The 57671-nt window shown below is 41.1% G+C and carries 47 protein-coding genes and 1 pseudogene (2 of these 48 cut by a window edge); 16 read left to right on the forward strand and 32 right to left on the reverse strand.

The window, feature by feature from the left end; translation table 11 throughout:
- On the reverse strand, positions 1 to 320 hold the beginning of the coding sequence (locus CU633_RS02330) for a transporter substrate-binding domain-containing protein (RefSeq protein WP_101658119.1). The gene continues 463 nt to the left of window position 1, outside the view; only the first 320 of its 783 coding nucleotides appear in the window; it begins with the start codon at positions 318 to 320; its stop codon lies beyond the left edge, outside the window.
- A gap of 285 nt (positions 321 to 605) precedes the next feature.
- Between CU633_RS02330 and CU633_RS02335 the strand changes: the two genes are divergently transcribed.
- The 3 genes from CU633_RS02335 (at position 606) to CU633_RS02345 (ending at position 3311) form a co-directional block, all read left to right on the forward strand.
- Positions 606 to 857: a hypothetical protein gene (locus CU633_RS02335; protein ID WP_101658120.1), complete on the forward strand. Its 252-nt coding sequence runs from the start codon at positions 606 to 608 to the stop codon at positions 855 to 857.
- 440 nt (positions 858 to 1297) lie between these two features.
- Positions 1298 to 2038, forward strand: coding sequence for a hypothetical protein (locus tag CU633_RS02340; RefSeq protein WP_101658121.1), 741 nt, complete (start codon positions 1298 to 1300; stop codon positions 2036 to 2038).
- 46 nt (positions 2039 to 2084) lie between these two features.
- Positions 2085 to 3311 (forward strand): polysaccharide deacetylase family protein, encoded by a 1227-nt coding sequence (locus CU633_RS02345; protein ID WP_180954828.1) that lies wholly within the window; start codon positions 2085 to 2087, stop codon positions 3309 to 3311.
- A gap of 633 nt (positions 3312 to 3944) precedes the next feature.
- Here CU633_RS02345 and CU633_RS02350 read toward each other — a convergent pair.
- From CU633_RS02350 to CU633_RS02380, 6 genes are all read right to left on the reverse strand, one after another.
- Positions 3945 to 4277 carry a hypothetical protein gene (locus CU633_RS02350; RefSeq protein ID WP_101658123.1) on the reverse strand — a complete coding sequence of 111 codons (333 nt, stop codon included), beginning with the start codon at positions 4275 to 4277 and terminating at the stop codon, positions 3945 to 3947.
- A 395-nt stretch (positions 4278 to 4672) separates the two neighbouring features.
- Positions 4673 to 5503 (reverse strand): hypothetical protein, encoded by an 831-nt coding sequence (locus CU633_RS02360; RefSeq protein ID WP_101658124.1) that lies wholly within the window; start codon positions 5501 to 5503, stop codon positions 4673 to 4675.
- Between the two features lie 15 nt (positions 5504 to 5518).
- On the reverse strand, positions 5519 to 7111 hold the full coding sequence (locus tag CU633_RS02365) for an LXG domain-containing protein (protein ID WP_101658125.1): 1593 nt from the start codon (positions 7109 to 7111) through the stop codon (positions 5519 to 5521).
- Positions 7108 to 7395 carry a DUF5344 family protein gene (locus CU633_RS02370; protein WP_101658126.1) on the reverse strand — a complete coding sequence of 96 codons (288 nt, stop codon included), beginning with the start codon at positions 7393 to 7395 and terminating at the stop codon, positions 7108 to 7110. Before CU633_RS02370 ends, CU633_RS02365 begins: the two co-directional genes overlap by 4 nt.
- On the reverse strand, positions 7388 to 7807 hold the full coding sequence (locus tag CU633_RS02375) for a YwqH-like family protein (protein ID WP_101658127.1): 420 nt from the start codon (positions 7805 to 7807) through the stop codon (positions 7388 to 7390). Before CU633_RS02375 ends, CU633_RS02370 begins: the two co-directional genes overlap by 8 nt.
- A gap of 395 nt (positions 7808 to 8202) precedes the next feature.
- On the reverse strand, positions 8203 to 10251 hold the full coding sequence (locus CU633_RS02380; RefSeq protein WP_101658128.1) for a catalase: 2049 nt from the start codon (positions 10249 to 10251) through the stop codon (positions 8203 to 8205).
- Positions 10252 to 10789: 538 nt separating this feature from the next.
- Here CU633_RS02380 and CU633_RS02385 point away from each other — a divergent pair.
- The 6 genes from CU633_RS02385 (at position 10790) to CU633_RS02410 (ending at position 16946) form a co-directional block, all read left to right on the forward strand.
- Entirely contained in the window at positions 10790 to 12235 is a 1446-nt protein-coding gene (locus tag CU633_RS02385) for an alkaline phosphatase PhoX (protein ID WP_101658129.1), read from the forward strand.
- A gap of 35 nt (positions 12236 to 12270) precedes the next feature.
- A complete protein-coding gene (locus CU633_RS02390) occupies positions 12271 to 12486 on the forward strand; it encodes a twin-arginine translocase TatA/TatE family subunit (RefSeq protein ID WP_101658130.1) in 216 nt (71 codons plus the stop codon).
- A 682-nt stretch (positions 12487 to 13168) separates the two neighbouring features.
- A complete protein-coding gene (locus CU633_RS02395) occupies positions 13169 to 14278 on the forward strand; it encodes an ABC transporter ATP-binding protein (protein WP_101658131.1) in 1110 nt (369 codons plus the stop codon).
- A complete protein-coding gene (locus CU633_RS02400) occupies positions 14268 to 15071 on the forward strand; it encodes an ABC transporter permease (protein ID WP_101658132.1) in 804 nt (267 codons plus the stop codon). The genes CU633_RS02395 and CU633_RS02400 overlap by 11 nt, the downstream gene beginning before the upstream one ends.
- Position 15072: 1 nt before the next feature.
- Complete coding sequence (locus CU633_RS02405) at positions 15073 to 15876, forward strand: ABC transporter permease (protein ID WP_101658133.1); 804 nt, start codon at positions 15073 to 15075, stop codon at positions 15874 to 15876.
- A complete protein-coding gene (locus CU633_RS02410) occupies positions 15873 to 16946 on the forward strand; it encodes an ABC transporter substrate-binding protein (protein WP_101658134.1) in 1074 nt (357 codons plus the stop codon). The genes CU633_RS02405 and CU633_RS02410 overlap by 4 nt, the downstream gene beginning before the upstream one ends.
- Before the next feature lie 95 nt (positions 16947 to 17041).
- Here CU633_RS02410 and CU633_RS02415 read toward each other — a convergent pair whose 3' ends face one another.
- The 4 genes from CU633_RS02415 to htpG form a co-directional block, all read right to left on the reverse strand.
- Positions 17042 to 17542 (reverse strand): cupin domain-containing protein, encoded by a 501-nt coding sequence (locus tag CU633_RS02415; RefSeq protein ID WP_101658135.1) that lies wholly within the window; start codon positions 17540 to 17542, stop codon positions 17042 to 17044.
- 92 nt (positions 17543 to 17634) lie between these two features.
- Entirely contained in the window at positions 17635 to 18477 is an 843-nt protein-coding gene (ypfJ, locus tag CU633_RS02420; RefSeq protein ID WP_101658136.1) for a KPN_02809 family neutral zinc metallopeptidase, read from the reverse strand.
- 208 nt (positions 18478 to 18685) lie between these two features.
- Positions 18686 to 19801: an NAD(P)/FAD-dependent oxidoreductase gene (locus tag CU633_RS02425; RefSeq protein ID WP_101658137.1), complete on the reverse strand. Its 1116-nt coding sequence runs from the start codon at positions 19799 to 19801 to the stop codon at positions 18686 to 18688.
- A 117-nt stretch (positions 19802 to 19918) separates the two neighbouring features.
- Positions 19919 to 21799 carry a molecular chaperone HtpG gene (gene htpG / locus CU633_RS02430; protein ID WP_101658138.1) on the reverse strand — a complete coding sequence of 627 codons (1881 nt, stop codon included), beginning with the start codon at positions 21797 to 21799 and terminating at the stop codon, positions 19919 to 19921.
- Between the two features lie 221 nt (positions 21800 to 22020).
- Between htpG and CU633_RS02435 the strand changes: the two genes are divergently transcribed.
- Positions 22021 to 22464, forward strand: coding sequence for an Hsp20/alpha crystallin family protein (locus CU633_RS02435; RefSeq protein WP_101658139.1), 444 nt, complete (start codon positions 22021 to 22023; stop codon positions 22462 to 22464).
- A gap of 91 nt (positions 22465 to 22555) precedes the next feature.
- Here CU633_RS02435 and CU633_RS02440 read toward each other — a convergent pair whose 3' ends face one another.
- Entirely contained in the window at positions 22556 to 22747 is a 192-nt protein-coding gene (locus tag CU633_RS02440; protein WP_101658140.1) for a PTS glucitol/sorbitol transporter subunit IIA, read from the reverse strand.
- A gap of 684 nt (positions 22748 to 23431) precedes the next feature.
- Here CU633_RS02440 and CU633_RS02445 point away from each other — a divergent pair.
- Positions 23432 to 24394 (forward strand): molybdopterin-dependent oxidoreductase, encoded by a 963-nt coding sequence (locus tag CU633_RS02445; RefSeq protein ID WP_308314688.1) that lies wholly within the window; start codon positions 23432 to 23434, stop codon positions 24392 to 24394.
- Between the two features lie 251 nt (positions 24395 to 24645).
- Here the strand turns inward: CU633_RS02445 and CU633_RS02450 are convergent, their stop codons facing one another.
- From CU633_RS02450 to CU633_RS02480, 7 genes are all read right to left on the reverse strand, one after another.
- Positions 24646 to 26889 carry an alpha-galactosidase gene (locus CU633_RS02450; RefSeq protein ID WP_101658141.1) on the reverse strand — a complete coding sequence of 748 codons (2244 nt, stop codon included), beginning with the start codon at positions 26887 to 26889 and terminating at the stop codon, positions 24646 to 24648.
- Positions 26890 to 27013: 124 nt separating this feature from the next.
- Positions 27014 to 30055, reverse strand: a complete 3042-nt coding sequence (locus CU633_RS02455) for a glycoside hydrolase family 2 TIM barrel-domain containing protein (protein ID WP_101658142.1) — start codon at positions 30053 to 30055, stop codon at positions 27014 to 27016.
- 37 nt (positions 30056 to 30092) lie between these two features.
- The gene (locus CU633_RS02460; RefSeq protein WP_101658143.1) at positions 30093 to 30917 is read right to left on the reverse strand and encodes a carbohydrate ABC transporter permease; all 825 of its coding nucleotides are present in this window, start codon (positions 30915 to 30917) and stop codon (positions 30093 to 30095) included.
- Positions 30910 to 31800, reverse strand: coding sequence for a carbohydrate ABC transporter permease (locus CU633_RS02465; RefSeq protein ID WP_101658171.1), 891 nt, complete (start codon positions 31798 to 31800; stop codon positions 30910 to 30912). The genes CU633_RS02460 and CU633_RS02465 overlap by 8 nt, the downstream gene beginning before the upstream one ends.
- Before the next feature lie 197 nt (positions 31801 to 31997).
- Entirely contained in the window at positions 31998 to 33287 is a 1290-nt protein-coding gene (locus CU633_RS02470) for an ABC transporter substrate-binding protein (protein ID WP_101658144.1), read from the reverse strand.
- A 183-nt stretch (positions 33288 to 33470) separates the two neighbouring features.
- Positions 33471 to 35243 carry a cache domain-containing sensor histidine kinase gene (locus CU633_RS02475; protein WP_101658145.1) on the reverse strand — a complete coding sequence of 591 codons (1773 nt, stop codon included), beginning with the start codon at positions 35241 to 35243 and terminating at the stop codon, positions 33471 to 33473.
- Between the two features lie 13 nt (positions 35244 to 35256).
- Positions 35257 to 36810 carry a response regulator transcription factor gene (locus CU633_RS02480; protein ID WP_101658146.1) on the reverse strand — a complete coding sequence of 518 codons (1554 nt, stop codon included), beginning with the start codon at positions 36808 to 36810 and terminating at the stop codon, positions 35257 to 35259.
- A gap of 949 nt (positions 36811 to 37759) precedes the next feature.
- Here CU633_RS02480 and CU633_RS02490 point away from each other — a divergent pair.
- The gene (locus CU633_RS02490) at positions 37760 to 37945 is read left to right on the forward strand and encodes a hypothetical protein (protein WP_101658147.1); all 186 of its coding nucleotides are present in this window, start codon (positions 37760 to 37762) and stop codon (positions 37943 to 37945) included.
- 359 nt (positions 37946 to 38304) lie between these two features.
- On the opposite strand, the gene CU633_RS02495 is transcribed toward CU633_RS02490, so the two are convergent.
- The 12 genes and pseudogenes from CU633_RS02495 to CU633_RS02545 all read right to left on the reverse strand — a co-directional run bounded on the left by CU633_RS02495 (position 38305) and on the right by CU633_RS02545 (position 52282).
- Positions 38305 to 39771 carry a TIGR02679 family protein gene (locus CU633_RS02495; protein WP_101658148.1) on the reverse strand — a complete coding sequence of 489 codons (1467 nt, stop codon included), beginning with the start codon at positions 39769 to 39771 and terminating at the stop codon, positions 38305 to 38307.
- Entirely contained in the window at positions 39768 to 43883 is a 4116-nt protein-coding gene (locus CU633_RS02500) for a TIGR02680 family protein (RefSeq protein WP_180954829.1), read from the reverse strand. The genes CU633_RS02495 and CU633_RS02500 overlap by 4 nt, the downstream gene beginning before the upstream one ends.
- Positions 43867 to 45039 (reverse strand): TIGR02678 family protein, encoded by a 1173-nt coding sequence (locus CU633_RS02505; RefSeq protein WP_101658150.1) that lies wholly within the window; start codon positions 45037 to 45039, stop codon positions 43867 to 43869. Before CU633_RS02505 ends, CU633_RS02500 begins: the two co-directional genes overlap by 17 nt.
- 36 nt (positions 45040 to 45075) lie before the next feature.
- On the reverse strand, positions 45076 to 46563 hold the full coding sequence (locus tag CU633_RS02510) for a TIGR02677 family protein (RefSeq protein ID WP_101658151.1): 1488 nt from the start codon (positions 46561 to 46563) through the stop codon (positions 45076 to 45078).
- Between the two features lie 246 nt (positions 46564 to 46809).
- A pseudogene (locus CU633_RS02515) lies at positions 46810 to 46923 on the reverse strand (YdeI/OmpD-associated family protein); the annotation flags it as partial.
- A 336-nt stretch (positions 46924 to 47259) separates the two neighbouring features.
- Positions 47260 to 47685: a hypothetical protein gene (locus CU633_RS02520; RefSeq protein ID WP_101658152.1), complete on the reverse strand. Its 426-nt coding sequence runs from the start codon at positions 47683 to 47685 to the stop codon at positions 47260 to 47262.
- 646 nt (positions 47686 to 48331) lie between these two features.
- Positions 48332 to 48745 (reverse strand): hypothetical protein, encoded by a 414-nt coding sequence (locus CU633_RS02525; protein WP_101658153.1) that lies wholly within the window; start codon positions 48743 to 48745, stop codon positions 48332 to 48334.
- A gap of 942 nt (positions 48746 to 49687) precedes the next feature.
- Complete coding sequence (locus tag CU633_RS02530) at positions 49688 to 50074, reverse strand: aspartyl protease family protein (protein WP_101658154.1); 387 nt, start codon at positions 50072 to 50074, stop codon at positions 49688 to 49690.
- The gene (locus CU633_RS02535) at positions 50071 to 50334 is read right to left on the reverse strand and encodes a hypothetical protein (RefSeq protein ID WP_101658172.1); all 264 of its coding nucleotides are present in this window, start codon (positions 50332 to 50334) and stop codon (positions 50071 to 50073) included. Before CU633_RS02535 ends, CU633_RS02530 begins: the two co-directional genes overlap by 4 nt.
- 229 nt (positions 50335 to 50563) lie before the next feature.
- Positions 50564 to 50860, reverse strand: a complete 297-nt coding sequence (locus tag CU633_RS23730; RefSeq protein WP_441296848.1) for a helix-turn-helix domain-containing protein — start codon at positions 50858 to 50860, stop codon at positions 50564 to 50566.
- Positions 50781 to 51965 carry a sigma 54-interacting transcriptional regulator gene (locus tag CU633_RS02540; protein ID WP_257958424.1) on the reverse strand — a complete coding sequence of 395 codons (1185 nt, stop codon included), beginning with the start codon at positions 51963 to 51965 and terminating at the stop codon, positions 50781 to 50783. Before CU633_RS02540 ends, CU633_RS23730 begins: the two co-directional genes overlap by 80 nt.
- Complete coding sequence (locus tag CU633_RS02545; RefSeq protein WP_180954830.1) at positions 51962 to 52282, reverse strand: ATP-binding protein; 321 nt, start codon at positions 52280 to 52282, stop codon at positions 51962 to 51964. The genes CU633_RS02540 and CU633_RS02545 overlap by 4 nt, the downstream gene beginning before the upstream one ends.
- Here CU633_RS02545 and CU633_RS02550 point away from each other — a divergent pair.
- From CU633_RS02550 to CU633_RS02565, 4 genes are all read left to right on the forward strand, one after another.
- Positions 52256 to 52867: a 3-oxoacid CoA-transferase subunit B gene (locus tag CU633_RS02550; protein ID WP_308314690.1), complete on the forward strand. Its 612-nt coding sequence runs from the start codon at positions 52256 to 52258 to the stop codon at positions 52865 to 52867. The two genes, CU633_RS02545 and CU633_RS02550, sit on opposite strands and share 27 nt — an antisense overlap.
- 28 nt (positions 52868 to 52895) lie before the next feature.
- Positions 52896 to 54080, forward strand: a complete 1185-nt coding sequence (locus CU633_RS02555) for an acetyl-CoA C-acetyltransferase (RefSeq protein ID WP_101658157.1) — start codon at positions 52896 to 52898, stop codon at positions 54078 to 54080.
- Positions 54081 to 54157: 77 nt separating this feature from the next.
- Entirely contained in the window at positions 54158 to 55480 is a 1323-nt protein-coding gene (locus tag CU633_RS02560) for a TIGR00366 family protein (RefSeq protein ID WP_101658158.1), read from the forward strand.
- 277 nt (positions 55481 to 55757) lie between these two features.
- Positions 55758 to 56675, forward strand: coding sequence for an aldo/keto reductase (locus tag CU633_RS02565; RefSeq protein ID WP_101658159.1), 918 nt, complete (start codon positions 55758 to 55760; stop codon positions 56673 to 56675).
- A gap of 375 nt (positions 56676 to 57050) precedes the next feature.
- Here the strand turns inward: CU633_RS02565 and CU633_RS02570 are convergent, their stop codons facing one another.
- A protein-coding gene (locus tag CU633_RS02570; RefSeq protein ID WP_257958426.1) for a YdeI/OmpD-associated family protein crosses the window boundary here: on the reverse strand, positions 57051 to 57671 show its 3' portion. 51 nt of this gene lie beyond the right edge of the window; only the last 621 of its 672 coding nucleotides appear in the window; its start codon lies beyond the right edge, outside the window; its stop codon occupies positions 57051 to 57053.

The raw sequence follows: 57671 nt of genomic DNA on the forward strand, positions 1-57671 counted from the left end.
GTGATGCTCATGCCGGCAATCGCAACATCGAGTTGATTTGCCTGCATCGCAGGGATGATTCCGCCAAAATCCATAGGCTTTAATTCTATTTTAAAACCTTGGCTTTCAGCAATCGCATTGATCAGGTCAATATCGATTCCTTTGTATTCTCCGCCTTCTTCAAACTCAAATGGAGGGTATGTTGTATCGATTCCAACCTTATAAACCTTTTCTTCCCCACTGCCTGATTCACCGCCTGAAGCCTTCTCTTCTGTCGAACCACAGGCTGCCAACAAAAGGGTAAGTACCAAAAATAAACTAAACAGTTTGAACTTTTTCATTTTAATCCCCCTCTAAAAAATGTTTTCTCTATAAAATTTAAGGCCAGCTAGTTATAAATATACCATTCCTATCATAATTTATAAACTTTAAAACACTTTATATATTTACCTTTGCTCCAAGTTTTTGGTTATTACTATACTATTCAAAAAGAAACCATTTCCTAAAATCTGTGTACCTTTGGATACATTTCCACGTTTGCCTTGTGCATCTAACTATTCCAGTTAAAGCTTTGGACATACCTTATTAAGGAGTTGGAATTTTATCCTTATTAGGAGGTGCAGGTAATGTCGATATCACGTTATTACAATATGTGTAACCGGGGAATTGGAAGAGCTGTGCAAATTAGAACACATGACGGCCGTGTTCATCGGGGAATTATCGAGCGGGTCACTCCATCGAGAGTATTTCTTCGACCGTTTGGAAGGGGCCGGAGCTATGGAGGATTTGGTTATGGCGGCTTCGGCTTCGGCTTTGCCGCGGGGATTGCTTTAGCAGCGATTGCCGCAATAATTTTTATTCCGTTTTTCTGGTGGTAAGCGAGGTCTGAAATCCCGATAAGCAAGGCGAAGAAACCTTCCCTGAGTTTCTTCGCCTTGGTTTTTTTATCAACTTATATACCAATCTTCAAGTTCCCTGCTCCACCAGGGCTGTTTATTACTGTGAAAAGCAACAAAGATGCGGGTTCTTTATACACCTTAATCCTGCGCTCATTGGCGGATGCAGAACGATATTTTCTTATTTTAATAGATTCTATCTTAATTTTGGATCCATTGTCCTAAATAAGCACTATATACCAGTCTCTTATTGACATTTTTCAACATAATCATACAATAGAATCAGGATTATAATAGGTTTTTTGTCGTAATTTGGTATACAAAAAAGAAATAGACTTACTTTAGCAGAGGTTATTTTTACCCCCTTTCACCATTCTTAATAGACAGGAATTTTGCTTTATATTAATGGAGGAGTTGAAGTTATGAGCAAGGATACAAAAAATAAATCAATGGGTTGGTTTAAAGGAGTCCTTTCCGGTCAAAACGAAATAGAATCAGGCCATAAAGAGGTGGAAGCTCCACCCGAAACAGTGGAGATGCTGATTGATAATGCCGAAAAAATTGAGTCAATCGATAGCCCTGTCAATAAGCAGTTTTTCCAAAAAGACAATCAGGATAAAGTTTCCCTGGATTTGATTGTTTCAGTCGAAAATATGCTGAAGGACCGGCAATTAATTCTTTATAAAAAGAAAGGCCTGGAGGAGCAATTATATAATGCTAATGAAATGATTCGCCGCCTAAAGCATGATGACGTAAAAAAAGAGCAGCTTTTGCAGGAAAAAAACAAGGAAATTAGTGTTCTTGAAGGTAAACTCACCAATAAACAAATGAGCTATGATCAGCTTCTCGAAGATTACAAAGACTATCAAACTACTTCAAATAATGAGTTTGAAAAAATGACAAACCAATTGGAAAAAGAAATGATTAAATACGCGAAGCTCAGTGAAGAATCGACCAACACTCAATATCAAAACATGTTAAAAATCAAAGAGCTTGAAGAGCGGGTCAGGAATCTGGAAGTAGAAAACCAGAATTACATGGAGCAATACGAAAGAATCGTTGAGGAAAAAACAGAGTTAATGCAGACGATTAATGATTTCACAGAACGGATGTCGATCTCTTTTTCGGCAAAGACTGCGGCTTCTTCTACTCCATCCGAGTAATCCGGCAGCAATATAAATACTCATGATTGGAGCAAAGGGGGCAGCCATGTCAGTCTATCAGGAAAGACTGCTTGAATTATCATCCATCGAGCGGGCGTTTGATAAATCATTTTTTCATATAAAATTGACATTTGAGCAGGAAGTCGAACTACTGTGGGAAGTAGATGATGATACTGCCGGGAGTTTGAAAGCAATTGCTGCTTTCGAACCTAACTATAAATATAGATTATCGTTACAGAGTTTTTGGGATGCATCGAGACAACAAAATATAAGTTTTTTAACAAAAACATATCGTGATCACAGTGATCGGTTGCCATTTTCTTGTTCGAAAGAGTATGTGAACGCCTTAGAATCTATTAAACAAATACAGCAAATAAGCAAAATTCAAGCTTTACCATTCTTATCTATGAATATGCCGTTTAATGGTTTAAATCAACAACAGCCAGAGGTAACATCCCGCCGTGATAACCATAAGCTCGGTTGGATGGCTGTAGCCGTGATCAGTGTCATGTCGACGATTCTGTTAGGATATTCAGGCCATTCTTTTACAAGTGAGACAACGAGTTCCGAAAAAACAATGGTAAAAGTGGAAAATGTCGATAAAGAGGCCGTTGTGAAGCAGGAAGAAACAGAAGCTGCACCGTTCATTCCCCGGGAGGAAAACGATGTTGTCAATCAATCTGCTTTTCCTGTTATCGACCTAAATGAGGTTATATCCTACAGCATTCCGGAAGGGTCCGTTGCTCTTACTTTCGATGACGGCCCTTCTAAATATTCAGTGGAAATTGTAAATATTTTAAAGAAATATCAGATTGGCGGTACTTTCTTCTTTACGGGCCTGAATGTGAAAAAATATCCCGAATCCGTCCAGTATGCCAAGTCGAATGGTTACGCGATCGGCAGCCATTCTATGACCCATCCAAATTTCGCGAATCTCCCACCGGAAATGCAGGAAAGCGAATTACTGCAAGCCAACCAATTGATCGCAGAGGTTATCGGTGAAAAAATCGATCTCTTTAGACCTCCGTATGGTGCTAACAATGCAGCAACAATCGATTTAATGACTAAACACCAACAAAAAATGGTCCTATGGAATAAAGATACCGAAGATTGGAAAGGGCGCAGTTCAGAGGAAATCTTTCATTATGTACTGAGCTCCCAGGCATCCGGCTCTATCATTCTTCTCCACGAATCGCAATCGGTTATCGAAGCGTTGCCGCAGATTATTGAGTACTTGCAAGGGCAAGGGTTACAAATTGTCAGTTTAAATTAGCATTTGCTATTAAGCTGGCAAATGTTTTTTCATTTTCCCGGCTTTCGTATTCTATTGCTGGTTTAAATCATAATCTTAAACGGATAAGAGGCTTATAAAAAAAGCAGCTTGACAGAGAAAGAACCCCTTCATCAAGCTGCTTTTTTTATGTTTTTAGCTTACTTAAGGTGTTGCGAAAAGAGAATTTATTATAGGACAATAAAAACCCAAACTCTCTTATTGCCAGAAAAGTTTGGGTTTTGATTATAATTTACGATTATGTTGTTGTTTCAATTAACCTTAATAAGTAATCCAAAATGTCATACACAATCATTGCAGCGATTGTGTAAAGTACCATGAACCCAAGCAAATAAATGCGTTTTAATAAAAAATTATGATGATCAACCCGTTTCCCGGCCCAATAGGCTATGCCCATGAAAGTTATCGTAAATCCATTTATGATTTTCGCAAATCAATGATGATTTGGATTAGGTATGATACTCCATTCATACCACTCTATCATAATACGGCCTAATATAAGGATCGCACCAAAATACGCCGCTTGGGTGCCTAGTATAACTAGAATTGCAATGCGTACTAATTCTGTCATGAGGGCTCCTGTTTTTGAAAATAAGAAGAACGAATACTCTTTAATTAAGTTATTCTTTCAATTACCCTTAATAAGTAATCGAGAATGTCATACACAATCATCGCAGCAATGGCATAGATTAAAGCATAACCGAGCAAATAAATGCGTTTTAATAAAAAATTATGATGATCAACCCGTTTCCCGGCCCAATAAGCTATTCCCATAAATGTTGCCGTAAATCCATTAATAATTTTTGGAAACCAGTGATTATTTGGATTAGGGAGAATGCTCCATTCATACCATTCAATCATAGTACGACTTAATACAAGGATAGCTAAGAAATAACCGCCTTGAGTACATAATATAACCAGGATTGCAATGCGTACTAACTCTGTCATAATGACTCCTTTTTTGAACATAAAAAGAACAAATAATGTTTTATTATTATATTACTCTCTCTACTACTGTCAACAGATAATCGACAATATGATAGACAATCATAGCCGCCCCTATATAAAGAACAAAATATCCAAGTAAGAAAATACGCTTCATAATCCAATTCCGATTACTTACTTTTAAACCTGCCCGATAAGCAACCCCAAAAACAAGAGAGTACAAACATTAACAATCTTCTGGAAAGCATTTTTTGGGTTTTGAAAAGTACTCCATTCATACCAATCCATCATGGTTTTATATAACAGGAAAATACTAGCCATATAGGCTGCTTGTGATGTCAGCATAACTAAAATGGCGATCCGAATCAGCTCTGTCATAGTATTTCGTTCTTGATAACTTACTTACTGTTAGCGACAGAATTATATGCTTTGATTAATTGACTTGAAAAGGTTTGAACACCTTCCAGTATCTCCTGCCACTTTTCTTTATCTGCTAGCTGGATGTTAACTGGTTGTTCTTTTTCTTTTTCGTATTCTGTTAACCAAACACCCTTTCCAGCTTGAAAGAAAAAAACTAAGTTTTCCAAGGAAAGCTGACGTGACTCACCAATTGAAAATACCGATATATTCTCCATCTGATGGTTATGTGCCGTCAAATCATCTAGAAAAAATTCAAATGACTCCTTTTCATTTTGGTTTCCTTTGAAACTTTTCTCAACCTTTTTTTGCTTTTGGGGATTGCTTAAAAGGTCAAAAGATTTGTCTGTTAAATTAAAAGAAAGACGTTCTTTGTTTCCCTCCGGAAAAGAGAAAGAATAAAAGTCAGCCAAAGACCCAGGAATTTCACTTTCTTTCATAAAAGCAAACTCATGAATGATTTCATCATCAACAAAATGATATAGCCAAGTATCATCTTCTACGTAATGAAAAATTAATGCAGCTTTCTTTTTACCGTTTGTGGCACGTACCATATATTTGCTATTTGCATATATTTCAAGAAAAGACATGGTGTCTTCATTTATCGGATTCAATCCCAGCTGATGTTGTAGCTCATCCCATATCCCTTTCATCCTCAGTTGGTTCACGGTTGTTTTAAAAATGGCCTCTAGTTCGCTGGCTCCTTTGGGCTTGATGGAATTATGTATTAACTCTCTGGCTTCATCTGAGAAATCTGCTGAACTTAAAAGAATGGTTAGTTCTTCTGTAGTCATTGTTATTATATGATCCAATGAAAAGACCTCCCCCTATTTAAACCAGGAGCCAATAGATTTAAAGGTTTCTCCTGCCTTATCTTTTAAATTCGAACCAAACTTTACAGCAGCATCTACTGCGTCTCCCCCTACTTCTTTAATCTTATCACCATATCTGCTACTAAGCCCAGCACCAATCAAAGCGCCTACAGCACCCCCCACTACAATTCCAACCGGACCCCCAAAGCTTCCAATAGCTGCTCCAACTTTTGCACCCGCTGCAGTTGCCAAAAAGTCCACACCTACACCAGTTACCGCACGTCCAGCCTTATTCGCAACTGACTTATCAGCGTTAGCCGGGTCTGTAAACTCCTGTGTATTAGATATCACAGTAATTGCGTTCCCAACGATCGGAATACCCCTTGCAACCTTGCTCATTCCTTTTGCATCAGCCAGATTACTTGCCAAATCTTTCACACCGAATTTGGCCCGTTCGGAGGTAATTGTTAGCTGCTTTGCTAAAGTTTCTGCACCAGTTTTATTTTTAGCAAATCCAAAGGTATGCTTTAAAAAGCTGGACGGGTTTGGATATCCTTTTAAAAATTGGGCAACTTCTTTTAGTAATTTATTTTGTGGCAGGGGGCCACTTTGAAAATTGTGAACCATTTTCGCTAAACGACTTGCATATCCTGAAGAAGCTTTCCATGAATCTTTCGCTCTAACCGTAAAGGAATAATTACGCTTAAAGCGATCGATTAATGTCGGTTTTCCAATTGGATAATGGATTTCCAATTGCCTTGAAAGCAACGTATAATACGCGGCAAAAGCGAATCTTGACCCTACAAACAGGTTGTCGCCCCAGTCCATTTTTTCTTTAATTTCGCTAAAATAGTCCAATATTTTGTGGGCAATAGAAGTGTAGAGATTCCTGGACAATTCATCTCGTATTTCCGGAGATAAGAATTCTTCAGCCCTGACCAGCAAAGTAGAATGCAATTGCTCATACCACTCATGCTTATTTAAACTGCCGCTTTCATATCCGGCGAGGGAAAATCCCTTTGCATTAATAGCATTTGTGAGCTTTTCAATGTAATTCTTTAGAATGACTACATCTTTTTGAATGGTTGAAAGAGCCTGCAATTGTTGTTGATCAAATTCTTTCAGTTTTTCAGCTGTTTCCCTTCCTTTAGTTAATCCAGCTTGAATGCCATCAAGAACCTGTGTATCCTGTAAGGCTGGCAGATGGACAATGTCGGAAACCGTATTTGATTGTCGATTAATTTGATCTACTATTTCTGTGATATTGGAACGAAGTATTTGCAATGATGAGGTAAGTTCATGTTCTAAAAATGAGGTCTCAATATAAGCAGATCCAGATGAGTCGAAGCTGTTGCGCATGTTTTGATAATGATCCAAAAATGAAAGAATTTGCGTAACGGTTGCTTCGTAAAATAGCAATAACGGTTGATGACTTTCCCGGTAAAATAATTTAATGGCAGTTCCGCCGTCACCAGTTAATGCTTTGTCCAATGTCGAAAGACGAGTAACTTTATCATATACCAATTTCATATCTTGTTGTTGAGCAAGAAGATATTGACGTATGGAAGAAACCCAATTATCCAATTGCCGGGCATGCAATATTGTCATTTGCTTTCCCCTTTTCTTATGCCTGATGCTGCCTGTTGATCGGTTTCTCTGACTGATTCAATCAAAGAGGTTGTCTTATCAAGATTATCCGTTAAAATATTTTGGTAACTAATCATCGCTTTTGTTAATTCCTGCATTAAAGATTTCAGCTCTGAAAGGGAGGTTAACTGATTTCTCCCCTCATCCACATTGGGCAGATCCGTTTTTACCAATTGTATAGCGGACGTAGTTTGCGAGATTGCCCCTGTGACTTCTGAATATTCAATCCTAATTTCCTTACTCACGAGCTAACATTTCCTTTCTCTGACTCTCTAATCGAGAAAGTCTTGATCGTTGATTAGAAGCTTGAGATTCCAACGAACTAATTTCGTTCCTAATTTGTGAAATCTTATGATCTAAGGTTTGCTCCAGATTAGTATATTGATTGTTTACTAATTGATGAAAATTATTGACTATTGCTTCATTACGAATGTTTTCAAAATCCTCGGCATTACTACCCGACCAATTTTGAGGGTGAAGCTCCGGCCTTCTTGTTGAAGGTAAAAGACTTTGAAGCTCTCCATGAAGATTAAATAGCTGCCGTTCACAAGCCAATAAACGGTCCAATTGTTCCCTTTTTTGTTGAATATTTTGGCTTAGGTGGTTTAAAGAGGAGTGGACAGAGTAAATTTGTGAGGAAAGTTGCTCTATTCCCATCTTCAATTCCCCTTCCCTGCATAATTATACCTATTATAATATCTAGATTGGTAAATATGGTAAATATAATAAAAGTCCCGTTTTACCCTTTTCTACTTCTAAAGATCTGTGTCTATAGTCCTTTCGTTGATAAACATTTAACAAAATTAATTCAATTTAGCTGAAATTTTTTTCTTTATCTGGACTTAATCACACTTGGACCGCCTCTCGTACAAACACTTCGTTAATTTAGATATCACTTTTCTTCGTAAAAGTCCTCATGTATATCGAGTTAAACACGTTTGTTACTCAATGGTTACTCAATTTGCGTCTACAAAAATTGTATTCAGCTTCAACTTTTGCAAGTAATTTTCAATAAAAAACCAGAGAGGGAAAGCTCTCCGGTTTATCGGGGTTTACACAATTTGCCGGTCCCAGTGGCGGTGGGCCGCAACGGCTGCAACAAATTCTCTGACAAACCCGTTGATATCTTCACCTGTTACTACACCTGGACTGTTCTTTATATTGAAAATTTCCAGCCATTTCACACCTTCATGTGTCGCGCCAATCGGTTTAAAGTGGGAGAATGCTTCATTAACAAAGTATGCAGCATCATTTTGAAACTTTCTGCTTTCACCGCTTCCTCCAACGACATAAACTGCATCAAATAAGACGGAATCAGCCGTTAAGAAGGTATGATCGACTTCAAGACCGCTGCCATCTGACCCTTGTATTGTTCCGAGCTTTTCACTGATAATCTCAGGCTGAAGTCCCTCTGCCTTTAGCCCAGAGAGAACTGACGCCAGATCAGTACCGTTAAAATCGTTCGCTACAATTACAGCAACTTTACGCGTATTTGGCTTTTTCTTTGTATTTTCCTGGCTGAGTGCCGGCGAGACTTTCGTGATGCTTGAGCCTCCCCCTTGAGGCGGATTTGCACCAATCGCTTCGGCAAACGTTGTCGCCAATTCGAGATTGACGTTAGCAAACATATCGACGACTTGCTGCCGTACGGACATACTGTTCACTTTTCCCAGTTCGAAACTGAATGCTTCAATGATATGCTGTTTCTCGGGCTGACTCATGCTGTTCCAAAACATCGTGGCTTGTGAAAAGTGGTCCTTGAAACTATCGCTCCGACTTCGGATTTTGCGGCCTTCCACTTTTTCCTGATAGTGCACATAACCGCCCTCTGCCGCACTTGCAGGGGCTGGTGTATTTGCCGCCAGTGAATTGTTATGATAGCTCACTTGCCCTATATTAATCGTTTGGCGGCCATATCCGTCCCGCTGGTTGTTATGGAACGGGCAGACCGGTCTATTGATCGGCAGCTCATGAAAATTTGGGCCGCCAAGGCGGATCAACTGCGTATCTGTATAGGAAAATAAACGGCCTTGCAGCAGCGGATCATTTGTAAAGTCTATACCTGGCACAACATGGCCCGGATGAAAGGCTACTTGCTCTGTTTCGGCAAACACATTATCGACATTGCGGTTTAACGTCATTTTTCCAATAATTTTTACCGGCACATCTTCTTCCGGCCAAATTTTTGTCGGATCAAGAATATCGAAATCAAATTTGAATTCATCTTCTTCGGCAAGAAGCTGTACACCCAATTCGTATTCAGGATAATCTCCTTTTTCAATCGATTCCCACAAATCACGGCGATGGAAGTCAGGATCCTTTCCTGATATTTTCTGCGCTTCATCCCAAACAAGAGAATGCACACCAAGGACAGGCTTCCAGTGGAATTTCACAAACTGGGCTTTCCCTTGATCATTAACAAAGCGGAAAGTGTGCACACCGAAGCCTTCCATCATCCGGAAGCTTCTCGGAATCGCCCGATCCGACAAGTGCCACATGATCATATGGGCCGATTCCTGGTTGTTGGCTACAAAATCCCAAAACGTATCATGCGCGGAAGCTGCTTGCGGCATTTCATTATGTGGTTCGGGTTTGACCGCATGAATCAGATCGGGAAATTTTATCGCATCTTGAATAAAAAAGACGGGAATATTATTGCCCACTAAATCATAGTTTCCTTCTTCAGTGTAAAACTTCGTCGCAAAACCGCGCACATCCCGGACAGTCTCAGCCGATCCGCGTGAACCGGCAACAGTGGAAAACCGGACAAAGACAGGCGTTTTCACGGCTGGGTCCTGCAAAAATTTAGCCTTCGTATATTCTTTCATAGATTCATATAATTCAAACTCACCATGCGCTGCAAAACCGCGCGCATGCACAATCCGCTCGGGAATCCGCTCATGGTCAAAATGGGTCATTTTTTCGCGAAAATGAAAATCCTCCATTAACGTCGGACCCCGCTCACCCGCTTTTAAGGAAAACTCATCCTCTGAAATCTTTAATCCGTGATTAGTCGTCATTGTTTTTCCTGCATCATCGACACGAAACTGTTCCAATTGCTCATTTTTGCTGTTTTCATTCATTTTACGCCTGTCGTTCATTCAGCTGCTCCTCCCTGAAAGGTATTTGGTTTATAAACCTGCTTCTATCTTCGTACCCTGCTGAGAGTGTGGGCAAACGGGACTTATGCATGACTTTATGCTGATTATTTACAGGGGGAAAGTAAAAGAATGAACATGAATATGAAGAACTGTGAAAACGAAGAAAATTAATATTGTCCAATATTCCCTATGAATTTTTGCAACAATTTTTACATCTATTAAAACACTTCGTAAAAATGTACATGCGATGTTAATAATCGGAGCGGCACCATTCGTAAAATTTTATGAAAATATCCCTAAAGCGTGCGACCTGAATTTAAGGAAACAGAACTTTCTATGATCTTATATATTACTTCCAGCAGGTAAAAATCCCATTATTTAGTTGCGGCATGATAGGTTTTATATTCCATAAGTTATATTTATCATCATTAACCAAGTAATAACAGTAGATTAACAAAACTTTAAGAATGATTTGGTAACTTTTTTATAGATTAACTATCGGAGAATCTCAGCTAAAACGATGTGTGGAGGTATTTTGATGAAAGCTAGTAATTCAGGCCTGAACAGACGGGATTTTTTAAAAGTCAGTGGAATGGGCACTTTAGCCTTAACACTAAGCACTACGGGAATATTTGCCCTCAGTAACGCTACAAAAAGTTTCGCTGCTTCTACAGGAAAACCAACTGGCGGTTTTGGAGGTTACGGACCTTTAGTAAAAGATCCAAATGGTATTCTTGATCTTCCTAAGGGATTCCAATACCGGATCATTTCGCAAACCGGAGACAAAATGTCGAATGGTGATCTAGTTCCTGGAAATTTAGATGGAATGGCTGCATTCCAGGGCCCAAAAAATACGACGATTCTAGTAAGAAATCATGAGCTTGGCACGAACGCGGAATATCCGGTGAACGGGAAAAATCCTTGGAGTCGGGGCGCTGCTGGCGGCACAACAGCTCTGGTCGTGGGACCGAATCGAAAAGTTATTAAAGAGTATGTGACCAATTCAGGCAATATTCGCAACTGTGCCGGTGGACCTTCAACTTGGGGGACTTGGCTGACCTGTGAAGAGACGCGTGATCTTGGCCATGGCTTTGTGTTTGAAGTAAATCCGCATGATCCTGAGAATGAAATGTCCAAAACTCCAATCCGTGACATGGGTTATTTCTCACACGAAGCATGTGCTGTTGATCCAACCACAGGCATCTGGTATTTGACAGAAGATAACAGCCCTAGTTTTCTGTATCGTTTTACACCACATGATCGCAGCCAGAAACTTGGTTCTCTGCAAAAAGGCGGCGTGCTTGAGGCAGCGGCCATTGATGAGTTGCCTCTATCATCAGCAAGTACGTTTAGAAATGGCCAGACGTTTGGAATCGTTTGGAAAGAAGTCAAACCCGAACGGGCTAAAGAAGATGCAAAAGCTAACGGCTGTATCCAGTTCAGCCGTTTAGAGGGAGCCTGGTTTTCTGCTGGTGCATTCTGGTTTGATGATACAAGTGCCGGCGATGGAAGGCATGGACGTATCTATCGATATTTCCCGTCCACGAATACTTTGGAGCTTTTTTATGAATCGGCTGCTTCCAATGATTTGGATATGCCTGATAATATAACGATTGCGCCATGGGGGGATCTTTGGATTGCAGAGGATGGACCAGGAAATGATCGGATTGTCGGTCTGACGCCAGAAGGCAATGTTTATTCGTTTGCAGAAAACCAGCTGAATGGTTCTGAGTTTGCCGGCCCTGCCTTCTCCCCGGATGGAAAGACACTTTTCATTAATATTCAGGACCCGGGTATTACTTTTGCCATTTGGGGACCGTTTGCGCGCAGAAATGCTGCCCGTCAACGCGCGATGAACCATGCAGCTCCTCCTGCAAACCTTGCTCCAGCTGTTTCGGAAAAGCTTGCGGCATTTGCTGAAGACCAGGGGATGTCCATTTTAGAAGCTGCAGCACTAGAACGCCATGGTATGCCTATTATCTAATTGTTCGATATGCTTTATTCCAAGGAGGTTAAACCATGCTGCAAAATATCGGGATTCCCGGTTTAATTCTTATTTTAGTCATTGCCTTAATTATCTTTGGTCCTTCCAAGCTCCCTGAAATTGGCCGAGCTTTTGGGACAACGTTGAAAGAATTCAAAAAAGCTACCAGTGATTTGATGAATGGTGATAACGAACAAAAAAATAAGTCTGAACAAAAACTCGGGCTTCAGACAATTGAAAGAACCAAGTAACACCCAGCGTTTAAAAGAGAAGATGTAAGCCTCGAATAAGCAGGTTTACATCTTTTTCTTTTATTAATATCCGCTAGTAGCTTCTTTACTTTAATTATCAATTACATGATCCGGATTAACCAGATTGGCAAAGACCCATGTAGCTCCGTCGTCTATTGAGATAAATTTTTCCAACACATTACCACCCAGGTAATCTCCATTAGGCCCCTGATTCACAAGCAAAGTACCTTGAGATCCATCAAAGGTGGGTACCTGCACAACCGTAAATATCCCTTAATATTCTGCCGGGATTGGCAGCACAATTTCAACCCTATTCTTCCCTTCGTCAATCGTTCGATACAATGACGGACGCTCGGATTGACCGTTTTCCGAAATGGAACCAAATGATATAAAACCGAGACGACTATTGATAAAACCATAGCATAATTATAACTGGCGATCGGAAAATTTTGTTTCATTTACTAGAATAATTGAATTTTTAAGCAATTCATGTATAATTGTTCCGAATCGAACAACGAGGAAATATGTCTATTGTACTATTTTTCACGTATAATTTTAAGAAAGCGGAGAATCCATTGGTTGCTTCAGCTCATCCCTGAATTGGATAATCCTCATGTACGTTTAATATTACGCTCCATTTTGAGAGCTTCTCATAATGTTCCAGAGCAAGAAGGAGGTTGCTATGACACACAATACTATTATTCAATTTAAAAATGTCACGAAGCAATATGACAACGATCCAGCTGTACTGGATGATGTGAGCTTTGAAATTGAACGAGGTAAGTTTTATACACTCCTTGGCCCTTCCGGATGCGGCAAGACGACTATTCTGCGATTAATCGCCGGATTTACAGAGGCATCTGATGGAGAGATTTATTTTAATGGAAAAAAGATAAATGATGTACCCGCCAATAAACGCCAGGTTAATACCGTTTTCCAAGACTACGCCCTGTTTCCTCATTTAAATGTATTTGAAAATGTGGCGTTCGGATTGCGGATAAAAAAGATGAACAATGCAAAAATAGAAGCGAAAGTGAAAGAAGCGCTTAGCTTTGTTAACCTTGAAGGTTATGAAAAACGTGAAATCAGGGAAATGTCCGGCGGCCAGCGCCAGCGAGTGGCGATTGCCCGGGCGATTGTAAACGAACCGGAAGTGATCCTTCTTGATGAGCCTTTGTCAGCACTTGATTTGAAGCTCCGGACAGAAATGCAATATGAGTTGCGTGAGCTGCAGCGCCGCCTTGGGATCACCTTTATCTTTGTAACCCATGATCAAGAGGAAGCGCTGGCGATGTCAGATGAAATTTTTGTTATCAACAAAGGGAAAATTCAGCAAAGCGGTACACCAACAGATATTTATGATGAGCCAATCAACCGGTTTGTGGCTGATTTTATTGGTGAGTCAAATATTGTTCAAGGAAAAATGATTGAAGATTACCTGGTGGAATTTGTCGGCAAGCAATTTGAATGTGTCGACAAGGGCTTCAACCGAAATGAACCAGTAGAAATTGTCATACGTCCTGAGGATTTGGAAATCACTTCTGTCGAGCGTGGAAAGCTCCAAGTGCGCGTCGATTCCCAATTGTTCCGCGGCGTTCATTATGAAATCAGCAGTTACGACCAGGATGGAAATGAGTGGCTTGTTCATTCAACGAAAAAGGCAACAGTGGGTGATGAAATCGGCCTCTATTTTGATCCTGAAGCTATTCATGTCATGCGCTTTGGTGAGACAGAGGAAGAATTCGATCGACGTTTAGAAGCGTATTCGGACGGAGAAAGCCATGGACAATAAGCTTACCCGCAATTTATATATGTTGCCTTATGCACTCTGGATCGCTTTATTTGTTATTGCGCCTCTTTTCCTTGTTCTCTATTATTCTTTCTATGATATTGAAGGAAATTTGTCGCTAGCCAATTATCAAACATTTTTTACACCGGTCTACTTAAAAATGACATTCAGTTCGTTCTGGTATGCATTTTTAATTACAGCCATCTCACTATTAATTGCGTATCCGACGGCTTATTTGTTAACAAAGACCAGACATAAGCAGCTTTGGCTTTTATTGATTATTGTCCCTTCCTGGGTCAATTTACTTTTAAAAGCCTATGCCTTCCTTGGTGTTTTCGGCACTTATGGAGTGGCGAACAGCTTCCTCGAAGTGATTGGTATCGGGTCGCAGCAAATCTTATTCACTGATTTCAGCTTTATTTTTGTATCGGTTTATATTTTTATCCCGTTCATGATTCTGCCGATTTTCAATTCATTAAATGAATTGAATCCGACCCTTTTGGATGCGGCTAATGATTTGGGGGCGTCCAAATGGACGACATTTCGCCGGGTTATCTTCCCCTTGACGATTGATGGCGTAAAATCAGGCTGCCAGGTTGTATTTATTCCGGCGCTGTCATTGTTTATGCTGACAAGATTGATTGCCGGAAACAGGGTCATCACGCTTGGTACTGCAATTGAACAGCATTTTCTTGTTACGCAGGATTGGGGTATGGGTTCGACGATTGCTGTCTTTTTAATTATTATTATGGTTCTGATTATGATTGTAACGGGTAACCGAAAGAGGGGTGTGTAGCTTGGATACAGAAATATCTCCCTTTTCAAGAATTTTTTTGGTAACGATCTTTTTCATCCTGTATGCACCAATTTTCTTTTTAGTGTTCTATTCTTTTAACAGCGGGGGCACGATGTACGATTTCCAAGGCTTTACCTTGGATTGGTACAAAGAACTGTTTCAGGACACAAGGCTCCTTATCATCGTTCTGAATACACTTGTCGTTGCTTTATTATCGGCCCTTATTTCAACCATCATTGGCGTGCTTGGTGCTTTGGCGATTCATTCTGTTAAAATACGACAAACAAAAAGTACATTATTATCTTTAAATAATGTATTGATTGTGAGTCCCGATGTTATTATTGGTGCTTCGTTTTTAATTTTGTTCACGATTGCCGGCATTAAACTCGGATTTTTTTCCGTATTGTTGTCGCATATTGCTTTTAGTATCCCGATTGTTGTACTGATGGTACTGCCGAAGTTAATGGAGATGAGCCCAACATTGATTGACGCTGCCCGGGATCTCGGGGCGAACCGCTGGAATGTGCTCACAAAGGTTGTATTGCCGTATATCACACCTGGAATTTTTGCCGGTTTCTTTATGGCGTTAACATACTCACTTGATGATTTTGCGGTGACATTTTTTGTGACCGGCAATGGATTCACCACGCTTTCTGTGGAGATATATTCATTGGCCCGCCGTGGAATTTCATTGAATATCAATGCCTTGTCTACCCTGCTTTTTCTATTCACGATGCTGCTTGTCGTTATTTATTACTTTATTACGCAGCGCAGCAAGGCGAGTGGATTGGGGGTTAGAAAATGAAAAAGCTTACCCAGGTTTTTCTTGCAGTCGTTGTTGTATCCGGAGTGCTTTTATATGCTATTTCCAAATTGAACTCAGCGCAGGGCTATTCAAGCGGCAACACGTTGACGGTTTATAACTGGGGTGACTATATTGATGCAGAATTAGTCGATCGCTTTGAGAAAGAAACAGGTATCAAAGTTATCTATGAAACTTTCGATTCCAACGAGGCGATGATGACCAAAATCGAACAGGGCGGTACCAGCTATGATATCGCCGTACCCTCGGAATATACAATCGATAAAATGCGCCAGGACGATTTATTGGTCCCGTTAGATCATTCAAAGCTTCCGAACTTAAAATATATAGATGAGCGTTTTATGGATCTCCCTTTTGATCCGGAGAATAAATATTCGATCCCATATTTCTGGGGAACCGTTGGCATCGTCTATAATAAGAGCATGCTTAATGGCAAGGAAATTACCAGTTGGAATGACCTGTGGGATGAGGATCTAAAAAATGAGATCCTGTTGATTGACGGTGCCCGGGAAGTTATCGGAATGGGACTGAATAGCTTGGGTTATTCCCTGAACGATACGAATAAAGAACATTTAAAGGAAGCCAAGGAAAAGCTGGACACACTGACTCCAAATGTGAAAGCAATTGTTGGAGATGAAATCCGGATGCTGCTTGAAAACCAGGAAGCCTCGATCGGCCTTGTATGGTCAGGAGTAGCATCAGAGATTATGTATGAGAATGAAGATTTGGAATATGTTGTGCCTGAGGAAGGTTCAAATCTGTGGTTCGACAATATGGTCATCCCGAAAACAGCGAAAAATATCGAAGCTGCCCATCAGTTTATCAACTTCATGCTCGACCCCGAGATTGCGGCACAAAATGCCGAATATGTAAGCTATTCGACGCCTAATAAAGAAGCTCTCAAGTACATGCCAGAAGAAATGGTCAACGATGAGCGATTCTATCCGCCGCCAGAGTTGACGAAAAAACTGGAGGTGTACGAAAACCTCGGTAAAAAGAACCTGGCTTATTACAATCAGCTTTTCCTGGAATTCAAAATGCACCGTAAATAAGTTTTTCTAATAGTTTTATCAGAAGCAAAAGGGTGTCCCAACATTGGGGCACCCCTAGTTTTTTCGTAACAATCATTCGGTATATTCAAGCCGTCCTATTTGTTCCATTTTTCAAGCAAGGGGCCACTATCCCCGTAAACCGGGTCGGTTTCGGGAACAGGGACATTGCGGATTTCAGCGAGAGACTGTGCACGCAGTCCGGGATCCCTTTCTCTCAAATTGTAGCCAGCCCCGTCCGGATAGGCCCCAACAACTTCGAAATCTTCACTGCTCTCAATCTTTTTATGGCCTGTCCCGGCCGGAAGCACAACAACATCACCGGCGTTCAACTCCAGGCGCTCCCCTTGATCGCCCCCGACAAGAATCGTTGCTTTGCCAGTTTTCACGCCCAATACCTCATGCGCGTTGCTATGGTAATGATGGTAATCGTAAACGCCACCTGTCCAGCTGCCCGACCAATTATGACGGTTGAAAGTAGCTTCAATCCCATTCGGGTTATCACGGAAAATGCCCTCATACACAATAACAGGCAGCTCCGGGTTATTTGGAATTTCTCCATCGTCCTTCAGTATGAATGATCTTACTTGTGTTTGCATATGATCTTCTCCTTTCTACTGAAAAATTGCTGTCAGTCACTGATCCAATCACGTTAATATTAATCAACAGCCGTGAATGGGCTTTATCAACCTTACAGATCGCTTGCATTAAAGGTGTCTCCTCCGTCTATACTCCCAGATTCGAACCCTTTATAAAACCAGCGCTTCCTCTGTTCGGAAGTGCCATGCGTGAAGCTCTCGGGTACAACATAGCCCTGAGACTGTTTTTGGATGCTGTCATCACCAACAGCGCTTGCTGCATTCAAAGCCTCGTCAAGGTCACCCTCCTCCAGTAAATCCATTCCCTGCGCATGATGGGCCCAAACACCGGCATAATAGTCTGCCTGCAACTCAAAGCGCACTTGATACTTATTGAACTCTGTTTCACTGAGTTTCTGGCGAAGCGGCATAATCTCCTCAGTCGTTCCGAGAAGCGTCTGCACGTGGTGTCCCACTTCATGAGCAATCACATAGGCCATCGCAAAATCCCCGGGAGCCTCAAATCTTTGTTGAAGTTCATCATAGAAGCTCAGATCGATGTATAGCTTTCGGTCACCCGGACAATAAAATGGTCCGACCGATGAACCAGCCGCCCCGCAGGCGGACTGTACGCTGTCCGTATACAAGACAAGGGTCGGTTTCTCGTAAACCATGCCCTGCTGCTTGAATATTTCTGTCCATACTTCCTCTGTATCCGCGAGAACGACAGATACGAAATCCGCAAGCTCTTTCTCCTGTTCCGTTTCCTCGTAAGGGGTGGTTATGTCTGAACCTGTCATCCCCATATTGTTCAATATCGCTCCGGGATCACCACCCAGCAGAGTCACGATCAAGAGGATGACAATGCCGCCGATACCGCCTCCGACAAGCGTTTTTCCTCCCATGCCTCTTCGGTCTTCAACGTTTGAGCTTCCTCTTCTGCCTTTCCATCGCATATTGCTCCTCTCCTGTCCGTACGTGAAGTAAACTGAATGATTAGTTATTAGAGTTATACCCAAGATTAATAGATTTATTTATATTCTTTTTAAAAAGAAGGCCCATCACAGAAAAGAGTGACGGGCACGATAAAAAATTAAAATATCTTCACCAGACAGTGGAAGCATCGTCTTTACAGCGAATTTTTAATAAATGGCATTGTCTTTATCAGCCAATAGCCCCTGCCACATCATAAAGCGCGAGGTCTATATCGACCGATTCTCCGAGGGCCAATTTGGCAAGCTGGGAACCAAGAAACGGTCCAACCGTTAATCCTGAAGCTCCCAGTCCGTTTGCAAGAAGAAGGCCTTTGTAACCAGGCACTTCTCCGATAATCGGCAGAAAGTTCGGTGTGAAGGGTCGAAACCCGACACGCGCTTCAACGAACGTACCGTCAGTTAACCCCGGTGCCACAGCTAAACCTTTATCCAGGACCTCATGTAAGCCCCCTGCGGTTACACGGAGATCAAATTGCTTATCGTCTTCATGTGTGGCCCCAACCACCACACGACCTTCATCAAACGCGAGAATATATTGATTATTCGGAGGCATCACGACTGGCCACGCGCCTGTTTGGCTGTCTTCGAGCCGAAGATGAACAATTTGAGCTTTTTGCGCGGTCAGCTGCAGGTTAAGGCCGAGAGGTGCTAAAAGCTGATCCGCCCATGCTCCTGCTGTGACAATGACGCATTCCGCCTCATAGCGCTTATCTTCAACCTTTACGCTTGTCACTAAGCTACCTGTATGCTCCAGTTGGGCCGAACCGTGTATAAACTTGGCGCCTTGCTTTTTCGCCGCATTTACAAGAGCTTGCCGCAATGCACGTCCGTCGACGCGCGCCGCGCCGCTAATATAAACAGATCTGTAATCATTGGATAAAGGCGGGAACATGGATGATGTTTCCCCCGCTGTCAGTTGACGAATATCGCCAATTTCAGGGGCATCTTCACGCCTGTTGGCCGCTCTCTCCTCCATCTTTTCGAGCTTGCCGGCATCCGTACCCAGACTAATCGCTCCGACTTGCTTGTACCCCGTTTTCGTTTCTCCTTCCTGTTCAAGCTGCGCAATAAGAGATGAATAATATGCCGCACCAGCTTTCGCGAGCGCATACCACGCCTTGTTGCGCCGCTGGGTCAACCATGGACAAATGATGCCGGCAGCTGCATCTGTCGCCTGTCCAGGATCGTGCCGGTCCACTATGGTCACGTTTCCCCCTGCTTTCGCTAAATGATACGCTGTCGACGCACCCAAAATCCCCGCACCAATTACAATAAATTCTTTCATTTAAGCTCCTCGTTCAAGTATTTTTATGAATTTATTTTACAGAAGAGGGAGATGAAACTCAAAGCGAGTGTTATCATACAGAAAAAAAGAGCATGGGAAACACCCATGCTCACGTTTCTATACCATTATTTTGCAAATATCATTAGTAAACTCTACCGGATCATTGATTGGCAATCCTTCAATCAGAAGTGCCTGATTGTACAGTAAATTTGTGTATAAATTCAATTTCTCTTTATCATTCTCAAATGCATCTTTTAATGAGTTGAATACCTCATGATTCGGATTAATCTCCAACACTTTTTCCGCCTTTATATTTTGGTTATCAGGCATTGCATTCAATATTTTTTCCATTTCAATCGTCACTTCACCATCAGTGGATAAACATACTGGATGGGACCTCAATCTTTTTGATACCCTGACATCCTTCACTTTGCCGGATAAAATATTTTTCATGCAGTCAAAGAGGTCTTTGTTTTCATTGTCTTCCGAGCTGGCATTATCTTGGTTTTCTTCTGTTTCAATCCCTAAGTCCCCGCTTGATACTGATTTAAATTCTTTATCCTTATAGTTCATTAACATTTTGATTGCAAACTCATCAATATCCTCGGTGAAGTATAGTATTTCATATCCCTTTTCAGAAACCAGCTCTGTCTGTGGAAGCTTTTCAATTCGTTCATACGATTCCCCGGAAGCATAATAAATATATTTTTGGTCCTCCGGCATTCTCGAAACATATTCATCCAAAGTGACCAGCTTCTTCTCTTTCGATGAGTAAAACATTAACAAGTCCTGCAAATCTTCTTTATTGGCGCCAAAATCACTGTATACCCCATATTTTAACTGCCGGCCAAATGATTTATAAAATTCTTCATACTTGTCTCTATCATTCTTCAATAAACTTTGCAGTTCGCTTTTGATTTTCTTGTTGATATTTTTGGCGATCAGCTTCAATTGCCGGTCCTGCTGCAGCATTTCCCTCGATATGTTAAGCGATAAATCTTCGGAATCCACCATTCCTTTCACAAAGCTAAAATAGTCAGGAAGCAAGTCGCCGCACTTGCTCATGATCAACACTCCGTTCGAATATAACTCCAGACCCTTTTCATATTCCTTGGAGTAGTAGTCAAACGGGATTTTTTCCGGGATATATAATATGGCATTATATCTGACGGCGCCATCGACATTGATATGGATGTGCTTGATCGGCTTATCAAAACCGTAATGTTTTTCCATATAAAAATTTTCATAGTCTTCAGGAGTAAGCTCATTTTTATTCTTTCTCCAAATCGGAACCATGCTGTTGATAATCTGTTCTTCCTGATAATCTTCGTATTCGTTTTCGCTTCCTTCTTTAAGCCTCCGCCCGGTAACATCCATTTTAATTGGGTATCGGATGAAATCAGAATATTTTTTGATGATCTGTTTTAATTGGTATTCGTCTAAATACTGATCATATTTCTCTTCTTCTGTGTTCTCTTTGATTTTTAGAATAATTTCTGTACCAACAGACTCTTTTTCATATGGTATGATTGTGTATCCATCTGCCCCTTTTGATTCCCACTTGTAAGCTTCATCGCTGCCTAAAGCCTTGCTGATGACAGTAACCACATCAGCGACCATGAAAGCTGCATAGAACCCAACACCGAATTGGCCAATGATATTATGCCCATCTTTCGCTTCGTTTTCATTTTTAAATGCCAAAGAGCCACTCCTGGCAATGGTTCCAAGGTTGCTCTCGAGCTCTTCTTTCGTCATTCCGATACCAGTATCTATGATTTTCAGCGTTCTATCTGCTTTGTCTGGCACGACTTTTATGTAATAGCTGTCTTTATTAAAAGTTAAAGAATCATCGGTTAAGGCTTTGTAATAGATTTTATCGATTGCATCACTGGCATTGGAAATTAACTCTCTTAAAAATACCTCCCGCTGAGAATAAATGGAGTTAATCATCATTTCCAATAGTCTTTTAGATTCTGCTTTAAACTGCTTTTTTGCCATTAAAGTTTCTCCTTTCATTCGAACGTTATGTGAGTTGCAATCCCGGATATTCATATTATTAGCACTCTATCTAATCGAGTGCTAATCACTAATTAAATATCATACACTGCAGCTTCTGTCAAATATGTAGTCGTCTTTTTCGGAGTTTCGCTATTTATGAATAACAACAAATTATTTAGATAAAATAATCCTGTTAAACTTCACTTACAGGAGGTAATTACATGTCATTGATCCCTTATGAACCATTTCGCCATCTTGAAAACGTCAGAAGAGAATTAGACCGCTTCTTCACAGCTGATTTTCCAACAACAAGAACTGGATTTGGCCAAAACTTTGGCACACCAAGTATTGATATTCATGAAACGGAAAACGAAATTGTAGCCACTTGTGATATTCCCGGCTTGGAAAAGAAGGAAGATGTCAATATCAACATTGACAATAACATGCTTACGATTAGCGGGACTGTTAACAGAGTGAATGAGTTAAAAGAAGAAAATATGCACAGAAGAGAACGTTTTGTTGGCCGTTTTCAACGTTCAGTTACCTTGCCAAGCCGCGTTTCTGAAGACGGTGTGCGAGCAACATATAGAAATGGAGTTCTGGAAATCCATATGCCAAAGCTGCAAGCTGATAACAGGAGAAGAATTGATGTTGAGTTTCATTAATATGGTTAGTGGGTTGGTTACTTCTTAAAAGAATCCTTATCCTAATTGGGTAAGGATTCTTTCATTTTATTTGCGTAACTGATAAAAACGACTATTCTACAATCTTAAGTTCAGTACCCAATTCAATTAAAGGAATTTGTTTATTTTCTAAGTACAAGGTGCCAGGTAAGTCCGGAGTTGTCGAACCATCAAAACGCAAAGTAATGTGCCCTAAAGTGGTTAGGTTTTTTTGGACAATATCTCCAACAGACGTGATATCAAACTTTTCATTATTGAATCTAATAGTCTATTGCCACTTTCTCTTCTAAATCAAGCCAAGAACTATTCAACACCAATTCCTCCTTATCCTGTGTTATGTGAAGCGTTTTCAAATTATGGTTTCAGTATAAGAAGTTTTAAGTAACAGATTAATACACAATTTTTCATTGAAATTGAAAAGGGTGGCATTATTTATATTTGGCCCATATAGACCTTAATTTTTTGAATAAAAAAAGTGCCATCCCATTCCGTTTAATACATGGTAGGGGATAGGCACTTTTTTTATAGTTCCTTGTAACCTGTTAAACAAATTTAACTTGACACTTACATTCTTTTATTTCATTCAAAAACCAATCCTTTAAAAGAATACTGCGTATCCCGTTGATACATTTTTGTCCTTGATTTCTCAGTTCAAAGTAACAAGAATAAATAAAATAGCCAGTACCTACATCTAAGTAGGGATTGCTGAACGAACTCGCCACAGAATTTTTTGCGTTACATCAAGCCCCTGAATAACTCTCTGAAAAAATAGCGAAAAAAAAACTCTGGACTTACACTTGAGGATCATAATAAGAAATTGAATGGCGATGACGGTTTCACTTGTCAATAAAACGAATGATCCCTTGCCCGATCATTTCAATGAATTACATAATGGCGGCCTATTCGCATAAATATATGATTACCGATCTTCATAACGTAGGAGGTAAACATGTCAAAACCAGCCGATCCATTTGTAAAACCCTATCTAATTACTCGCAGTTTAAAGCCGGAAAATCAAGAAACGCCCATTCATTTCATCAAAGAAGATACGATGGATAACCAAACTTTCTTTAGGCGAAATCATTTTGCATATACATCGCTTACTTACTCTAATTATTGGCTTGCTATAAATGGTTTAGTCGATGCACCAAGTTTATTTTCCTTGCAGGATATTATGAAACTGCCTTCGAAAAAGATTAAAGTCGTCCTCGAATGTGCTGGAAACAAACGCAGTTTATTTGAGCCTGAAGTGTTTGGGGAGCAATGGGGTAAAGGTGCGATCAGCCAAGGACACTGGAAGGGCGTTTCCTTAAGAACACTACTTGAAATAACAGGAGTAAGAGAGGGTGCAACCGAGGTTGTTGTGGAAGGCTATGATTATGGAGAACGAAAAGATTTAGATAATGTTTATTCTTTTACACGAAGTCTGCCAATAGACAAAGCGCTGCATCCCGACACGATTATTGCTTATGAATATAATAATCAACCAATTCCATTTAAGCACGGCTACCCATTAAGGTTAATTGTTCCGCAATGGTATGCCATGGCCTCAGTAAAGTGGATTAAACAGATTAGCATCATTAATTCTAAATTTATCGGTCCTTTTCAAACCATTGATTATGTATATTATCCAAATAAGCAAAACGATGCAGGTGCTTTTCCTGTAACAAATATTAATGTAAATTCTACTATACAAAACCCGTTAAATTTGGAAATTCTTAATACCGGAACACACTTAATCAGGGGCATTGCCTGGACCGGTATGAGCTTCATTACAAAGGTAGAGATCAGTTTTGATAACGGGAGAACGTGGCTGGATACTACATTGAAAAAGCAAAGAAGCGAAGGATATCACTGGGTTTCATGGTCATATGAATGGTCCGTTACTGAAAAGGCGAATATACCATTATGACAAAAGCTACAGATTCATATAATAGAACCCAACCAACAAGCCCTTTTTGGAATAGTAAAGGGTATGGGTATAACGCAATAGATAAAATTAGCGTAAAAATCGAATAGTTCTTTGCAAGGTGTAACGAGTTCCTATCTAAATGCCGGAACAACCTTCTACTGAAAATGAACAAGCAGGATTCAAAAATCCTGCTTGTTTCTTGAGCGAGACGCGTAAAAGCTAATCTTACAATCATCTCATCAAAATACCCTTTAAATTACTTGTTCCTCTGTACTTTTTAAATAGAAAACATGTGATTGGAAGTCGCCACCGCGCTTAGCCGTTTTGCTGTTGACACCGTTAAACTCTGTTGGAAGTTTAAGACCAATCGCCATCAGTTCATCGCCATAATATAACTGATTACTTCCGATTACCTCATAGATTTTTGTTTCATCTAATCCACTGAGACGTAATGTTTGATGCTTTGGTGAGTTTGGTGTTGCCAGAACCTTATACCAACCAACAAGTGCCTCTGAATGGTCAGGACTAACTACCATCCACGCAGTTTCATTTTCGGAAAAGGGACTTAAAAGGCGATAAAAATGGCCATCACGAATCAAGCGTCTGTGCATTTTATAGAAAGCAACTTGCGCTTTAATATCCCGCCGTTCTTCTTCTGTTAACTTTAAGGGGTCTAATTCATATCCAAATGTTCCGAAGTAAGCAGTATTAGCCCGCGTTGATAACGGTGTAGTACGCAATGTTTGGTGATTAGGAACAGCCGAAACATGGGATCCCATGCTATACAATGGGTAGGCAAAGGATGTTCCATATTGAATCTTTAACCTTTCTACGGCATCCGTGTCATCACTTGTCCAAGCTTGCGGTGCGTAGTACATCATTCCTGGATCAAATCGTCCCCCGCCTCCGGCACAAGACTCAAACAAAACATGTGGGAACTCACTCGCCAAACGTTCATACAGGCTATATACTCCCAAGATATAGCGATGAAAAAATTCCCCCTGCTGATTTGGGCCTAATTTTTCGGAGAAAGCTTCGGTAATATTCCGATTCATATCCCACTTAATATAAGATAAACCTGTCCGCTTAATGATATCGGACATTTTTTCATAAATATAATCAACAATTTCAGGTCTCGAAAAATCCAGGACGAGTTGATTACGCCCCAGTGTATAATGTTGACCCGGCATACCAACTGCCCAATCTGGATGCTCCTTAAATAAATCGCTCTTCGGGCTAATCATCTCAGGCTCAAACCAAAGACCAAATTTCATTCCGAGATTCGAAATCTTATTGGCCAAGCTTTCCAAACCATTCGGAAGTTTATTTAAATCTACATGCCAATCACCGAGTGAGGAGGTATCATCATTCCTTTTCCCAAACCAACCATCATCAAGGACAAACAATTCAATTCCTAATTCACTTGCTGATTTTGCAATGTTAACGAGTTTTTCTTCATTGAAATCAAAGTAGGTTGCTTCCCAGTTATTAATCAAAATTGGGCGTTCTTTCTTCTTCCATTGACCAGGGATCAAATGCTCACGATAAAGATTATGAAAAGCCTGGCTCATCCCATTTAAGCCTTTATCGGAATAGACCATCACCACCTCTGGTGTTTGAAAAGACTCCTGTGGCATTAAACTCCATAGAAAGCCAAACGGATGAATTCCAACAGTAAGTCTTGCTATATCGTAATGATCAACTTCTACTTGCATGATAAAATTACTGCTATAAACAAAATTAAAGCCATATACTTCACCCATATGTTCAGTTGTGTGAGGTCTCTTTAACGCCAAAAACGGATTATGATGGTGAGAGCTTGCACCGCGCAGGCTTGAAATCGATTGAATTCCTGCTTCAAGTCTCCTCTCCTTGACATTCCGCTCCCTCGACCAAGTCCCTGCTAGATGGACAAACATAAAATCCTTATCTGGAAGATCGATAGATGCTCCCATCAATCTATCAATAACCAATTTCTCTGTACCGTGGTATTTTAAGGAAGCACTTCTGGTTATAACTGGTTTGTCTTGAAAAATAGTATAATTTAAGATTAATTCCGCTTGAAGGTATTGATCTCTTAAGATGATTTGGAGGGTATTAGCTTCATGATTTTCTTCTGTGTAGGTAGCCGGGAGCCTTTCAAGACGCGGCTTTCCTTCTAGTATCCGAAAAGATTCATATTTGAAATCAGCAACATGGTTATCGCTATGTTTACTCACTCTGACCGCGGGTTCCCGGAAATCAGAATTTCCGTATGCAGGGTATTCTTGACGCAATGTTTCCAAACTAAACGCAGGATCATCCTCATAGACATGGCAACTAGCTGCTGTTGGTACATCATACGTCTGCAAATGAGAAAAATCTAATCTGTGACGTAAAGCCTTCCCATAATAAAGATGGCCTAACTGACCGTTTTTCATCACATGAAAAATATAACTCACTTGACCATTTGTTAAATGGAACTGCTTGCTCTCCTGGTTAATATGAATAAGCATATTTTTCTCCTTATCCTAAATAGGTTTGTGATACCATGTAACATAGTAAAGAGCCCGTGCAGCCAGACTCTTTACTTATAAATATACAAGCCAATGCTTCTTATTTTGAAGGTTAGTATCCTATTCAGATCCTATGGATCGTAAACTCGAATTCCATGTCCTGATCAGCTTGAATTAGGTGTTCTTGGTGAACCGGTGCACCCCAACTGTCGTCTCCGCCGACGCCCATCTGCCTGCCAGCTACGGTAATAACCGTATAATGTATATTCGGCAGCTCATAATGATGCTGGGCATGCTCGATCTCGAATGCCGTGTACGGTGAAATAGTGCACTCCAGCGGATCAGCAACAGAAGTAATTTTTATCCCCTGTCCGTTACGATTCGTAACACTTACTCGGCGGACCCCGGTACGGTTGCCAGATTCTTGTGGCATGACATAGCCGGATACATTGTCGGACACCTGGTTTTTAAAGATACCGAGCCTTGCTCCCATCGAGCGGTCCGAGTAATTCTCTTCGGGACCCATAGCATACCATTCAAGTTGGTCATAATCGGCTGGAACCTTGAAGGATACCGCAAAAATCGGCATCTGTGGAAGATTGTCCGCACCATGATATACCGACTTAACACCCACGCTGCCATCCGGATAAACGGTGTAACAAACCTTAACCTCTACTTCATCACTAATCGAAAATTTATAGGTAAAGGCAATGCTCACTCGACCCTTCTCTTCCTTGACAGCAATCCCAACACATTTGCGCGCCAAACTGGCTGCGTACCAGCATCCCGAATGGAAGCCTTGAGAATAACCTCTATCATTATCGGTAGTGGCCCTCCAGAAAAGCGGTGACGGAGGAACAGAAATCATCTCTTTACCCGCATAGTTCAGCGATATGAGGCTTCCCACCTGCTTTGAGAACATGATCGTGAAATCTCTGCCGTGTACTCCAATATTGACATCACCGTGTACAACCCTTAAATCTCCGTCAATAAGGCCTGACTCCTCTAATCCTTGTGTTTCTTCTTGAAACACGAGCTGTCCGAACGCAACTTCAAAACCAGCATCCGCCCACAGCTTGTTTTCTTTCAGCTTGAAAGAGGTATGAATGCAATACTCACCAGAATTGCTTGCTATTCCGTCCGGCCATGTAAACTCAACCCGTCCTTGGCTCTGCGGTGCCACTGCCACTTTCAGCTTATTTCGATATAATTCCTTGCCCTCAAGGAACAATATATATTCCAAATCATAATCGGCCGTATCAGAGAAAAGGCTATCGTTCTTAATGGTTACGCCACTCCGATCCGGTACCAGCTTGAAGTTCTGGTACAAATACTTTACTTCCTGCATCTTTGGGGATAGCTCTCGATTCGCGTACACGATGCCATTTGTACAAAAGCCGTAATCAGTAGGACGATCTCCAAAATCTCCGCCATAGGCCAGGAATTCGTTTCCGTAACGATCCTTGTCGATAATGGACTGATCAATATAGTCCCAGATAAAACCACCTTGATACATTGGATACTTCCATTCTAAATCTGTATATTTGTACATTCCTCCAAGCGAATTTCCCATCGCATGCATGTATTCGCAGCTGATATAAGGTTTTTCCGGGTTTTCCGTTAAATATTTCTCGATATCTGCAGGCTTTGCATACATGCGGCTTTCCATATCGCTCGTTTCGTTATAGGCGCGTGCGTGGAATACCCCCTCATAATGGACAAGACGGCTCGGATCAACCCTCTTGAAATATTTGGAGACATTAAGAATCACTTCACCTGCGTAGGATTCATTACCGCAGGACCAAATCAGGATGGAAGGGTGATTCTTGTCACGTTCAAACATCGATACAGCCCTGTCCATGACTATATTCTCCCATTCTGGCTTATTCCCGGGAATGTTCCATAAGGGCTCGACCGCGCCCATTTTTTGCCATGATCCATGAGTTTCCAGGTTCATTTCATCGATGATATAAATGCCGTATTCGTCGCATAACTCGTACCAATAAGTTTGGTTCGGATAGTGAGAGGTACGGACAGCGTTAATGTTATGACGCTTCAGTGTTTTAATATCCCACAGCATGTCTTCCTTCGTAATCGCGCGACCTTTGCGGCAATTGAATTCATGGCGATTGACACCTTTAAAAACAATCCGTTCACCATTAAGGCGCATGATCTTGTCCACGAGTTCAAATTTTCTGAAGCCGACTTTCTGCGGCACTACCTCTACCAAACTACCTAATTCGTTATATATTTGAATATATAATCCATATAAATAAGGGTTCTCTGCACTCCATAGCTTTGGCCCATCCATTCCCATGGAAACTGTCCATTTCCAGTCAACGAACTCTCCATTTTTTGCAGCCACTAAACTGCCTTGTGCATCGAACAATTCGGCTACTATTTTTGAAGCCCCAGGAACAGATGACCTAAACTTGAGATCAACGTTAAGCGTCCCTCTCGTATAAGACGAGTCCAGCTCTGCACGAACATGCAAATCATCGACATGAATCTCCGGTACCGTGTAGAGATAAACATCGCGAAAGATACCTGAAAAGCGCCAGAAATCCTGGTCCTCGAGCCAGCTGCCTGTGCTTCGCTGGTATACCTCAACCGCCAGCTTATTCTCACCTTCCATCAGGAATGGAGTAAGTTCAAACTCTGCTGGGGTGAAAGAGTCCTCACTATACCCTACGAACTCTCCATTTAACCACACATAAAAGGCCGACTCCACACCCTGAAAAGAAATAAATAACGGCTTGTTATACATATGTTCTGGCACTGTAAACATCTTCACATAGCTTCCTACTGGATTGTGATCCACCGGTATTTCCGGTGGTCGAATATCATTGTGTCCGTCCCACGGGTACATGGTGTTCACATATTGCGGTTTTCCGTAGCCTTGGAGCTGAATGTGCCCGGGTACTATGATATCTCCCCAGCTTGAGCAATTGAAATCAAGTCGATAGAATTGCTCCGGACGATTGTCCTGATTGACCGCATAGTTAAATTTCCAGTTTCCATTTAATTCATGACGCATCGTCATTGGAGCAGCGTTTCTTGCCTGTTCTATCGTCTCATAGTACTGATGGTCTGAATGGGCAGGAAGACGATTAACAGCAAACACATTCAGATCCGTAAGCCAGCTTAAACTTGGAACTGCTGTCATATTTATCACATCCTTACTTCTCTGAATTTTTCTGGTGTTATTTAACAGACCCCATCATGCCTGCAACGAAATGCTTTTGCATAACGAAGAATATAAGTGCTGCTGGAAGGGTTGCAATGACGATCGCTGTCATAATGACTCCAAAGTCGGGAGCGTAGCTGGATCCAAGGTTGGATATGAGTAACGGAATTGTCTGATTTTCAGGAGACTGTAAAACAACAAGCGGCCATAAGTAACTGTTCCAACTAGCCATGAACGTAATGATTGCTGCTGCCGCATAGGTTGTCTTCATCGTAGGAACATAAATCCTGAAAAAAATACCCAGCTCGGATAAGCCATCGATCCGGCCCGCTTCGAGTATATCCTTCGGGAACATCTTTGTGCTTTGTCTGAAAAAAAAGATCAGAAAAGCGGTTGTAACTGTCGGTAAAATAACGGCTGTAAGTGTATCGATACCAATCATAGGAACCGTTTGTGAAATGGTTCCAAACATCCGAAATAACGGTACCATTAAAGCCGCAAAAGGAATCATCATCGAAAGCAGCAGGAAGTTGAACACTACATCTTTGGTTTTGCTTTTAAAAATTTCAAATCCATAGCCTGCCAGTGATGCGATTAGCATCGCAAGCAGAGTCGTTATAATAGAGATTTTTACCGAATTAATTAATGCAGGTACAAGATCGACTGTATTCAACAGATTGTTAAAGTTTTGCATAAAATGGCTTCCTGGCAACAACCTGCCCTGCGTCACATCGACTGACTTGTTCGTCGAGCTTACAATCATCCATAAAAATGGAAATGTCGAGATGATCGAAGCGATAATTAGGACTGTATAGATGCATACACGTTTAAGGTTAGTCATTTTTATCACCTGCTACTCTGAACTGTATAATTGAGAAGAAGACAATCATAACCACAATGGCATACGAGACTGTCGCGGCATAGCCAAAGTCAGGGGTATATTTAAATGAAAGGTTGTAGATGTACTGGGAAATCGTCATCGTTGCATTGCCCGGTCCACCCTGCGTAATATTCATGACTTCATCAAACAACTGAAGCGTGCCGATAGTTGAAGTTATCGATGTAAACAATATGATCGGCTTCAACATCGGTATTGTAATTTTAAAAAATTGTTGAATGGACGATGCCCCATCAATTTTTGCCGCTTCATAAATAGAGTGATCAATGTTTTGAAGAGCGGATAAATAGAATATCACGTTATAGCCAGTCCATCGCCATGTAATGGCAATAATAATCGTTACTTTTGCCCAAAAAGGATCTGTAAGCCATTGAATCGGCTCTGAAATAAGAGAGAGTTTCATCAGCATGATGTTAATGATGCCATCCTGCCCAAACAAATATTTGAAGATGACCGAATATGCAACAAGCGAGGTCACACATGGTAAAAATATCGCTGTTCGAAAGAAACCCTTCAGCTTCAGTGTTTTATTATTCAACATTACGGATAGAAACAAGGCAAGAATGATCATTATCGGTACTTGAATGATAAGATAAATAACTGTATTTTTTACTGTAGTTAGGAACGTTGGATCATTAAGTAAACGCGCATAATTGTCGAGACCGATAAATTTTAGATTTGTGCCGGTACCTGATTGAAAAGACAAGATTAAGGCCTGAATCATCGGGTAGAAATAAAACAAGCATATCATCACAGCAGCGATTGTAATAAAAGACCATCCAATCACAGTGTTTTTCACTCGAAGGTTACGGTTGAATTTTGCCATTTGCAGACTCTGGTTGGCTTTTGCTGGAATCACATCAAATCAACTCCTTACCTTGGCAATAAATGGAAAGAGCCCTGGAACATCTCGCCTGACACATCAGATAGCTTCGTTAAACCGAATAGGAGAAGCCGGCGAAATCCCAAGGCTTAGATTCTTATAATTTTGTAATAGATGTGGAGGCTTATTAGCTTGCTGTTTTATTTAATTTGTTCTTCCGCTTGCTTTTGAGCGTCTTCTAACACTTTATCCAGATCTTTGCCTTTAAGGTAGTTTTGCATTTCGATAGCTAAAATGTCCTCAACCGCATACGTATGTAAGCCGTAGTTTACTTGAGGAATTTTCTCTGTCCAATTGGCAAAATCAGAGATGATTTTCTGGCCTCCGAAGAATTCGTCTCCAGCCTTATAAGCCTCGCTGTCAGCGGCTGGTTTGTAAGTACCAATTGCACCAACTTCTTTGATGAGTTTCTGGTAGAAATCAACGTTTGAGCCAAAAGTCTTTGCCAGAAACTCCGCAGCTTTTTCTTTACCTGGCACATTAAGAACATACCAAGAGCTTCCACCTAAGTTAGAGGCATTAACTGAATTTGCATTTTCAGAAAGTCTGGGTAGAGCCACAACTGCCCACTTACCCGATTGTGATTCTTCAGCCTTTATAGACGGTGTGATCCAGTTACCGGTAGGAACAGTTGCAACATCGCCACTGTTAAATCCTGCTACAAATTGGCTCCAGTCAGAAACAGGCTTCACTAAATCTGCATCTAAAATCTCTTTGTAAGTTTTAAATGCTTCCATAAGTGCCTCGTTTCCAGCCAAGTTAGGTGAAACACCATCTTCTTTCAAATACCATGAACCGCTTGACTGAATCATCATGCGAAGCAGGCCAAGGTCTTTTGGATCTTGTGTCAGCATTTGTTTTCCTGTTGCTTCCTTTACTTTTTTGCCAATTTCAATGTACTTCTTCCAGTCAATGTCTTTTAAATCATCCACTGTGTAGCCCGCTTTTTCCAAATAATCCGTTCTAACATAAAGTCCAGTTACCCCTGTATCGAATGGAAGTCCATAGTTCTTTCCATCCAAGCTGGTAGGTGCCATTTTATATGGAGCAAAATCCTCTGCGTTAAAAGAATCGGTTAATTCATAGAACATGTCCGGATAAGCCTGAAGGAAACTTTGCGCACGGTAATCCTCAATTAAGACAATGTTCGGTAACCCTTTAATGGTACCTGAGCTTAAGCTGGTATTTAGCTTTTGGACAATGTCAGCTTGAGCGTTTTCAACGATTTTAATGTTGAGGTCTGGATTTTCAGATTTATATGCTTCTTTTGCCAGATTCATTGCTTTAATATTAAAATTGGGATCCCATGCCCATACTGTTATTTCATTTGTGTCTTTTACTTCTCCGGAAGTGTCTTTGCTTTTAGACCCGGAAGAACAAGCAGTCAATAACAGTATGCTTACTAAAAACAATGCCAGTACTTTTTTCATCGATATTCCCCCCAAGTTTGGATAGTGTATTATTGAAAGCGCTATCTTACCTGCAATTATTATGTTAGCACCAGCGGGGGGTTCAGGGTTAGGAAGATATTTCTCTTTTTCTTGTAATATTTTTGTAAAATGAACGCGTTTCCATTTACGGATTTGTACTATTTTTAGATTCTATGACTATTCTTATATCGTATTGATTGGAAGTACGATTCGGACCTTTGTCCCTTCTCCCAGCTCGCTGATGATCTTCACTCCATACTGTTCACCGTAAATGAGCTGAATTCGTTCATGTACATTCCGTACACCGATTCCCGAGAACAGTTGCTGTTTCCGCTTCGTATTAGGGAGCTTGCTGCCTGGCGTGACTTCCATTCCGTCACCATTATCCACAATCTCGCAAATTAGATTTTTTCCTTCCTGCCACACAAGAACATTAATATAACCCTCTGTCTTGCGGTTGAAAGCATGAAAGAATGAATTCTCCATAAAAGGCTGTAGGATCAGTTTTGGTATATGGTGTTCCAGACAATCCGGCGAAACGAAATAGTTCACTTTGATCCGATTACCGTAACGTTTTTGATTAATTAACACGTAATTTTTTAAGTTATCCAATTCCTGCTTAACAGTAATAGTTTCGCTGACATTGCCAATAGTGTTCTGCAGCAAGGAAATCAACGCATTAATAGTTGCTTCCGCTTCTTCTTTTCCGCCCTGCTGAACCATGAATTTGATGGAGGTCAGCGTATTGTATAAGAAATGTGGATTAATTTGTTGCTGCAGTGCAGCCAGTTCCGCATTACGTTTTTGCTTTTGGGTGAGCATTAGTTGCTCTACATACTCATGTAGCTCATCGAGCATAGAGTTAAAGGCTTTCCCGATTTGCCTTGTTTCATATGTACCAGTGACAGAAACATATTGGTGGAAATCGTATTTCGATACGTTGGCAATTTGCTTTACGAGTCTCGATAAAGAATTCGTCAGTCTCCTTGAGGCGAGAAACACAATAATAAGCGCCACAAAGACGATCCCCATAGAAATGAGCACTATCTCTTTCTTATCGATTAAATCTCCGATTGCTATTTGCTTGTCAATGATATTGAACAGGTACATATCGAAAGATGGGAGATATTCCATAAAAATGATCTGGTCCTTGTCCAGGAAATTTTCTATGATGTAATGGTCTGGATTGTCTTTTATTTTTTCAGCGTAATGCAGAAAATCCTCTGACTTTTTCCCGATGAGCTCAGTTCTGTTGCTTGAGACAATGACTCCTAACTTGTTCACTACAAAAACGTCATTGCCTGGGTTTGTATAATTGGTGTAGAACTTTCTGAATTCACTTTCTTGAATAGCGAAATACATGGATCCATAGACTGTTCCGGAGATACGTTCCATTAACGCCCTGGAAGCAACAATGAAGTTTCCATCTCCTATCTCCACGGTTGGATTTGTACGGTGGTCATACTGATACATTAGCTGCTTCGGTTCATTAAGAGTATTGCTGGTAAGTACACTCGTCTTCAACTCTTCATCTGATATTGGCCAGTAAGTGCGATCCGTCGCGTAGCTGATCCCGTTTTTTCCCATGACAAGGATTCCTACCTCATAGGCATCCAAATTTGATTTAATCCGCTTCATCTGTTGGTTCATATTAAAATAAGAACTCATTTTCTCTGCATTGGATTGCTCCTCGGTAAGAATTTTCTTTGTATTGCCGCTTTGCAGAAGGTTGTTTGACGCAATGACGATTGAATAGTTAAACGACTCAAAGCTTTCTTTTACCTGGTTCATTACTTTGGAGTTGGTGATGCTAAACTTTTCAATGAAAAATTGCTCCGACATGCGAATCGTCGTCCACGTGATCGTGAGGGAAACCGTGATAATCATGATAACCGTAATAAGGAACATGATAATAAACAAGTTGTTATGTTTAAAGCGGTCAGGAATAAATCTCATATTTATACCATCTCTATCTCAAGTTTTGTTTTCGTCTGTATTGGCTAGGAGACAATCCCTTTATTTTCTTAAATACCTTGCAGAAATAACTGTGATCAGAATAACCGACCATACCACTGATTTCAGAGATTGATGCTGTACCTTTGATTAGAAGTTTAACCGCCTCTTCAATCCTGACCTTATTCAAATACTCATTGAATCCTTCATTATTATTAGCAGAAAAATAGCTTGAGAGATAGGAAGGATTAAAATGAAAATGCGTCGCCACATCTGTAAGGGTAAGCGGCTCTGCATAATGGTCCATAACATATTCCATTATCTTCTTCATATTCAGATTTCCTGGGTGATTGTGCATAGACAATATGCATTTGTTCGCTTCCTCAATAAAACGGTCCAATATTATGACTGTCTCCCCAGCAGTACGTGCTTCGTCTATGGATTTGAAATAAGAGTACTTGGTATCTTCCAATTCTTTTACATCGTATTCCATATTACTAAGGAGAATGGAAATGTTAAAAATGATGTTGCCAAAAAAAGCTTTATACTCGAAAACATCCATTGTATAACAACTTGATAATGCTTTAACATGGTCCCGTAAATAGCGGAAAGCTGAATCAAAGTGCTTACGTTTAAATTCGTCTGTAAACCAATCCAAATTAAAATTTTTGCATTTGGTCGGCTCTGGCAAGTCCTGTTTCATTAAACAGTGTCTATCGGGAAAATAAAATCGATAGTTCAATAGTTTTAAAAGACTTTCTTCGTAGATGCTGCCTATTTGCGAAAAATCCGCAAACTCCTCGGTCAGAGCGAAACCAATAACAAGCTCCGGCTCCGCAAGATGGTTGGTAAATTTAATTACCTCGGCCATATCGTTCTTTCTTACATTAATAAGGAATACGATGACATTTTGATCGGGGCTAAAGGAATAGTAAGCAACTTGGCTTAATTGCAAATTGAATGCGGTTTCAATTTTCTCCCTTATATTCGATCGAAATTCGCCAGTAATTCTAGAAGGGTGATTCTTTAAGTCAACACCCAATAAACAGTAATGACTATATGGAAACATTTTGGATACTGAATCTGTATCGCAAGTTACCTCATATCCTGAAATCAGCTTATCAATGAGTTGCCCAATAGAAAGATGGCCGTCTATATTCTTATCTATAGGTTGGAACGATGGAATTCTGCTTGCAGCAGTCTTTAACACTTTTAAGAGCTCTTGTGCATCAAGCTTCGGCTTTAATATATAATCAACGACACCACTTTGGAAAGTGGACCTTACAAAGTCGAATTCTCCAAAACTGCTGAGGATGATGATTTCGATATAAGGATATCTTTCCTTGACAATTCTCGTTAATTCTTCCCCATCCATTATGGGCATCACGATATCTGTAATGATGATGTGCGGATTAGTGCACTCAATTAGTTCAAGTGCTTCTTGACCGTTCGAAGCCTCACCAACGACCAAAAAACCTTCTTGCTCCCAATCAATATAGTGCTTAATGCCTTGTCTGATTAATATTTCGTCGTCGACAATGAGTACTCTGCATAGTTCCCCAGATGTCAACAGGATCCCCTCCAGTTGGTGACATGTTTAAAATTGGATATTTATTATTTTCTACACAAGGTTTCGAAATTCCTATTAGTTTGTCGGCAATCCTATGAATATGTGAGCAGATCATTCCAATATTGGGTACCAGTCTTGGAGGGACATTGGAAGAATTTTGTATTCGTTTAAGGGGGATTTTTACGCGAACTTCTTCGTAATCGGCATCCTCTTCGGTTCTCTCCACCGTTACGCCTGTAGCGTCAAAATGCACTCCATCTTCTTCAACTGGTAAATTACATATTTTTCAAAAGCAGCCTTGATATAATCGATGTCGTTGGTAATTTGACAGGCTAAGAAATCAATGTCCTACGTTGGCCTTGCCTTAAACTGTGTAACGGAAAAATCTTCAATTGCAAAACGTCCACAACACGGGCATTTTAGCGCATAGATATTCGATGCCACAATTAATCCGCTCCTTTATTTATTGATCTGGACTGTGAACTAATTATGAAGTTAATGAGTTTTTTTTGAGAGTGCAGACCGAAGTTGAACGTAGGTGAAATTTGCGAGGGAAAGTAAGAAGGTGAAATAGGATTATATTTTGAAAAAGACAGGAAACTATCTCTAGAAGGGTAGAAAATTAAAACTTCGTTAGTGGAAGGATTTGAGGATGGAACTATTTTCAGTTTAAAATAAATCCCCTATTTGTCAATTTATTTTTCTTTATATTTCCACAAATTTTGTACATCGTCATTCAATTATTTCTGTTTAAGAAAATGATTGTTTCCTTTCTTGGCCTTACGAGACGGTTTTTTATTTAGAACAGCTACCTACTTGCAAGGTCTCCGCACCTATGCAAACGGCGGTTGTTGCACAATGTAAACATGAGGTAGTGGCACTGTTCTTTACCACTATAATTGCGTATAATTAACAAAAGAAAAATAAAAAATGATTTGGAGGTAAGATAATGAAAAAGTTAAATGGATATGCAGCGGAAGTTATCAAAGAAATTATCCATGAAGGTGAATCGGTTTTTGAAATCGACGGTAAAAAATATCATTTATCGGTAATTGAAGAATCAGAAACAACAGTAAAAGAAGATGTTGTAATAGATCCTGACTTAACAAGCAAAAAAAGACATAACAGAAGGTAAAGTTTGTTCAACTGATAATGTTTTGGATATGATTCAACAAGGTAAACTATAAAATGAAAATAAAATGGACTAAACAAGCCTTAGAAGGATTTAGTAATATTCAAAGTCAACACTTTACTTCAATAGAAACAAAAGAATACAAAAAAAGTAAGTAGACAAGATATGTCCTGACGAAATATCTTGTCTAATATAGCGTATTTTCCCATTTTTTCTCCGATGATCCTATAGAAAAAATTCCGACTCGTCTAAAACCGGAAACCTCTTACTTTGTTAGGTGCACCTAAGTTTCTCCTAATTACAGCAAAGAACAAATCCTTCTCTTCTACTCTTAAACATTCACGCATGTCGCGTAAGCAGGGTCAGGCCCCGTTTTGAATGTCGGCTATCAGCTGTTCAATAAGTCCTTCCTGGTAGGCGGCACAGCCGTTTTCGATCATTAAGTCTGCGGTTTTTTTTAATTCAGGATCTTCGATGCTCTTCAACTGGTTTGTCCTGTCTTCAACCCTTTCTTCTGATATCGCCATTTCATAGGAGTCAGGATCCATTCTCCAGATCTTGACATTTTCAGGATAACGATTTTTCAGCCGCTGTGCCATCAGCAGTCCTTCCGGGTCAATGTCGCCGGCGTAATGGATAGTGCAGCCTGACTCGACAAGGCGGTCAAAGAAAATCCAGCTTGCGGCTTTGAATTGGCCATGGGTGCAGGCGATCGGCTGGTCAGCCACTTCATCCATGATGGCGGAACAGACCCCGGAGTTCTCAAGCACCCACACTGTTTTCCCGATGGATGGCATGATTCTTTCAAGGCCAACCAGTTCCCGGATCGGGACATTCATGACAGTCCCCCATTCCGCGGCCACCTTCCATACTGGATGCTCCTGCCCGTTTTGGTGCGCCGTAAAGCCTCTGCAGGTTACAAAGCTCCATAAATCATCACGGAGAAGCCCGTAATTCAACAGCAATTCATTGATTTGCTCTGTTTGCGTCCATTGAAAAGCTTTCTGCCCGGCTTCCTCCATCTGGTTTGATGCAAGAAGATGGAGCAGCAATTTCCCCACTGGCTTATTGCGATCAAATGCATGCGGATTTCCGGTCACTCGCTGGGAAAATAACGGGAGACGCTCAAACTGCCCTTCATCCGGCAGCAGGCTGTAAGCTCTGGCAACTGTGTGGAATAATTGGGACAACTCCTCTTTGTCCTGTCTGTACAAAGCCTGGATAAACCTGGTATCAGGCTGTTTTTGAAGGATTTTTTGAAACCACCATTCCAAATGAGGATGCTCGTTGATCATGCGGTCATAGTAATCCCTTTCCTGATCAGCCAGCCTTGACTTTTCCTCGGCTTTTGAGATCAGTGGCTTATGAAAATAAAGTTCAAGCAGTTCCTTTAAGCTCAGTCCTTCAAGGTTTGTTTTCTCCAGATGCTCCTCAAACGCTTTAAGGGAAACTGTCCCCTTTGCCCTCAGGTGATCTGGTGATTGAGCAAGAAAGCCGGCAATCGATTCCACTTCCAGCTCTGAAAAATCAGCAATCTTTACCGATCCGCCTATCCGGCCGACAGACCGATATTTTTCCCTGAACAGCACAAAGAGCTTATGAAAGCCAGGCTCTTTACGCAACAGTTCAAGTCTTTTATCCATCAATGGTCTCCTCCCGCAAAAGGCAGCCCATTTTTCAAGTGATTTGAGCTGCCCTGCAATGCGATTAATTAATTGGAAGCCCGGTGTCAATCCTGCGGCATAGGAAAAATGCCCCCTCAATTGAACCGCCAGCTTTTTATAACGGATTAGCAGTTGAACAACGGCAATCCTAACTTTTTTTGTCACTCCTGTAACACTGGTTCCCCGACTTCCAAATGTTTCGTCTGCCCATCCCACCTGTAGCGGATGACCGTTACAAAGTCAGCATTTTTCGGCCGGACAAGCTCACAGATGGACAGCCCTGAAACGGTATCATAATCTCCCCATAGTGCCTGGGAATTCATGATGTAATTGAACCCGAGTTCTTCGACGACCTGGAACATGTCCCGGATATTGTTTTCATCGACACCGGCAAAAGCCTCATCGAGTGAAATGATGTATGGTGCTGTTGGTGCCGCTTCCTGATAACGCGAGTAGGCCGCTGTAAATAATGGGATATACATCGCCATCGCTTTTTCGCCGCCGCTGAATTTATAGAACGCATTGTTGGTGAGTTCCCGCTTTGGTTCACCTTCACGCCGGTAGGATAAAATGAACGAGAACCACTTCCGGTAGTCGAGCACTTCCTTCAACACCTGGTGCAGCGTGTTTCCTTCGTTGCGGAGCTCAATCAGTTCCTTGGCCTTGCTGATCTTCGATTGGAAATGCCGGGTGATTTTGTTCAAATCTTCCTCTTTTAAAAACTTGCTGTTCATTTGCAGCAGTTCGACAAGTTCCTTTGTATCGAGCTCCTCCTCGGTTTCAGCTGTCTTCGGCTTCCAGGCAATTGAGAATGTGAGCCCCGACGAACTATTCCGGCTCTCCATCAGCCTGTCCATCTGCTTGATCCATTTTTCAGCCCGTTGGATCCGGCTGCGCAGGATGGCTCCAACCGATTTCAAAATAATATCCTCATAAAGCTGGCGGTCCTGTTCATCGAGCCATTGCTGCTGGGTTTCAAGCTCCTGTTCGAGGGAATCAAAAACGTAGTATGGGCTCACCTTCTGGCCCTGGTATTCCATCAGGACGATTTTCCGCCGGTTCACCTGCAGCCACTGTTGGACCTGCAGCTGCTCGTTTGCGTTCAGGTCATCGTAATTGAGTGATTCCGGCAGCTCAAATGGCTGGTCATATTCTGTCAGCCTGTATTCCATCAGGTTCGGCTGCTCATTGTAATAGGCCTTTGTCAGCTGTTCATTCATTTTGGCGCGGTCATATTTTTTCAGGTCTGACTGAAATTGCGAGAAGATTGCATCTGGCGATGGATCATCGACAGCCAGGAATTTTCTTGAGAGTTCGGAATCCAGGGCATGCTTCCAGCTTTCGTATAAACCAGCCCAAAATGATGTTTCACGCTTCAAAACCTCCAGCTCAGCTTTGTGCTGCTTGATGTTTTCCTGTCTGGCTGGCAGCCTGCCTTTCACCAAATCAAGGCTTAAGTCAATTTCCGTTAAATCTCGCTGTACCTGCTGGATCCGCTGCTGAATTTCGTCAATTCCCTGCAGCTTCAGCTGATTCTGGACAGCCTCCATATCAGCCTTGGCTTTTTTGATATTCCCCTCCAGCTCATTTCGCTCGCCGGCTGCCTCCAGGATTTCCCCTTCTAATTCCGCAATCCGCTGTTCCACCAGCTGCTGGTCTTTACGATAGTTCGCCATGCGGATGTTCATGATTTTCAGCTCATTTAAATATGACAAATAACTCTTCATAAAATGCAGGGCGTCAGTGTATGACTCAAGATCCAGTTTCAATTCAACTTGTTTTGATTTATCCTGGATCTTCTGTTTGAGTTCCTGGTATTGGCGCGCAGCCTCCTTGTATTGCGCATCAACCCGGGCAAACGAATTTTGCCTCGCTTCGATGTCATTCCGGTATTTTTGCAACTGATGATAAATTTCCCGCAAATCCTGGTCAACAGGGAAGGTATCTTTTAGCTGTTTTGCATCCTCATACAGGCTCCCGAGCTCGTCAGCCTGTTTCTGGAGCTCGTTGATTTCCTTCGTTACCGCTTCTATCTTTGCCTCAAATTCCGCGATTTTTTCCTTCTGGAATCTTTTCCTTGATGAACGCCCAATGAAACGGGGTGTGCCTTCCTTTGGCGCATGCCCAAACAGGTCGCCTATCCGGTAAAATCCGTTTTCATCGATGCTGATTGTCCCAGCTGTATCTATAGACGGTTCATCGCCAATTAAAATCGTCCGCAGGACATTATCGATCAGTTGTTTTGAAACCGGGTGGCCATTTTCGAGATCCGGCTTCAAGTAATCGGCGAGCGTGTGCCCGAACATCGAAGGGTTCGGACGGATATACCGGTCGTCCTGCACTTCTCCCGGATCTTCTATAATGATGCTGTCCAAAATGCCAGACTGCTTTATCGCTGCTTCAATCCGTTCCTTCTGGTCATCAGGAACATGGTCCTGAAAATCAACCGCTGCATAAAAGGGGACAAACGCTTTTCCTTTCTCTGTCAATTGTGCACGGAACACAGATGTTGCTTCAGCGCGGTCCGGCTCTGGATCGTTCATATTTTTCCAGCGGTTGCGTTCTTCTTCATAACCACCCTTCTCCTGATCTTTTAAATCAAGTGAATGATTTATCCGGGCGATTTCCTGGACCAGTTTTTGCTGGTAGGCGTGGATGGCATCTATGACCGGCGCTTTCACATCGTCATAGCTGGCATCGTCATACAGAAAGTGGATGTTGCGGGAAAGATCCTGTTTCGCCTGGCCGGTGATTTCCAGTTCCGGGTGCTGATCGATCCACTGATAAACCAGGTCCTCCAATTGTTGTTTATCATTTTCAAACAGTTTTTCGAGATCGGCCTGCTCGTTGCGGAGGCTGTCGATCTGCTGCCTTAATTCGGAAGCTTCGCGGTACTTCGATTCCATCTCAACCTTATAACGTTCCTGGTAAAGAAAATCACTCTTGATCTCATCAAGTAAATTTGCATGGGCAGACGCTTCCTTTTCCCACACCGTAAAATCAAAAGGTTTACCGCCATGGCGATGAAGGTCTTCTACGTTCACAGGATGCTGGGAAAAAGCGGCTTCGCGCGCATCCAGCTCCATATCATCAAGTATCTCTGCTTCCTCTTTATCAAGCTGGAAAATCGCCAGGCTGATTTCATCCAGCTTGGCGCGCTGGGTGAGCTCCTGCGACTTTTTTGCGTCAAGCTGGTTGTGTTTCTTCTGAAAATCCCTTTGAAGGCCAGCGATGGCCCCTTCAAGCCTGGCCAGTTCCTTCTGCAGCCCCCATACTTCATGCTTGCTTAGCCGCTCCCGTTCACCTTCCGCAACCTCCTTACGCCGTTTTAAATCTTCCTGATCGCTTTGCAGCTGGGCGATTTCTTTGCTGAGCTTCTGGATCAGCTCCTCGGTTTCATCTTTCTTTTTGGCTGTGGTCTGGTAGCTTGTTTCTGTTTTTAATAAGTAGTCAGCCTTTTCAGCAAGAATATAGCGGTTATATTGGTCATAGACATCGACCAGTTTTTTGGCTGCCCGGTGCTCCCGTTCCAGCTGTTCGAGCTGCTGCCTGGCCTGGTCCATATTTTCAATCGTATCGGATAAATGCCTTAAATCATCGTCGCCCAACGGAGGAAGCGCGGATTCAAGGATTTCATAGATGACAGTAGGGCGGAAGTCTTTGGACAGCTTTGGGCTGCGGAGCTGGATGAGCAACTTGATCAGTTCGTCATAGGCCTCAACTGTCTGGAAACCAAAAATATATTTATTTACCAGGTTCATATATTCACGCTGGCTGCGCACAACCTGGCCGCCGTCCCCGATCCGGTTTTCCAATTCCTTCGCGGATAGCGGAATTTTTTCCGAATGATGGTTCTGATACAGCTGGAACCCCTCTCCGATCCGCCGGTTATCCGTAATGACAAAACCCCAGAACTTCATGTCCTTATGTCGTTTTGCCTGCAGGCCGATTCCAGTGGTGATATACTGGCTGCTGTTCTCTTTTTTATACTCTAAAAATAGATAGCCTGTCCGTTCCTCGCGGTTGACAACCTCTTTTTCACCAAGCAAGTAATCTTCCATTCTCCTGGCTTTTGAACCGAACGGGTCGAGCCGGTCAGGCGATTTTTTGCCATCCAAAAGGACAGGGAGGAAGCTTTGCATCGTTACTGATTTTCCCGAACCGTTGCTGCCACGGAGAAGGAGCTTTCCATCGGAGAAATCAAAGACTTCTTCATCGTAATACCAGAAATTCAACAGTCCGGCCCGGTTCATTTTCCATTTATTCATTCCATCCATCTTCATCTTCCTCTTTCATAAAATCTTTTGGATAGGTTCCTGACAATAGTCCAAGCAACGGTTTCAGAAGGATCATCCCGGTTTCCGGATTGACTTCGGCCATCAGCCATGCCTCCATCATATTCAGCAAATCGCGGCGGATCGTTGTTGTGGACGCTTCACGATAAGCTTTGGACCAGCCTGCACTGAATTTGTCATACAGTTCATCAATCAATTGGTCGAATTCGCCCTCTGTCAGCAAAATCTCTCCCCGTTCATTCGGGGTGAACTGGTCTTTCTTCATATGAATCACAGTTGATAATTGAAGGATCAGGTCGCTTGATGCCTTTTGATCCGGAAAAATGGTTTGATACGATTTTGGCTCGGATACCGTCAGCATGGCGACGTTTTTATAGAGAGAAAATTGAAACGGAGTATGTTTTTCAATATCATCCGTGATCCTGTTCCTGAAATTCCGCAGGTAAAGAAAGTCAGGATCGTTCTGCTGCTTCCGGTAAATGGCTGGCGACATGAATAATTGCCGGTACACCCTTTTCCGCCGCTCATCGTCGCCTTGCAGCTTCCACTCTTCGTTTAAAATATCTTCCCAATCGGTATAGTTGAACAGATCCTCGGGATAGGACCGCATAAAATAGCGGCTGTAAGTGGTCACTTCATACAGCGCTTCCTGGTCCTGGTCGTTGTCAAATTTATTGACGTCCCCATCAATCGTCCTCATCAGCTGAAAATCGGTCAGTTTTTGCACTGCCCTAATCAATGATTTCCGGTGTGTATAGATCGTCCAGTCAAGCGGAATATCCCCTGGATATTCGGCACGGATACTATCACAAAACTCGGACAGCAAAAATTGCTCGTCAATCGCTTTTCCTTCCAAAAAAGAAAGAGCACAGCAAAAAATCGCATAATCCATTGGCTCCTGGAACTGCTGGATGCCCATCCAGGATTCCGGCTGGACCGGGATTTTTTCCAGTTTTGCAAAATGCCTGTGCATGATCAGCCTGAGGCCGAATTTTTCATCAATATAACGGCGCAGTACCTTCTCCCGTTCACGGACCATCTGGTACCAATCCGGATGGTCAGCACGCAGGATCCAGTAATGGTCGAACAGGAGCTGCATTGCCCGCTGTGCTTTGTCATCAAATAAGTTTTCTTCCATTTTTCCTGCTCACTCCCAGCAAACCTTTTTGATACCTCATTCCCCACTAAAAATCAATTCGGCATCGGGCATTTCCAGAGCTCCATCTTCTGCCTGTAGTATGACCCGTTTTTCGTTGTTAAGAGCCACTTCTACAGTCATTCCAAAGTCTGTTTTCACTTTTTGATCCTTGCCCGCCATCGACTTTCCAATCCATGTCAATAGCATTTTTCGTACAAATGGCTCAATAGTTGGTAGCTCCGAGATTTGAATTCTGTTATCGTGCATATATTTTTCGATAAGCTGTTTTTCTGCGGCAAGCTGCTGCAAATACTGTTTTCTCATCGCTTCTTTTTGAGCCTGGTTGCCGATGACCGCTCCTGGCTTTGTTTTTTCACGGTAGCGGTTTGTCCTCGGTTTGACCATGATTTCGAGTGGCTTCTCATCCCAGACGTCAGAATAGATATCCTCTGTCGGCGCCCCTTCATGAAATAGATGCCGGGTTTCAAGTGCCCCGAACACGACTGCGGAAAGCCTGTGCGCCTCGTTTAAGTCTTGTAAATCAGAAAACCACTTTGCCAGGTGCAAATAGTCCTTCCGGCGGCTCCGGAAATTCTGATGGCGTTCACCAATCCGCTGCACATAGCGGGTAATTCGCCTGATCATTTCATTTGTTTGTATCTGGAGCATCTCAAGTTCACTTTGATGGTTGGGGCTTCCAAGGAACCAGTGGCATACTGACTGCCATAATTGTTTTTGGTCCTCAAGCATAGCTTCTTTTGAAAGCCCTGCATCCTCCAGGCGTGGAATTGAAAGTTTATGGCGAATAATTGCCTCATAGACTGGCTGCATTATTTCATGGTTGAGTTCTGTAAGGCGATGCTGGATCTGCATCGATGTTTTTTGCAAAGAAACGATAAAATCGCGCAGATAGGCTGTGAATTGATTTTTATAGACCAGGAACGCCTCAGTCTGCATCTGCTCTTCCGTTTTTTCACTGTTGATGTACGCGATGTAGTCCGCGGTACTCCTCCGGATGTTCCGAAAATAACCAAACAGGTCCTCCCATACCTGGGCGATCTCCTCAGGATTTTCATTGTTTATATTGGTGGATATTGACTCAAGTTTTGCAATTGCCTGCAGGAGACGGTCAAATTGAGTACGCTCCAAAGACCCCTGGAAGCTGTCGCCGATTTTTTCCAGAGTCTGAAGCATTCTTTCAATTTCAACGGTATACGGTGTGCACTGATACCGGAACCGCTTTTTCTTATACTCTTCCACAGTCTTCGCGTTGCCCATATCCTGCCTGGCAATCAGGTTATTCCATTTGACCAGCTGGGCGAGATCCATATGGAGCTGTTCTTCTGTATATGTATGAAATTCAGGTATGTCTGTCAGATAGGCATAGATTTCTTCCGGAGTGATATAATCTCTCATTCTCTCGTGTTGGATGAAAAAGAATCTGAGGATCGTCCGGTAGCTCCACGCCTTTTCCGCCGTCAAATAACTGGCTTCTACAACTTTTTTCATCGTATTATCGTTCATTGCTTCACCACTTTTTATTCTTTATGTGTAAGCTTCTGCAGGTTAACTTAGCGAACTCACGCACCAATTGTTGTTGTATTTATTAATTATACCGAAATTCGATAAAGTTTAGGAGGAAAATTATTGGAAAGTCATATACTCTGATGTAGACTAGCGGTGGCATACTTTTTAAAACAAAATGCCATTGACTCAGTTGAAATCAACGGCATAAAAGTTTCTATAATTCTATGACACTAGTTAAGGGTTTGTGGCCTCTTGTTTAGCACTATACACATAACGAGCCCAATCTTTACGGTATCCCGGGGTCAGTGATTGATAGAACTCAAGTAAATCTGGAGTATCTTGCAGATCTTTTTCCACTTGTGGAATCAATGACAGGATGAGGATTGACATTGTTTCTTCTCTTTTCATTCCAATCTCGACGGACGTTATAGCGTATAATGCGATAGATAAAATTAACGTTAAAATTGAGTAGTACCTTTCATGTTGGAAAAAGTTCTGCACTAATTTTTTAATGGTTCCAAACGTTATCATAAACAGTGATGGAACAATATCAACTCCGAGTACACCTCAACTTCAAGATATTGAAATTGCCGGTTTTGATTCAAGTGTATAACATAAGAGAGTGAAATTTTTTTCACTTATGTCTTGTCTTTATTGTAACCCTATCAAGAATTCAGCGGCAGGAATCCTTTGTTACTTATAATGTGTACCATCACCTTCAACTAATAATTCAGACGTTTCTGCATCAATCATAATAAATTTGTATTGTAAGTCATCTTTTGTTTCAATTACAGAACAATACAGATAAACTTGTCGATTAGGGCTTACTTGGCTATGCTTATGAGCAAATAAATTATGAAAAATTTTGTAATCAATTTTATCGCTTGATTCATTCTTCAAAACTTTTTCTAAATTCTTGTATAATAATTTTTTTCTTAAACTGAATGTAGCTTTTTTGAACTCGTGGTAATCATGTAATTTTTCTTTCTTGTAGTATTCCTCTGCTGAAAGAAACACTTTATGTTCATTTTCTGGGTATTTTAACAATTGAACTTCTGCATTGGCACGAAATGGTGACAAGGTAAATATTACTAAAAATATTAAAGAAAGCTTTTTCATACTTATTCCTCCGAAATTATTGTTAATAAAAAACTGAAAGCGGAAAGAAAACAAAAAAATACCTTTAGGAGCTACTGTATCTCCTATAAGGTATCTTTAACAAAGAAATGAAACTTATTCATATAATGTTATTTTATTTGTTGTCATAATGTCTTTTGAAGGATTCCCAGTAACAGTTCCGGGTGATCCCACTATTACCACTATTAGGTTGTGTTCTTTTGCTTTTTCTAGTTTTAGGTTTAACTCTATTAATGCGTCTCCGATTTTCTTCACCATAAACAAATTATTTTTTAAAGATATTTGGTTATTATTATCTAATATAATAATTGAGTAAAGCCCATTAGGAATGTTATTGAAAAAGTTTAAATTTAGCTTTAAATCGGTTCCCTTAATTTTCAGCAGAGTTACTGCATTTTCAGAATTTAAGCTACTTCCGATTTGTGTTAAGTACGTTAAACCGCTTGTTTCGTCTGTTTCTTCATTTTCTACTATTGTATATGAGGACTATTAGATTTTATATTATTTTTATCCCCTACTATAACAGAGTATCTTTTAGCAAAATGACTAAAATCTACATACCCAGGCTTTTCAAGACCAGTGTCAGGATTTATTACTATTAATGCAATCAATTCATGTTTACCTTTACTTAAGTATGGTATCTTAAAGTTTTAAGAGTATCACTTTCATGTAAATCATAATCTAAGAAGTTTTGATTCTTATTATTAGCTACTATTTGAGTTAATTTGTTATCTACAAAGATAAATATCCTGAATTTCGTTCTAGTGCTAAAATAGTTTCCAACTTCTATGTTTGCTTTATATACTTCCTGTTCGTCTAGATAATGTGTTTGCTTCGTTGTAAAATAATTCTCTAGGTTATAGTTGAAAGCAAAGCCACCTTCACTATTTTTAGCTTCTGTTTCTTCCATTTTAGAATAATCAATAATTGTCTCTTTATTGGTACTAACATCACTACTACTATTCACTTTATTTGTGGGTAAACACGAGGTTAAAATAAATAGTAATGCGATTAAGATTGCATATTTTATGAATTTTTTCATTTAAAAGTTCTTGTCCATTCAGAATGCCAGTATATAGAATGATTATTGTTCCAGCCACTAACTACCTCATGAGTAGAGCGCAATGTGTAAGTACCTGTTCTCACTATAGCATTTCTATTCCAAAGCTGTACGACCGAACGGTCTACACCATGCCAACGAACACTATCGCTGGCTACACCTACTCCATTTCTAGTCAATGTGCCTCTAGTCGCATTCAGTTGAGGAGTGTACATTGTGGTTCTATCACAATTAGTTGTAGAGGTTCCCATAATTCCATATGTAGAGTTGTTCGTTATATTAGAGGTTCCGTAACACACATAATAAGGCATTTCTCTTCTTTCTGCATTAGATATAGCATATGATTCAGTAGAAGAACTTATTAAGAATCCTAGTGTTAATACTGCAACGATGAAGAAACGAACTTTCCATAATTTTATAACAAACTTCCCCCTTTTTAAATGAATTCATAAAAGTAATTCTACATAAACTGTTAAATACCTTCCATTTATTAAAAAATATTTAAATTTTCAGTTTACTATTAGGAGATGACTGGTACTACTTTTTATTAATGAACTCAACTTTCGCACCTTCAATTACACTTTAAAACCTTGAAGTTACTGGGGAATTTTGCATAAAAGAAAACAAAAACACCCTTTCCTTTGGTAAAATGAAGTTACCACACCAAACTCTACCAAGGAAGGATGTTTTTCATGTCTATCATATCAAATTCCTCGGATTCCGAACAGTTGACATCAAAAGTTGATCGTTTTTTCTAGGAACAGCGTATTGGGACGCTATTAAAGCAGTCGAATTTCTTTAAGGAATGCGGTTTCACCTGTGTATCCGTAATCTATCTTATTTATGATACGGTTCACCGTGAATAATCAAAATGAGGTTTAAAATTTCTTTGTTTTCCAAGTAAAAGAGATATCTTAACTATTCTTATTTCCGCATTGCTATCAATTCCTTAAAATCAATTATAATCCCTGATTTCATCATAAAATCTACACCAAGGATTCCGTTAAATCCGTATGTCTCTCTTGTAATTCCTAACTGTAATTGAAAGGAATCCATTAAAAAGTTATCAATTTCTAAGTTTAATACCGTTTGCTCATAACATAATTCACTTTCTCCACCTACACCATACATTCTTCTTGGGCTCCCTGTTGTACGGTCAATAATAAGTCCTATTTCCTCTACTTCATCCGTATCGAAGATTGTAGTAGAACTGCCTGTATCTAAAAGCACATCATTTAAATACATGGTATTTCCCTTATAAGTAAGTGAAACTGAGACTATTGGCAAGCCATCCGTCATATAAATCTTCATTGGAGTCGTCTCCTAACTCCTATAAATTTTTGTTCCTTAACTTCAATTGTTTTATGATCAGTATGAAAAATATAGTATTCACGAGAAGGATCGGCTAAATGTAGTTTTTTGTATTCTTTCCATGCAGAAGTTGAGTCGGGGAAATTAGAAATGACTGAAAGCTCTTCAAGATATCGAATTGAATTTTTTGAGTAAGCAGAGATGGCCTCAACAAGCACCCACTGCTCTGGATATTGTTCACGAACTTGCTCCCATTTCACCATAATCACCTCCATTTATTGTTTTATAACTAGTATATCACTAATAAGGGTTTGATAAATTCATTACGTAATGTGTTTCTCAGACGAACTAAATAAAAAATTAAAGTTCCCATAAAGGTACAAGAATCAAACCAATAATTAAGCTGGGTAAATAGTATGAAAGACACTGCCCCACTCAAACAGGAAGGATGGGACAGCCTCTCTTTTTTCATTCATTCAGATACGTATATCATTGAATTCCATACTCCTGGATTTTGTATAAAAGAGCACGGCGGCTGATTCCGAGGTCTTTCGCTGTCTTCATCTTATTTCCATGGTTTTCTTGCATTTTCTTCTGAATCACGGTTTGTTCCAATTGTTTTATTAAGTCTTTCAATGTTTGGCCTTCTTGAAGCTGAGATTCCTTTGCAGCTGCAGGCATATTCAAGGCTGCTGTTACATGATTTTCATGGAACCCCGTTGGAGGTAAAAGGATATCCTCGGGAAAAATAACTGATCCTATATTCATAATAACTGACCGTTCCACTATATTGGACAACTCCCTGACGTTTCCCGGCCAGGAGTATTTCATCCAATAGCTTCATGGCATCGTCATCAAAGGCTATAATTTCTTTATGGTTTTCCTGGGAAAACTTTTGCAAAAAGTAATTGGCCAGTAGCCTTATATCTTCCTTCCGCTCTCGTAAAGGAGGAATTATTAAAGGCACAACATTCAACCTATAATAGAGATCTTCTCTATATTCTCCCTTTCCAACCATGCCCATCAAGTTCCGATTCGTGGCTGCAATTACCCGAAAATCGGCCTTGATCGTTTCGGTCCCACCTACTCTCTCAAATTCATGCTCCTGTAAAACTCTTAGCAATTTTACCTGCAAAGACTGAGAAATTTCCCCAATTTCATCCAAAAAAATCGTTCCACCTTTAGCAAGCTCGAACCTTCCCGGCTTTCTTTGGACAGCACCAGTAAACGCACCTTTTTCATACCCAAATAATTCACTTTCCAATAGCCCTTCCGGTAAAGCACCGCAATTAATTTTCACAAAAGGTCCGGTTAATCTGTGGCTATTATAATGGATCGTATTGGCAACCAATTCCTTCCCCGTTCCACTTTCTCCCGTTATAAGAACAGTAGCATTTGTTTGCGCTACCTTTCCAATCATCTTGTATAATTGCATCATCTTGAAGCTATTGGTCAACAGCTTGTCCAAGCGGTAGTTATGGCTTAATTCCCGGTGCAGAACTTTTACTTCTTCTTTAAGGTTTTGGACCTGAAGGGCTCGTTTGACCAATATTTTAACTTCTTCGTTATTAAATGGTTTGATAATATAATCATATGCCCCTATTTTCATCGCCTCGACCGCTGTTTCAACAGCTGCAAATGCAGTCATCATTATAACACTTATGTCCTTGTCAAATTCACGCATTTCCCGGAAAGCTTCCATTCCATCCTTATTCGGCATACGGATGTCCATAATCACTAAAGCAGGATGGAACAATTTTGCCTTCGAAACAGCCTCTTCTCCATCTGAGGCTGTTTCTACCTCATAACCTTCTCTTCTGAGCAACGCTTTCAATACTGTCCGGACACTTTCCTCATCATCTACAATCAGGATTACTTGGTGGCCTCTCATATTTTCACATCCCTTTTTGAATAATAGATTGGTATTTGGATGGTCACTCTTAGTCCGCCCGATGGGATATTACTCAGGCTGATCTCCCCGTTATGGGCCAAAATAATCCGCTGCACCACTGCCAATCCAATCCCTGTTCCTTCTTTCTTTGTCGTAAAAAAAGGATCAAAAACTTTTCCAATATCTGCATCGGTAATTCCCGTTCCGGTATCAGAAAAGGCTATAAGCACTTTATCCTGTCCGGCATCCATTGATGTTTGAACCGTGATTTGGCCTGGATGAACCACTGCTTGAACGGAGTTGATCAGGATATTCAAGAATACCTGTTTAAACTGCTCAGGATCTATTTCTACATCAGGCAGGTCTTTTTCAAAGTTAAAATCTTTCTCCAGTCCGAAAACGGCTACATTGGTCTTGGACCAGTTAAAGGAGAAATTGACCCGGATTTGGTAAATGCCGGGGGACAGCCGGCAGGCATAATCCCGGGTGGAGCTTTTTTTGACAGCCTATTTTCATTCGCACTGATCCGTGGAGGCCACGTTGACGTAACTGTTCTTGGAGGACTTGAAGTAGATAGTCATGGAAACCTTGCAAACTGGATGGTTCCAGGCAAAATGGTTCCAGGCATGGGCGGCGCAATGGATCTGGTTACTGGTGCAAGGAAAGTTATTGTCGCCATGGAACACTGCAACAAAAAAGGGGGTTCCAAAATTCTCAAAGAATGTACTTTTCCGTTAACAGGCAAGGGCGTGGTCGACATGATTGTAACAGAGTTGGCAGTTTTCCGCGTAACGGAAGAAGGATTAGTTCTTGAAGAACTTCAGGATGGCGCGGATCTTGAAACAGTTAAAGTAAAGACAGAGGCTGACTTTTCTCTCGGGGAAAAACTCAGCCAATATTAATAAATTATAAAAACAGGAGGACTGTATCATGAGTGAAGTTGTAATTGTAAGCGCCGTAAGAACTGCTATTGGCAGTTTTATGGGAGCTTTAAGTACCGTACCCGCAACTGATTTGGGAGCTATTGTCATTAAAGAAGCTGTAAGGCGTGCCGGAATTAATGGTGAACAAGTGGATGAAGTTATTATGGGGAACGTTCTTCAGGCCGGTCTAGGCCAGGGCCCTGCCCGCCAGGCTGCCCTCAAAGCCGGATTGCCTAATGAAGTACCATCCATGGCAATCAACAAGCTTTGCGGTTCCGGGCTGAAAGCTGTCCACCTCGCCACCCAGGCTATACAGACGGGTGAAGCTGAGATTGTCGTTGCTGGAGGCATGGAAAATATGAGTCTCGCTCCTTACCTCCTTTCAAAGGGGCGGACAGGCTACCGAATGGGAGATGCAACCATTTACGATAGTATGATTACTGATGGCCTCGAATGCTCAATCAACTGCTATCATATGGGAGTAACAGCTGAGAATATTGCCGAACAATATGGTTTAACCAGGGAAGAACAAGATGAATTTGCCGCGTGGAGTCAGCAAAAAACAGAGGCTGCGATTAAAGAAGGTAGATTCAAGGAGGAAATTGCCCCGGTTGAGATTCCTCAGCGCAAGGGTGACCCGGTTTTTTTTGATATAGATGAATTCCCACGTGCAGGCGTTACGGCGGAAAAACTTGCAAAACTAAAACCTGCCTTTAAAAAAGATGGAACCGTTACTGCAGCCAATGCTTCCGGTATTAATGATGGAGCAGCGGCACTTGTACTCATGAGCCGGGAAAAAGCTGAGGAACTGGGCATTAAACCAATGGCCGTCATTCGCGGCAATGGAGCAGCCGGCGTTGATCCAAAAATTATGGGAATTGGGCCAGTTCCGGCAACAAGAAAAGCACTGGAAAAAACAGGGCTTACAATTAATGATATCGACCTTGTTGAAGCAAATGAGGCGTTTGCGGCACAATCACTTGCTGTAGGGCGCGACCTTCAGATTCCTACTGAAAAACTCAACGTAAACGGAGGCGCCATTGCCTTAGGGCACCCGATCGGTGCAAGCGGTGCACGTGTCCTTGTTACGTTATTGCATGAAATGAAGCGCCGCGGCTCCCATTATGGCCTGGCTACCCTTTGCATCGGCGGCGGACAGGGAGTTGCAACAATCGTTGAAATGGAAAAGTAAGCTTCGGTTAACATGGGTTCACTTCTGACAAAAGTTTGATTTCACAAATAGACACAATTCCTGAACGGAGGAACAACATGGTAGCTTCAATTTCAAAGTTTTTCACAAAAATGGTTGATCGATATTTACCGGATCCTCTTGTATTTGCCATGATTTTAACCATCCTTACCTTTTTGCTTGGAGTTGGCTTAACTAAAACTACCCCACTGGAAATGGTAGGAATGTGGGGAGACGGTTTCTGGGGCCTCCTAGCCTTTTCAATGCAAATGGCATTGGTTGTTGTTTCAGGGCATGCTATGGCAAGCTCTCCACTATTGCGTAAATGGATGGGCAAAATTGCTTCCCTTGCAAAAACCCCTGCTCAAGGTGTCATGCTCGTTACGTTCATGTCTGCTTTATGTTCCATTATTAACTGGGGATTTGGATTGGTCGTTGGGGCATTGTTTGCACGTGAAGTAGCACGAAGGATTCCGAAAGCCGATTACCGGCTATTGATTGCCAGCGCATACATCGGTTTCTTAACGTGGCATGGCGGGCTATCGGGTTCTGTTCCGCTGATAGCCGCAACAGCAGGCAACCCTATGGAAAAAATTGCTGGTATTATTCCGATTTCTGATACTTTGCTGGCACCATATAATATTTTCATAACACTTACTTTATTGATTACTTTGCCCTTCTTAACCAAGTTGATGATGCGGCCAGAAAGCGAAATCGTAGCGGTAGACCCTGAACTATTAAAAGAAGAGCCTTCCACTGCCAGAAAACTACCGGCTAATGCCTCAGTCGCCGAGAAAATGGAAGAAAGCAGAATTCTTGCGTACACAATTGGCGCGCTTGGTTTAGTATATATTGTCTATTATTTCAGTACAAAGGGCTTTAAAATCGATATTAATATTGTTAATTTGATTTTCATTGTTCTCGGTATTATTTTACACGGCACACCAATGTCTTATATGCGGGCTATTAAAGCCGCTGCAACAGGAACAGCTGGTATTTTGGCACAATTTCCTTTTTACGCCGGTATCCAGCTTATGATGGAAAATTCAGGGCTCGGTGGACTTATTACGAATTTCTTTGTTGATATTTCTAATGAACATACCTTCCCGATATTAACCTTCATAAGTTCAGGCATTATCAACCTGGCCGTTCCTTCAGGCGGTGGACACTGGGTTGTCCAAGGTCCGTTTGTTATGCCGGCAGCAGAGGCTTTGGGTGCTGATTTGGGCAAAGCAGCCATGGCCATTGCCTATGGAGAAGCCTGGATGAATATGGCTCAGCCTTTCTGGGCACTTCCGGCTCTTGCAATTGCTGGGCTTAAAGCAAGGGATATTATGGGCTTTTGTATAACAGCTCTATTATATTCAGGGCTCATTTTTATAATTGGGCTATTCTTCTTCTAGTTTAGTAATCTATATGGAACTGCTTTAAGTGGCCGGGCAATTAAAGCCCGGTCTTTTTTGTTGGATGGTGTTCAGTATGGAAAGGGCTGCTTCTCATGTTTATACTTTTACAACAGCTTAAATATTGAGCCTGCTATACTTGTGTGTCAAAATAGATATGAATTCATATGAATGTTTTCATTAATTAGGATAATGACGTTTAACAGGTCAAACAACCCAACATATGTCGACATCATTTATTAAGTTACCTATTCCAAAAAATTGGAGGGAGTAAAGCATGAGAACAATAAGACTAGGGAGCAGCTCATTAGAGGTGCCGGTCGTTGCTGTCGGTTGCATGCGTATTAACTCGCTGGATAAAATTGAGGCTGAGCGCTTTGTCCAAGCATCTTTAGAAGAAGGCGCCAACTTCTTCGACCATGCGGACATATATGGTGGTGGAGAATGCGAGGAAATATTTGCAGATGCCATCCACATGAATGCAGATATTCGCGAGAAAATCATTCTGCAGTCCAAATGTGGTATACGCAAAGGAATGTTTGACTTTTCCAAAGCACATATTCTAGAATCGGTAGACGGGATTTTGAAACGACTGAAAACCGATTATCTGGACGTTCTGCTTCTGCACCGCCCAGATGCGCTTGTAGAACCGGAAGAAGTAGCAGAGGCCTTTGATATCCTTGAGAAATCAGGAAAAGTGAGGCATTTTGGCGTCTCCAACCAGAAGCCGATGCAGATAGAGCTGCTAAAGAAATATGTGATGCAGCCCCTTGTCGCAAACCAGCTGCAATTGAGTATAACTAACGCTACCATGATCTCTAATGGAATCAATGTAAACATGGAAAATAAATCAGCGATAGACCGGGATGGAAGCGTGCTTGATTATTGCAGACTGAACGATATCACCATTCAACCCTGGTCTCCATTTCAATACGGATTCTTTGAAGGCGTATTCCTTGGAAGCGATAAGTTCCCGGAATTGAATCAGAAAATCGATGAAATCGCGGAAAAATACGAAGTTAGTAATACAACCATCGCAATTGCGTGGCTTTTACGGCATCCTGCACAAATGCAACCGGTCATCGGTACGATGAATGTGGGCAGGTTAAAGGAATGCTGTAAAGCAAGCGAAATTTATCTGACGCGTGAAGAATGGTATAGTATCTATCGTGCGGCAGGCAATGTCCTCCCGTAAACAGACTTGACTCAAGTATGAAATGAAGAGGGCTGTCTAAAAAGTCCATTTTAGAGTAAAATGCACTCAAATTAAAAACCCAAGAATGTTGATTTATCAGCATTCTTGGGTTTTACTTTTTTAAGAATTCGGCTGAAATACACTTTTGGGACAGCCCCATTTTTTTAACATAAGACCAAAAGTAAGGGTCATCCCTTTTGTTTATATAAGGCATGAGCAAGCTATAAAACCTCAAATTTCGCCGTTACCTATGATATGGTTTACCTTACGATTCAAAATGAGGTTTAGCTGCATCATTTTTCCTTTTTAATTTACTATATTAACTAGTTCCTTTAAATCTATCTCTATCATGTAAAACACTTGGTTAACCTTACTTTATTTATCTCTATGATATAGATCCCGACTCTTGTAACCCGCTCCAAGAATCATTTTCATTTCCTCGCGTCTTTTTGCTTTTGTGGCCTCTTGTTTAGCACTATACACATAACGAGCCCAATCTTTACGATAACCCGGGGTCAGTGATTGATAGAACTCAAGTAAATCTGGAGTATCTTGCAGATCTTTTTCCACTTGTGGAATCAACGCTATATAATCATCTACACGTTGACTTGCTTTTGTAGATGTTTGATTTCTGTTTCGAGATTCTTCTTTTAGACCGACAACTGTAAAGACATCATCTAATCCTACCATCCGCGCAAATTTAATGTTACTTGTCCCAACATAACCGTTTTCATCTGCACCTAACCCATCTAATAATTCATCGCGATGAATAAACGTTGGATATACTTTATTCCCCTTTTTTGGATAAGCTAAAAAGATATAGCCGTTTTTATTTAGATAATTTTTTTCGATAACCTTGTTTACGAGTCCTTTTAAAGACTCCATATCCAACACAAAAGCAAAAATAAGATCATATGTACTATCGGTTAGTTCAGTATCATAATCTGCTAACTCATCTAAATAATCTGCACCATCTGGTAAATGCAATACCGCTGC

The sequence above is a fragment of the Bacillus sp. V3-13 genome, assembly GCF_002860165.1.
GTDB lineage: Bacteria > Bacillota > Bacilli > Bacillales > Cytobacillaceae > Bacillus_BJ.

Coding starts and splice junctions, on each gene's coding strand:
- CU633_RS02530 (WP_101658154.1), bottom strand. CDS start 50,074: ATGAAGATTTATATGACGGATGGCTTGCCAATAGTCTCAGTTTCACTT.
- CU633_RS02375 (WP_101658127.1), bottom strand. CDS start 7,807: ATGGGAATAGAGCAACTTTCCTCACAAATTTACTCTGTCCACTCCTCT.
- CU633_RS02500 (WP_180954829.1), bottom strand. CDS start 43,883: ATGGATGGAATGAATAAATGGAAAATGAACCGGGCCGGACTGTTGAAT.
- CU633_RS02470 (WP_101658144.1), bottom strand. CDS start 33,287: ATGAAAAAAGTACTGGCATTGTTTTTAGTAAGCATACTGTTATTGACT.
- CU633_RS02540 (WP_257958424.1), bottom strand. CDS start 51,965: ATGAGAGGCCACCAAGTAATCCTGATTGTAGATGATGAGGAAAGTGTC.
- CU633_RS02505 (WP_101658150.1), bottom strand. CDS start 45,039: ATGGAAGAAAACTTATTTGATGACAAAGCACAGCGGGCAATGCAGCTC.
- CU633_RS02425 (WP_101658137.1), bottom strand. CDS start 19,801: ATGAAAGAATTTATTGTAATTGGTGCGGGGATTTTGGGTGCGTCGACA.
- CU633_RS02415 (WP_101658135.1), bottom strand. CDS start 17,542: ATGCAAACACAAGTAAGATCATTCATACTGAAGGACGATGGAGAAATT.
- CU633_RS02490 (WP_101658147.1), top strand. CDS start 37,760: ATGAAAAAGTTAAATGGATATGCAGCGGAAGTTATCAAAGAAATTATC.
- CU633_RS02335 (WP_101658120.1), top strand. CDS start 606: ATGTCGATATCACGTTATTACAATATGTGTAACCGGGGAATTGGAAGA.
- CU633_RS02560 (WP_101658158.1), top strand. CDS start 54,158: ATGGTAGCTTCAATTTCAAAGTTTTTCACAAAAATGGTTGATCGATAT.
- CU633_RS02450 (WP_101658141.1), bottom strand. CDS start 26,889: ATGCTTATTCATATTAACCAGGAGAGCAAGCAGTTCCATTTAACAAAT.
- CU633_RS02390 (WP_101658130.1), top strand. CDS start 12,271: ATGCTGCAAAATATCGGGATTCCCGGTTTAATTCTTATTTTAGTCATT.
- CU633_RS02340 (WP_101658121.1), top strand. CDS start 1,298: ATGAGCAAGGATACAAAAAATAAATCAATGGGTTGGTTTAAAGGAGTC.
- CU633_RS02345 (WP_180954828.1), top strand. CDS start 2,085: ATGTCAGTCTATCAGGAAAGACTGCTTGAATTATCATCCATCGAGCGG.
- CU633_RS02555 (WP_101658157.1), top strand. CDS start 52,896: ATGAGTGAAGTTGTAATTGTAAGCGCCGTAAGAACTGCTATTGGCAGT.
- CU633_RS02455 (WP_101658142.1), bottom strand. CDS start 30,055: ATGACAGCAGTTCCAAGTTTAAGCTGGCTTACGGATCTGAATGTGTTT.
- htpG (WP_101658138.1), bottom strand. CDS start 21,799: ATGGCAAAAAAGCAGTTTAAAGCAGAATCTAAAAGACTATTGGAAATG.
- CU633_RS02400 (WP_101658132.1), top strand. CDS start 14,268: ATGGACAATAAGCTTACCCGCAATTTATATATGTTGCCTTATGCACTC.
- CU633_RS02395 (WP_101658131.1), top strand. CDS start 13,169: ATGACACACAATACTATTATTCAATTTAAAAATGTCACGAAGCAATAT.
- CU633_RS02410 (WP_101658134.1), top strand. CDS start 15,873: ATGAAAAAGCTTACCCAGGTTTTTCTTGCAGTCGTTGTTGTATCCGGA.
- ypfJ (WP_101658136.1), bottom strand. CDS start 18,477: ATGCGATGGAAAGGCAGAAGAGGAAGCTCAAACGTTGAAGACCGAAGA.
- CU633_RS02435 (WP_101658139.1), top strand. CDS start 22,021: ATGTCATTGATCCCTTATGAACCATTTCGCCATCTTGAAAACGTCAGA.
- CU633_RS02475 (WP_101658145.1), bottom strand. CDS start 35,243: ATGAGATTTATTCCTGACCGCTTTAAACATAACAACTTGTTTATTATC.
- CU633_RS02380 (WP_101658128.1), bottom strand. CDS start 10,251: ATGAACGACAGGCGTAAAATGAATGAAAACAGCAAAAATGAGCAATTG.
- CU633_RS02525 (WP_101658153.1), bottom strand. CDS start 48,745: ATGAAAAAATTCATAAAATATGCAATCTTAATCGCATTACTATTTATT.
- CU633_RS02460 (WP_101658143.1), bottom strand. CDS start 30,917: ATGACTAACCTTAAACGTGTATGCATCTATACAGTCCTAATTATCGCT.
- CU633_RS02465 (WP_101658171.1), bottom strand. CDS start 31,800: ATGGCAAAATTCAACCGTAACCTTCGAGTGAAAAACACTGTGATTGGA.
- CU633_RS02365 (WP_101658125.1), bottom strand. CDS start 7,111: ATGACAATATTGCATGCCCGGCAATTGGATAATTGGGTTTCTTCCATA.
- CU633_RS02520 (WP_101658152.1), bottom strand. CDS start 47,685: ATGAAAAAGCTTTCTTTAATATTTTTAGTAATATTTACCTTGTCACCA.
- CU633_RS02565 (WP_101658159.1), top strand. CDS start 55,758: ATGAGAACAATAAGACTAGGGAGCAGCTCATTAGAGGTGCCGGTCGTT.
- CU633_RS02510 (WP_101658151.1), bottom strand. CDS start 46,563: ATGAACGATAATACGATGAAAAAAGTTGTAGAAGCCAGTTATTTGACG.
- CU633_RS02445 (WP_308314688.1), top strand. CDS start 23,432: ATGTCAAAACCAGCCGATCCATTTGTAAAACCCTATCTAATTACTCGC.
- CU633_RS02385 (WP_101658129.1), top strand. CDS start 10,790: ATGAAAGCTAGTAATTCAGGCCTGAACAGACGGGATTTTTTAAAAGTC.
- CU633_RS02350 (WP_101658123.1), bottom strand. CDS start 4,277: ATGACAGAGTTAGTACGCATTGCAATCCTGGTTATATTATGTACTCAA.